The organism is Streptomyces changchenzhani (assembly GCF_039766235.1).
In the GTDB taxonomy this organism is placed as follows: domain Bacteria; phylum Actinomycetota; class Actinomycetes; order Streptomycetales; family Streptomycetaceae; genus Streptomyces.
The window spans coordinates 396,520-453,761 of record NZ_JBDHNH010000006.1 but is presented as its reverse complement, the minus strand read 5'-3'; the positions used below and the strand labels follow the sequence as shown (position 1 = coordinate 453,761).

The following is a 57,242-nucleotide window of genomic DNA, read 5'->3' as shown; positions in this document are numbered from 1 at the left end:
TCGGCTTCGAGGGCACCCCGATCCACATCTCGGTGCGGGTGCGCGAGAAGCGCGGCCGCAAGTAGGCAGCAACTCGGGGTGCCCTCTGCGGGTGCCCCGAGTTCGTGGGGGTTCGCAAGGGTCCCAGGGCTCAAAATCCCCTTCGGGGAGCGGGCGGCAGCGCCGCCGGAAAGTGATTTCCGGTGTGCTGCCGCCCATTGCTGTTGCTGTGCCAGGAACTGGTGTAGCCGCTGTTCATCCCCTGGCCGGAGTAGCTCCCGTAGCCGCCGTGCTGGCCGGAGCCGGTCCCCTGGCCCTGGTGTGTCCTGGGGCCGAAGGCGGTGAACCCCAGGTCCTCCTCGCCGTTGCGATCTCCGGGCAGAGTCCGGAAGGACCTGAGGTATTCCGAGTACAGGGCGTCATAGATCGGGGTGTGCGACTGCTCGGCCTGCGGTGCTTGATAGGGAGGGCGCATCGCGGGGATGGGGTTCGGGTACGACTGATGGCGGGAGGGGTCGTATGAGTGCACATACGTGGCAACGACCCCACCGCCTCTCGGATGCGGGCCGAGCCGCGAATTCGCTGTTCGGCAGGGGTGCGTGGAAGCACGGCGAAGCCGTGCGGCCCCGTCAGGTGCCGGCCAGCGGCATCGCGGCGCCGACCAGCAGGCCCCCGGCCGCGGCCTTCTCCAGCATGTCGCGCAGCAGGTCCTCGCGGGGCTGCTGACCGATGGAGCCGACGGGCGCGGCGAAGACCAGCACGGTGTGCGACCTGTTGGCCGCGGCGCGCCAGCCGTCGGTCACCTGGAGTGGCTGGTGGGCCTGCCACCAGGAGATGGCCGGGCCGCCGTCCGCGCCCGGCTGGAGCACGGCGTGCAGCTGCCCGGCGGCGAGCAGGACGGACCAGCCGGGCAGCACGGCGGGCGGCTGGTCCAGGTTGGCGACCTGCTCGAAGCCCTGGTCGGTGAGGAGCGGCAGGAACTCGTCGGTGCCGCCGACGGATCCCGGGCGGGCGATGGGCCCCGTCGGCTCGACCACCAGCGCCGGGTGGAGCTGGTGGTTGATCAGTACGAGACCGCTGGTGATGCCGAGCACGGCCTGGTCCGACGCGAGGTCGGTGGGGCCGCCGCCGGGGCTCTGGGTGCCGCCGCCGGTGATGCTGCGTACGGCGCCCTGCAGGTGCTCCTCGGCGACCTGGACCACCTGCGAGGGAATGCAGGTGGCATGGGCGAAGGCGAGGACCGCGGTCTCGTCGCCGACGAACAGCACCGTGCTGGTGCGTTCTTGATCTGAGTCGCCCGGGGTACGGCAGGAGGTGCAGTCGTAGCTGCCCGGGGCGTTGCCGCCGGAGAGCAGCCGCTCGGCCTCTTCATTGCCGATCTCGGCGCGTACGTCGTCGCTGACGTCGAGCATGCGCGACACGGGTGGCTCCTCGAACTCGGTGCGGGTGCCGGGAGGTTCCCGGCTCGTCAACTGAACAACGGGTGATCTGTGGCCGGGGTCACGCGCGGAAGGGAACGGAATCGAACCGTCGGACGCGGAGAGTGAAACAGCCGCCGGAACCCTTCACTCCACGTCAATGGCTGGGTAGTACACGGAAGTCGAAGCGGTGACGTGAGTCATAGACCGGCGGGATCCAGGGCCGACAAAAGATGAAATCAGGCAATCAAGTGGGTGGCGCGAACTCGCCGTTACCCGAGGTAGACGGCAACTGGCCTGGACCGACACCGACGTGGTTGTTATGGGTCGGCGGGCTCCATAGATTCCTCGACCGTGTGCATCGAGCACCGCCCGGGAATGCCCGCCGGCCGCACAGCCAGCACGGCACGAGTATCGAGAGCACCGACTCCGGCGGGCGGGGTGGCACGGACCGGAGGCGCCGAACGCGCCGAGGGCCGCGCCGCCCAGGGGGACCCCGGGTGCTTCGAGAGGGAATCCATGACCGCACGTTCCAGTTCCATACGCAGCAGTCGACGTCGTGAGACAGCAGCGCTCGTAGGTGCCGCCGTGGTGGCGCCGCTGGCTCTGCTCGCCGCAACCGGCCCGCCGGCCGCGGCGGACAGCGGAGTGTGGGACCGCATCGCCCGGTGCGAGAGCGGTGGCAACTGGCACATCAACACCGGTAACGGCTACTCCGGCGGGCTGCAGTTCTCCGGCAGCACCTGGCGCGCGTACGGCGGAGGCGCCTACGCGGCCACCGCCGACCGGGCGAGCAGGAGCCAGCAGATCGCAGTCGCCACCAAGGTCCAGCGCGCGCAGGGCTGGGGTGCCTGGCCCAGCTGCTCGGCGAGGGCCGGGGCGAACGGCAGCGCGCCGGCCGCGGCGGGCGCACCGGGTACGGCGAACACGGCGCCCAAGGCGGTGAAGCCCCAGCGGGACCGGACACCGCAGAAGGCCCGAACGCCGCAGCAGGCCCAGCAGGCACCTGCGCAGGTCCGGACGCCGGAGCGTGCCACGCGCTCCGGTGAGCGTGGCGACTACACGGTGCGGAGCGGTGACACCCTGGGCACCGTCGCGGCCGCGCACGGAACCAGCTGGCAGCGGCTGTACGCCACCAACAGGGCCGTCATCGGCGGCGATCCGGACCTCATCCTGCCGGGTCAGCGGCTCGTCACCTGAGTCCACTTGGTCCGCTGGGTCCACCGCGCAGTTCGGACGCCTCTCCGCCGAATACGACGGAACCGCGTCGCAGTTCATGCACGATCACCGGGGATGCCGTCCGGCCGAGCAGGCCGGGCGGCATCCTCTGTTCGGCGACCACGACGGCCACGCCGAGGCCGCCGAGCGCCGCGAGCAGTTCGTACGTACGGGCGGCGACGGGCGGCGACATGCCCTGGGTCGGCTCGTCCACGAGGACCACGCGCGCGTGCGTGAGCAGGGCGCGCGAGACGGCGAGCATCCGCTGCTCGCCGCCGGAGAGGGTGCCCGCGAGACGGGGCAACAGGGCGCGCAGCGCCGGGTAGCCGGTCAGCGCCGGGGCGAAGTCCCGGTCCGGTGAAGCGAGTTCCAGGTTTTCGGCGACGGTGAGGGTGGCGTACACGGCGTGCCTGTCCGGTACGAAGCACAGGCCGCGGCGGGCGCGGTCGTGGGCGTGCATGCGGGTGACGTCCGTGCCGCGCCACACCACCCGGCCCGCGGTGAGCGGCACGGTCCCGGCCAGTGCGCGCAGCGCGGTCGTACGGCCGGCGCCGTTGCGTCCGAGGAGTACGGTCAGCGCGCCGCCCGCCGGTACGGGCAGGTCCACTCCGTGCAGGGCCTCCAGGGGCCCGTAGCGCACGCGCGCGTGGCGCAGCTCGATCTCGACACTCATGGCCGGATGCTCCCCGCCGTCATGGTGTGCACGGTGTGGGCGATGCCCGCGAGCAGGTCGAGGTCGTGCTCGACGACGAGGACGGCCATGCCGTCCGCGGCCAGGGCGCCCATCACGCGGGCCAGTTGCTCGGTCTCCGCCGTGTCCAGGCCGGCGGCGGGCTCGTCGAGGAGCAGGGTGTGCGGCTGGCCCGCGAGCGCCCTTCCCAGCTCGACCCGCCGCAGTGTGCCGGTGGGCAGACCGGCGGCGGGGAGCCTGCGCACGGGCCCGGCGAGGTCCAGGAGCCGCAGTACGGGCTCGACGGCGCCCGGGTCGCGGGCGTGGCCCTGCTCGGCGCCGAGCCTGACGTTCTCCTCGACGCTGAGGGAGGGGAACACGGCGAGCTGCTGGAAGGTCCTGGCGATGCCGAGGCGCGTGCGGGCGTGCGCGGGTCTGCGAGTGATGTCCACGCCGTCCAGCTCGACCCGCCCCGCGTCCGGGCGGAGCGTGCCGCACAAGCAGTGGAAGAGGGTGCTCTTGCCAGCCCCGTTGGCCCCGATGAGGCCGGTGACGTGCCCCGGCGTGACGGTGAGGTCCACCCCGTCGAGCGCGGTGAAGGCGCCGTAGGCGACCCGGATGCCCCAGGCACGCAGGGGCGGCCGGGGGCCCGATCCGCCGGCCCGGCCGATGCGGGCCGGGAGGCGCCGCCCACCGCCCCTGGGGCGGGCCGCGGGCGGGAACCGGGATGCCGGGCGGGGCGGGCTTCCCGCGCCGAGGGCCGCCCCCGCCCCCGCCCCCGGCGGGTGGCGCTCGGCCCGGGGCGGCCCGGGCATCGGGCCGGCCCGGTGCTGCGGAGCCGGAGCCGGGGGCGCGGCGCGGGCCGGCCGCACTCGGCGCACCAGCCCCGCACGCGGCTCCGGTGCGGCCGGGCGCAGCCACCGCAGGGCCCGGTGCGGGGCGTCGGGCCATCGGCCGGCGAGGACCGCCAGGACGCCGATTACCGCGGCGGCCGCTCCGCCCCGCGCCCCCGCGTCCAGGCCCACCAGCAGAGCCGCGCCCGCGCAGGCGCCGAGGAGGTTGCCGGCGCCCAGGACGACCACCGCCGCGAACCACAGCAGGGCGCGCACCGGGTCGAACGCCGCCGGGTCGAACGCGCGCAGCCCCATGCCGAGCATGCCGCCGCCCAGGGCGGCCAGGGCCGCACCCATGACGAACGCCAGGAGTTTCAGGGCGGGGACGGGGACACCCGCAGCCGCCGCGGCCGTCTCGTGGTCCCGCATCGCCGCCAGCGCCCTGCCCGTACGGCCGCGGCGCAGCGTGGCCACGGAGAGCAGGGCGCAGGCCAGCAGGGCCAGTTCCAGGAGGTAGTACGCGCGGTCACCCGCGAAGCCCGCAGGGCGGCCCAGGACGAGCCCGGACGTCGCGTACGGCTGCGCGAAGACGAACCGGCTCACCGCGACACCGAACGCCAGGGTGGTCAGGGCCAGGGCCAGTCCACGGCGGCCGATCGCGGGCCACCCGGTGAGGACGCCGAGCGGAGCCACAAGGGCCACCGCGACGAGGAGGGAGGGCAGTTCGGGCAGTTCGGGCAGGCCGGGGAAGCGGCCGGCCGACAGGAGCGCGGTGAACAGGGCGCCAAGACCCGCGTACGCGGCCTGGCCCAGTGAGATCTGGCCACCGCGCCCCGTCACCACGACCAGGGAGAGCAGGACGACCGCCAGGGCGGGGACCTGGACGGACGTCTGGAGGTCGGAGCCCGCGAAGCCGAGGGGGAGCAGGAAGAGCACCCCGGCCACCAGCCACGCGGCCGGCGGCGCCGGGGGGAGTGCGGGTGCGGACGTACGCGGGAGGGAGCCGCGGGTGTCCGCGCCGGGCAGTACCAGGGCCGCGACCAGCAGGGCCACCACGAAGAGGTTCGCGCCGACGGCCTGGAGCAGGGGCTCGGACCAGCCCGACGGGTGCACCCGCGTCAACTGGGCCTGGGCGACGCCGACGGCGAGCGCGCAGGCTACGGCCACCGGCAGGCTGCGCATCCTGGCGACCACCGCCACCGCGATCACCTCGACGACCAGCAGCGGCAGCCCGTAGGGATCGAGGCGTACGACCGGCGCGAGCAGCACGCCCGTCAGCCCCGCCGTGAACGAGCCGAACGCCCAGCCGGCCGCCGCCACCCGGTCCGCGTCGATCCCGCCCAGCACCGCCAGCGGACGGTTGTCGACAACGGCCCGCAGCTCGCGGCCGAACCGGGTCCACCGGGTCACCGCTCCCACCAGCACCACCAGCACCACGGCGGTCGCCAACTGCCCCCAGGGGGCGTCCCCGAGCAGTACCGGCGCGTCCGGGCGGGCCCCCGCTCCCCATACCAGCGCCGCGCCCCCGACGAGGAGCACGAAGACGCCGATCGACGCGACCAGGGTCTGCGCGGGGTCGCTGCCGATGACCGCCAGGGGCCGGAACACCCCACGGTCGAGCAGCAGCCCGATGCCCGGCGCGACCAGCAGCAGGGTGACTGCGGCGGCGAGCGGCAGCGGCCAGCCCCACTCCACGACCAGCTGACGCAGCAGATAGGCGCACACCATGGCGATCGCGCCGTGCGCGAGGTTCAGCACGCCCGTGGCCCGGTATGTGACGATCAGTCCGACGCCGGTGAGGGCGGCGGCGCTGCCGACGGCGAGCCCCGCCAGGGTGAGTTCGTACGTCAGCGACGCCACCGGTCAGGCCTCGACCGCAGGGGCGGAGGGGGTCGCGCCGGGGGGTTCGCAGACGGGGCAGGGGAGTAGACCGGAGGCGTCGCCCGCCGGTCTCGCGCCCGGTTTGCCGGTCACGAGTGGGCAGTCGGGCCGGTGCAGCAGTGTCCCGCCGGGCACCCGGAGCGGCGGCCCCTCGGCGGACGGCGGCGCGGGAAGGTCCGCCGGGTCCTCGTCGCCCGCCGGGTCGTAGGGCTCTTCCGCGCGCGGCGGCCACGTACGCGCGTCGCCACGGGCGACGAGCACGGCGCCGGCGATGATCAGCGCCGCCCCGGGCACCGTGCAGGAGGCGAGGTACGGGAGCTGCCGCTCGGCGAAGCGCTCGCCCGAGATCCCGTACCAGCCGATCACGCAGAGCACCGCGCCGCAGGTCAGGGCCGTCAGACCGGCCCAGAAGACGGGGCGCGGCGCCCTGTCGTGCGGTCGCGTCCGCTGCATCGTGACCCTCCTGGGTACTTAATGGAACTGCACAGGTCTGTCCATGACGGACGATTCCTTGCACTATGCCCTGAAGCGTCAGACCCTGGAAGCATCGGACCGAACGGTCCGATCGGACACTCGGTGGTGAGCCAGATGGTCCTCGGCAGACACCCTCGTACTGCGGCGTGGGCGGCCGCCGCAGTGCTGATTCTCCTACCGGCCGCCGCAGGATGCTCGGACGACGTCAGCCCCTCCGGGACGCCGCCGCCCGCCCCGGCCCCGAGCAGCACCCCCGCGGCGCCCCCGGAGAAGGATGCGCCGGCCGACCCCGCGGCGGCCGAGGCGGAGATCGGGAAGAACTGGGCGACGTTCTTCGACCCGAAGGCGTCGACGGACGACAAGGTGAAGGTGCTGCAGAACGGCGATTCGATGCGGATGCTGATCTCCGCCTTCGGCAACGACCCGAACGCCGCGAAGTCCTCGGCGAAGGTAACCGACGTGAAGTTCACCTCGGCCACCGAGGCGGATGTGACGTACGACCTGCTCGTCGGCGGGAAGCCTGCACTGCCCGACAGCAAGGGCACATCGGTCCACCAGGACGAGGTGTGGAAGGTCTCCGTCAAGACTCTGTGCGCGCTGGTCCAGCTCAGCGGCAATGCGTCCGCGCCGGGCTGCTGAACGGTCGCTGCTCGCGGCGCTGCTCCTGCTGAGCGCCGCCTGCGGCAGCCGCCTGCCCGAGAGCGACTTCGAGCAGCGCGGCAGCGCGCCGCCGCCCGCCCGTACCGCCGATGCGATACGGATCGGCATCATCACCAGCGCCACCAGTCCCGTCGGCGGCGCGGCCTTCACCGGCCCCAGGGACGGCGCGAAGGCCTACTTCGAGACGCTCAACGCCCGGGGAGGGGTCGGCGGGCGCAAGGTCGAGGTGTTCACCTGTGACGACGGCGGCAGCGGTTTCGGCAACAACGACTGCGTGCACAAGCTGATCGACGAGCGGAAGGTCTTCGCGCTGGTCGCGACGACCGCGCTGCAGTACGCGGGCGCACCCCGGGTGGCCAGGGCGGGCGTCCCCGACATCGGCGGCCAGCCGATCGGTTCCGCGTACGACACCTATCCCCACCTGTACGGGATCTACGGCAGCCTCGCCCCGCGCACCGGCTCCGAGCCCGGCTGGAACGGCACCCTCTACGGCGGCACCGAGGTCTACCGCTACTTCAAGCGGGAGCATGGCGCGCGCACGGCCGCCGTGGTCGCGTACAACCAGGCGGCCTCGGCGGCGTACGCCCGGCTGGTCACCCAGGGGCTGAAGGCCGAGGGCTACCGGGTCGTCACCGAACAGGTGGATTTCGCGCTGCCCAACTTCCGTGCGGTGGCGGCGGATCTGAAGGACCGCGGGGTCGACCTGGTCTTCGACGCGATGGACACGCACGGCAACGCCCAGTTGTGCGAGGCGATGGACGCGGTGGGCGCGAAGGTCACCGCGAAGGTCACCAACGTGCAGAACTGGTCGGCCACGGTCCCGCAGGACTTCAAGGACGCACCCCGCTGCCGCAACGCCCTGTGGGCGACCGGAGCCAGTCGCAACGCCGAGGACAAGAGCCATCCGGCCGTCCGGGAGTTTCGCGGGGCGATGAAGGGCCGGTCGCTCTCCCAGTGGCAGCTGGAGGGCTGGGCCGCCGCGATGTGGTTCACGGACGCGGCGAAGTCGTGCGGCGCGCGGCTCACGCGCGCGTGCGTCGAGGCGTATCTGAACCGGGCCGAGCCGTACACCGCGCGCGGTCTGCTGCTCCCGGTCGGTTACGAGCACCGGGCGGAGCCGCCGGCTTCGAGGCGTACCTGTCTCTCGGTCGCCCGCTGGAAGGACGGGGAGGGCTGGATCACCCAGGGCGGCGACATGAACAAGAACTGCTTCACCGTTCCGCAGCTGCCGTATCGGCCCTGATGCGTAAAGCAGCTAAAAGGTTGCTCGCGCGGGTTATCAATGCGACAACCGTTCAGGAACGATTCGGAGAGCATCCAAAACAACCCGAAAACAACCCGAAAGTGCCAAGTACAGTCCAATCCTGAAAGCAAGTGGACCCCTGGCCAAGGTCTGCGGACGATCAGGGGGACTCGTCAGCGTATGCACATCTCTTTTCTGCTCCACAACGCGTACGGCGTAGGCGGCACGATCCGCGCCACCTTCAACCTTGCCCAGGTGCTGGCCGAGCGGCACGACGTCGAGATCGTCTCGGTCTTCCGGCACCGCGACGAACCGGCGCTGGGCGCCCCCGTCGGCGTACGTCTCGGCCACCTCGTGGACCTGCGGAAGAAGAGCCCCGGCTTCGACGGCGACGACCCGCGGTTCGCCATCCCCGCCAAGGTCTTCGCGCACGGCGACGGCCGGCACAAGCAGTACAGCCGCCTCACCGACACCCGGATCGCCGCGCACCTGAAGTCCATGCAGGCGGATGTCGTCGTCGGCACCCGCCCCGGGCTCAATGTGCACATCGCCCGCCAGACCAGGCGCGGTCCGGTGCGCGTCGGCCAGGAGCACCTCACCCTCGACGGACACGGCTACCGCCTGCGCCGCGAACTGAGCCACCGCTACGCCCTCCTCGACGCCGTCACCACCGTCACGGAGGCCGACGCCCGCGCCTACCGCACCCGCCTCAAGCTGCCCGGCGTCCGCATCGAGGCCGTGCCCAACAGTGTGCCCGCGGCTGCCGTCGCCCCGGCCGACGGCAGCGGCAATTGGATCGTCGCGGCCGGCCGCCTCACCAAGGTCAAGCGCTACGACCTGCTGATCGAGGCCTTCATGAAGGTGGTCTCCGCCCGCCCCGACTGGCACCTGCGCATCTACGGCAGTGGCGACGCGGGCGGCAACGAGAAGAGCGCGCTGCACGCCCTCATCAATGAGCTCGGTCTCTACAACCACGTCTTCCTGATGGGGTCCGCCAACCCCATAGAGCCCGAATGGGTCAAGGGGTCGATCGCCGCGGTCACATCGAGCACGGAGTCCTTCGGCATGACCATCGTCGAGGCGATGCGCTGCGGCGTACCTGTCGTGTCCACCGACTGCCCGCACGGACCCGGCGAGATCATCACCGATGGCGTGGACGGCCGGCTGGTGCCCACCGGCGACTCCGGCGCGATGGCCGATGCGCTCATCGGCCTGATCAACGACGATGAGCTGCGGCGCACCATGGGCGCCGCGGCGCTGGCGAGCTCGGCCCGCTTCGACCCGGCCCTCATCGCCGAACGCTACGAGGCGCTGTTCACCGAGCTGGTCACCCAGGGCGCGAACGGCCGCTCACGCAGCCGGACGCACGATGCGCTGCACCTTGCCCGGGGAGCGGTGCTCGACGCTGCGTACTCCCTCCGCCACAAGGCCGCCTCCGTGCTCCGGAAAGGGCAGACCGCATGACCAGCACCTCGACCCGCACCTGGCCGCCGCGCGCCGACTGCATCGCGGACTCCGCGGGCGGCCTCACCTTCGACATGGCGGGTGAACCCTCGCTCGGCGCGGCCCTGGTGCTGCGCCGCCGCGGCGGCAAGGGCGCGGCGGCCGAGATGCGGCTGCCGCTCACCCCGTCGGGGGAGGAGGGCCGGCTGCGGGCCGTGCTGCCCAGCACCGTCGAGCTGGCCGAGGGCCGCTGGGACGCCTTCACCACGCTGGGGGACGGCGCGGCCGAGCAGCGTGTCGAGCCCGGCCTCAGGGACCTGCGCTCGCTCGTGGACCGCGCCCCCGAGACCGATCGCACCCAGGTCGTCGTGCGCATCCCGTACCCGACCGCCGACGGCAGCCTCGCGGTGCGCTGCTGGCTGCGCGCACCGCACGCGGAGTCGGGCGCGCTCACCGTCGGGCAGAGCGGGCAGAGCGGGATGACGGCGGAGGGCAGGCTGTACGGGATCGGGCTCGCCACGGGCGCGGTCGTCGAGGCCAGGCTGCGCGGCAACAAGGACCTCGTGCACCGGGTACCGGTGGCGGGCACCGGCGACGGCGCGTTCACCTTCACCCTGCCGTACGGGCCACTGGCCGAGGGGCGCGGGGACGAGCAGCGGCTGTGGGACCTGTGGCTGTGCCCGACGGGCCCCCACGGCGCCGCCGGGGTGCGGATCGGCCGGATCCTGGACGACATCTGGGAGAAGAAGGGCATCTTCCGCTACCCGGTGCTGCCCGTCGAGGGCGCCGGCGTTTCCCGGCCCACCACGGCCTACCCGTACTTCACCGTCGACAACGACCTCAGCATCCGTCTCGACAACGCCAAGTAGCCGACAACGTAGTCATAGGGGCACTCGCCTCCCGCTTGCGGACCGTACCTGTCCGCAAGCGCTGGCAGACTCGGCCGCATGTTGGAGACTTCGGCACGTCTGCTGCGCCTGCTCTCGTTGCTCCAGGCCCACCGCGAATGGTCGGGACCGGCCCTGGCCGACCGCCTCGGCGTCACCCCGCGCACCGTGCGGCGCGACGTGGACCGGTTGCGCGAACTCGGCTACCCGGTCAACGCCAGCCCCGGCACGGGCGGCGGCTACCAGCTCGGAGCAGGGGCCGAGCTGCCGCCGCTGCTGCTCGACGACGAGGAGGCAGTGGCCGTCGCCGTCGGCCTGCGCACCGCGGCAGGCAACGGCATCGAGGGCATCGGCGAGACCTCCGTACGCGCCCTGGCCAAGCTCGAACAGGTCCTGCCGCACCGGCTGAGACGGCGGGTCGGCGCGCTCAACGCCTTCACCGTCCCCATGCTGCGCGGCCCGCAGGCCTCGACCGTCGACGCCTCGGTGCTCACCGAGCTCGCCAACGCCTGCCGCGACAGCGAGCGGCTGCGCTTCGACTACCGCGACCACACGGGCGCCGCCAGCCGCCGCACCGTCGAGCCGCACCGCCTGGTGTGCACCGAACGCCGCTGGTACCTGGTCGGCTGGGACCTGGACCGGTCCGACTGGCGTACGTTCCGGGCGGACCGGATCACTCCGACACCCCCGCACGGCCCGCGCTTCGTGCCCCGCGATCCCCCGGCCGAAGACCTCGCGGCGTACGTCTCCGAGGGGGTGTCCAACGGGGCGTACGCGGTGACGGCCGTGGTCCGGCTGCGGGTACCCCTGGAGAAGGCCGCACAGGTCGTCTCGCCCAGTGCAGGGGTACTGGAAGCGGTTGACGAGCACAGCTGTCTGCTGCGCACCGGGGCGGCCGGCCTCGATGTGCTGATCATTCACATCATGCTGATGGGCTTCGACTTCGACGTGGTCTCGCCGCCGGAGCTCACGGAACGGATCCGGTCGGCCCGTGATCTCCTCACGCGCTCTCTGGATCGAGGCGCGCCAAAGTGACCTGGGTGGCCGCTGGAAGGCCGCGTACTCGGGGCAGCGACGTGATCAGGTAGAGATGCCCGATCTTCTTGTGGTCGGTACCAGGCAGGACACACATGATGCTCGTGTCCGCCCCGGATCCAACAGGGTGCGTACTCGGCCGGATACGCGTGCGAAGGTGTCACGACTCACTCGGGCCGGTGCGGATTCTGTGCGGAAACCGTGAATTGGCTACGGCCCGTCAGATTTCGTCGTGGCACCCGTGGCCGGAAAGTCAACGACCGCGCGCCGGGGGGCCGGGGTGAATTGCGGTCGGGCATTTCCGTGATCGTTCAAGGGGCACGCAATTCACCTTCCGCGACTAAGGAACTGCCCTTTCGGGTGAAGGCGTTCATGCCAAACGCTTGTCGTCATCCTGTGACATAAGCGTGACCGTCGAGGTACCTGAGGGGTGGTGGGCACGGATCGGCCCCGGACTTCCGTCGCCGTCCGAGGCCGCCTACGGTGAGCCACATGGCACCTATACCGACTCCAGCAGCGCAGCCCGACGACGCTCCCGAGGCGTACGTCGGCCTCGACGCCACCCGTGCGGAACGACTGGCCCGCGAGCGGGGCTGGAGCAGTATCAGGGCGCTGCCGCCGGGCACGATCATCACGATGGAGTACCTGACGGGCCGGCTCAACTTCGAGGTCGACGGGGAGACCGTCACCCGCTGCTGGCAGGGCTGAGCGGCTCCCCGGACAAGGCGTCCCGGGGTCAGCCGCCGGTCACGGGGCGTGCGGCTGTGCCGCCCCGCGCCGTGGTGCCCGTACGGTCCGCGTGCGGCGGCCGGCGGCTGCCCGCCGGTGTGACGGAGGGACGCTCGGAGCGGACCGTGTACGCCCGCTGGCTGAGGTGTACGGACGCCCTGGCCCCCGGGGACCTGCCTGCGCCCACCGGTTCACGGTGGGGCGGCTCGGCGCCCGACGGGAGTCGCTGCGGGAAGAGCGAGGGCACCGCGGGGCCGCCCGCAGGTGCGGGCAGCACGGCGGTGAGCCTGCGGCGGGCCCGCCAGACCTCGCGCACCCGGAAGATCCACGCCTCGGTGCGGCCGATCATCGGCTCGAACCAGGGCAGGGCCAGCAGGATCAGCAGCCCCGCGGCCCAGCCGAGCAGTACATCGCTCAGCCAGTGGGTGCCCAGATAGACCGTGGTCGCGCCGACTCCGAGGGCCACCACGGCGGACAGCACGGACAGCCAGCGCCTGGCCCGCGGAGTGGTGGCCAGGTAGGCCAGGATGCCCCAGGTCACCACCGCGTTGGCGGTGTGTCCTGAGGGAAATATATCGCCGCCGGCGAACATCTCGGCGGAGCCGATCTCGGTCGCGTAGTGCGGCCCGAGGCGGCCGAGGCCGAGCTTGACCGCGCCGACCGTCACATTCAGCAGCAGGATGGACGCGCCCAGAGTCAGCAGCGGCCGCAGCGTGTGCTGGCGCCAGGAGCGCCAGCCGAGCCAGGCCGCGACCATCACGGCCGTGGGGCCGCGCTGCCCGAGGACCACGAAGTAGTCCAGGAAGGCGTGCAGCTCCGGCCACTGCTCGTACGGTCGGAACAGCATGACCTTCCAGTCGAGGGTCACCAGCCAGGACACGATCAGCACAGCCCAGACGATGGCGATGTAGAACGCCAACGTCGAACCGAAGAGGACCGTTCGGGTAACGCTCATCCCGGGGATCTCTGTCTTCGGCGGCTCCGGCTCCCGGTCCAGCCGGGCAAAGATTCGGTCGGTACGCACTCAATCGACGTTACAGCGAGTGAGTGGCAAGCCCGGCCCACCCGGCTGTTTTGTGATGACGATGTGATGTGGGGTGTGTCTCATCGGCAGGGTTATTCCCGGCCAATCCCGAATACCGGATGACCTTGCGGCCTATTCATTCGGAGGTTCGTACGCAAGGCTGATTGTGTGTCGATGAATTCGGTTCACCGGGAATCGACATGGAATTTCCCGCCCCCACATGTGGCCGACATCGGCGCTGCAAGATCATCTGGCCGCCCGGGAGCGTGGCGTACGCCACACCGGGCCGTTCGCAGAGGTGAGAGCTGGGACACGCGGCACGGGCGTGATCTCGCGTACTCTGACGGCTCACTCGCCCGTCGATGCCGGGCCCCCGCGGGACACCGTTCCCGCCGGTCCGCCGAGCGCGAGGGATTCCACTGGGAGGTACGTACATGTCAGGGACGACCACGGCCGGAACTCAACGGTCTGCGGGCGCCACCCGACGTGCTCCGGGCCTGCCCGCCGCCGGCAACCGCTGGGTCGTCCTCGGCGTCCTGTGCGTCAGCCTGCTGCTCGTCGCCCTCGACGCCACCATCCTGCACATCGCGGTACCCGCCGTCACCGAGGACCTGCGCCCCGGCGGCATGGAGCTGCTCTGGATCGTCGATGCCTATCCGCTGGTCTGCGCCTCCCTCCTGATCCTCTTCGGCACTCTCGGCGACCGCGTCGGAAGACGCCGCATCCTGCTGATCGGTTACGGCCTCTTCGGCGTGGCCTCCGCCCTCGCCGCCTTCGCCGACACCCCGCACGTCCTGATCGCGGCCCGCGCCCTGCTCGGCGTCGGCGGCGCGATGATCATGCCCGCGACGCTGTCGATCCTCCGCCAGGTCTTCCCCGACCGGCGCGAGCGCGCCGTCGCCATCGGCCTGTGGACGGCGGTCGCGGCCGTCGGCGCCGCCACCGGGCCCGTGCTCGGCGGCTTCCTCGTCCAGCACTTCTGGTGGGGCTCGGTCTTCCTGATCAACATCCCGCTGATGGCTCTGATCCTGCCGGTCGGCCGCTGGCTGCTGCCCGAGTCCCGAGGCGGCGACCAGGGCCCCTGGGACGTGCTCGGCGCGCTGATGGCGGCGGCCGGTGTGCTCGGTGTGGTGCTCGGCGTGAAGCGGGCGGGCGGCGGCGCGGACATCATCGACGGCCGGACGCTGCTGCCGCTGCTCATAGGCTCCGCGCTGCTGATCCTGTTCGTACGGCGGCAGAAGCGCAGGAAGCACCCGCTGATCGATGTGCGGATGTTCGCCAGGCCCGCCTTTTCCACCGCCGTGGGCTGCATCGTCCTCGCGATGCTGGCGCTGGTCGGCCTGGAGCTGGTCGCCGTCCAGTACATCCAGTTGGTGCTCGGCCTGAGTCCCGTGGAGACCGGGTTGCGACTGCTGCCCCTCACCTTCGCCGCGATGGCGGCGGGCGCCACCGGCTCGTACACCCTGCAGCGCATCGGCCCGCGCGCGATGGTCTCGCTCGGATTCACGCTCACCGCCGCCGCCGTTCTTGTCCTGACCCTGATGGGACAGCACGACCGGCCCTGGCTGCTGGCCATGGGGTTCATACTGCTCGGCTTCGGGCTCCAGACCACGTTGTTCGGCTCGTACGAGTCGATGCTCAGCGAGGCCCCGGCCGAGCGCGCGGGCGGCGCGGCCGCCATCGGCGAGACCTCCTACCAGCTCGGCGCGGGCATCGGCATCGCCCTGCTCGGCAGCGTCATGAACGCCGCCTACGCGCCGGGCCTCGCCGCGGTCCCCGGAGTCCCACGGGCGGACAGCTCCGCCGCGGCCCACTCGCTCGGCGAGGCGTACCAGGTGGCGTCCCGGCTCGGCGGCCCCGCCGGTGACGCGCTGCGCTCCGCCGCGCGCCATTCCTTTGTGCACGGCCTGCATGTGACGCTTTTCGTGAGCGCGGGTCTGCTGCTGCTCGGCGCGCTGGCCGCGCTCAGGCTGCCGCGTCTGATGGAGTGCAGTGCGCGGGAGCCGGAAACGGCCGATGCCGTGGACCGGGCTCCCCTGGCGCAAGTCCCGGCGTGCCGGGAGCCTGCGGAGCGGGCCGGGTCTGGACGGGCCGTGGTGTGACCCGTAACGTCGGCGGAAAGCCGTAACTAACACTGCTAGTTTTACGCAGTCCGTGAGCCGCCGGAGGGCCAGTCATGTCCGCAACTCCCCCCGCTTCCCCTGCGAAGGTCCCGCCGTTCGACCCGGGCGACCCGCTCGGCATCGACGATCTGCTCGCCCCCGAAGACCTCGCGATCCGCGGAGTCGTACGCGCCTGGGCCGCCGACCGCGTCCTGCCGCACATCGCCGACTGGTACGAGCGCGGCGAGCTCCCCGGCATCCGTGACCTCGCCCGTGAACTCGGCTCGATCGGCGCGCTCGGCATGTCCCTCCAGGGTTACGGCTGCGCGGGCGCCAGCAACGTCCAGTACGGCCTGGCCTGTCTGGAGCTGGAGGCCGCCGACTCCGGCATCCGCTCGCTGGTGTCCGTACAGGGATCGCTCGCCATGTACGCGATCCACCGCTTCGGTTCCGAGGAGCAGAAGCAGCGCTGGCTGCCCGGCATGGCGGCGGGCGAGATCATCGGCTGCTTCGGCCTGACCGAGCCCGATCACGGCTCCGACCCGGCGGGCCTGCGTACGTACGCGAAGAAGGACGGCGCCGACTGGGTGCTGACCGGCCGCAAGATGTGGATCACCAACGGCTCGGTGGCGGGCGTCGCCGTCGTCTGGGCGCAGACCGACGAGGGCGGCGCAGGCGCGGGCAGCGGCATCCGGGGCTTCCTCGTCCCGACCGACACCCCCGGCTTCGCCGCCCCCGAGATCAAGCACAAGTGGTCGCTGCGCGCCTCGGTCACCAGCGAGCTGGTCCTCGACGAGGTACGGCTGCCCGCCGACGCCGTGCTTCCCGAGGTCACCGGGCTCAAGGGTCCGCTCAGCTGTCTGAGCCACGCGCGGTACGGAATCGTGTGGGGCGCCATGGGCGCGGCCCGTGCCAGCTTCGAATCGGCGCTCGACTACTCGAAGACCCGCGAGCAGTTCGGCAAGCCGATCGGCGGCTTCCAGCTCACCCAGGCCAAGCTCGCCGACATGGCGGTCGAGCTGCACAAGGGCATCCTGCTCGCCCACCACCTGGGGCAGCGGATGGACGCGGGGAGGCTCCGGCCCGAGCAGGTCAGCTTCGGCAAGCTCAACAATGTGCGAGAGGCGATCGAGATCTGCCGTACGAGCAGGACGATCCTGGGCGCCAACGGCATCTCTCTGGAGTACCCGGTGATGCGGCACGCGACGAACCTCGAATCGGTACTCACCTATGAGGGCACCGTCGAGATGCATCAGCTGGTGCTGGGCAAGGCGCTCACCGGCCTGGACGCCTTCCGGTAGGACATGACCACGGAGATGCGTGGACACCCGGTCGGATTGCGCTCGGCGAGCGCCCTGCTCAGCTCTGGTTGAAGAAGCCGTCGGTGGAACGGCTCGCGGCCTCGCCGCTGACGACCATCGTGTTGGCGGGGCTCAGGAGGAAGACCCGGGTGGCCACGCGCTCGATCGAGCCGCGCAGGCCGAAGGTCAGTCCGGCGGCGAAGTCCACAACGCGCTTGGCGTCGCCGGGCTCCATGGACGTGAGGTTCACGATGACGGGGACGCCGTCCCGGAAGAGCTCACCGATGCCGCGCGCGTCCCGGAAGCTGTCCGGGGTGACCGTGGCGATCCTGCGGCCGTGGTCCTCGGCCTTCTCGGAGGCCACCTGGACCCGCGGGTCCGTGACCCAGGGGTTGGCTGTCTCGCTCTTCTCGGCGTACTCGTCGTCGTAGTAGCGGTCGTCGTCGTTGTCCTCGACGAGTCCGAGCCAGGCACTGGCCTTGCGAACCGATCCCATGGGACGCCTCCTTTCACCGCGGTCAGTCTGTGTTCCGCTTTCCCTATGGTCGTCCATCATGCGGATTACGCGCCAAGTGAATAGTCGGCGCGCAGGGGATTCGTGACGGTACTGGTGCAGAACTTGTGTTGATTCGTCAAGGTTGTTGCCGTGTAAGGCTGCTGACAGAGTGATAAATACGATGGTCGGGCCACATGGGTGACGAACGGGTCGTACGGGTGAACGGATCGCCTCGGTACGATGCGGGCCGCACTGTCGAAAGACTCCCGGGGGAGCGCCTTGTTCGGAATCGTCAGGCCCTGCAGCCATCGGCTCTCCGAGGGACTCAAAACCGAGTGGATGGCCCATCTGTGCGGCCTCTGCCTGTCACTTCGCAATGACCACGGCCAGCTCGCCAGGGTCGTCACCAACTACGACGGCCTGATCGTCTCGGTTCTGACGGAGGCTCAGTCCGAGCGCAGCACGGGATGGCGGCGCACCGCGGGCCCCTGTCCAATGCGCGCCATGCGCACCGCGCCCGTCGCCCAGGGGGAGGGGGCCAGACTCGCGGCCGCCGTCTCCCTGGTGCTCGCCTCCGCGAAGGTCCGGGACCACGTCGCCGACCGGGACGGAGTGTTGGCCCGCAGGCCGGTGGCCGCGGCGGCGCGCCGGGTCGCCGCGGGATGGGACAGGGCGGGGGCGCGTACCGGCGCCTCGCTGGGCTTCGACACGGCTGTGCTGGTCGACGCGGTCGACCGGCAGGGCGCGATCGAGGCGCTGGCGGGCCCAGGTACCTCGCTGTTGACCGTCACCGAGCCGACCGAGACCGCGACCGCGGCGGCGTTCGCGCACACCGCGGTACTGGCGGGCAGGCCGCAGAACGCGGCGCCGCTGGCCGAGGCCGGTCGGCTCTTCGGCCGGCTCGCGCATCTGCTGGATGCCGTGGAGGACCAGGAAACTGACGCCGCGTCGGGTGCCTGGAATCCGCTGACCGCGACCGGCGCCGACCGCACCGAGGCGCGGCGGCTGTGCGAGGACGCGCTGCGCGGCGTACGGCTGGCACTGCGCGACGCGCACTTCGTGGACGACAAGCTGGCGCATGTGCTGCTGGCCCACGAGTTGCGGCAGTCGGTGGACCGGGCGTTCGGAACGACGAGCTGCGGACACCAGGGCCAGGTCCAGGTCCAGGGCCAGGCGTACGGGACGCCGCCGGCCGGGTCCGGGAACGGCGTGGGCCCGTACGGCACGAGCAATCCCCACGGGGGCAACCCCTACGGCGGGGATCCCCAAGGCGGGAATCCCTACGGCGGGAGTCCCTACGGCGGTGGCGATCCCGGCGTGCCCGGTGGCCCCGGCGGGCCGCCGCCCGGCTTCCGGCACGAGCCGCCGAAGCCCGGCAAGCGCGGGTTCTGGGCGGGCTGCGCGGTCGCGATCGGGCTGTGCTGCACGTGCCAGATGTGCTGTGCCGGGGAGTACGAAGGCCCCTGGTCGCGCAAGAAGCGCGAGGGCTGCTGCCGCGACTGCGACTGTCCCGGCTGCGGCTGCGACTGCTGCTGCCCCTGCGACGGCTGCTGACGCCTGCTCAGTTCCGGTCCTGCCGTAGAGATCGGCGGCGGGACCGGAGCCACCCGCACCACCCCGTTCCCTGTTCAGGAGGGGCGCCGGCCTGAACTCGGTGAGCGGGGGCGGGGGGCCTCCTCATCGATGTGTCGACCCAGCGGCGGGACACCTGCGGGACACTTGCGGGACGGTGCCGGGATACGCGATACATCGACAGATCGCTTCGTCGGTCACGACAAGCCGGCCCTCGTCGTGGTCGCGCCGCTGCGGGATCCCCGTGCCCGTACAGCGGGTGTGAAAGGTTGACCGCATGAGGACAGACCCGCAGCAGGACTGGCAGATCTGGCACGAGCAGCGCACCGAGACGGTCCGGGCGCCGTACGGCCCGCTCTCGCTCACCGGCACCCACTGGCTCTCCGACCACCCGGAGGGGCGAATTCCGGCCGTGGCCGGGCAGTGGGCCGAGGACGGCGACGAGGTGGTCCTGGCGGCCGGGACCGAGGACCGGATCACCGTCGACGGCAAGCCCCTGACCGGCGAGATCAGGCTGACCGCGGACACCGGGCCCATCGACGAGTCCCGCGTCCTGGCCGGTGAGCAGCGACTCGTCGTGCTGCGCCGCGAAGGACTGTGGGCCGTCCGCGTCTTCGACCCGCAGTCGCCCGCGCGGCGTGCGTTCGCCGGCATCGAGGCGGGGCCGTACGACGAGAAATGGGCGCTGCCGGGGCGCTTCCGCCCGTACGACGAGGGGCGCACCACCATCCAGGTGGAGAACGCTGACGGGCGCGCGCGGGGGCTCGGTCTGGCCGGCGAGATCGCCTTCGATGTCGAGGGGGTCGAGGGGGTCGAGGGGAACGAGGGGGTCGAGAGGAACGAGCACACGCTCCAGGTCGCGATCGAGAACGACGGCTCGCTCTGGGCGGTCTTCGCCGACGGGACCAGCGATGTCAGCAGCTACCACTTCCGTTTCCTGCGCCCCGCCGCACCGGCCGCCGACGGCACGATGACCGTCGACTTCAACCGCGCGCTACTGCCGCCCTGCGCCTTCGCCGATCACTTCATCTGCCCCTTCCCGCCGCCGGGCAACACCCTGTCGATCGCCGTCCCGGCGGGTGAGCGGAACCGCATCGACCGCTGACCCGTCCCACCGCAGGAAAGCGTGTCGCTCAGCCCCGTCAGCCCTGTGAGTCCCACGGCTGACGGGGCCGGAAGCCGTGTGCGCGCGGGCGGCTGAAAGGCGCCCTTGCGCGGGCAGTTGGCTCCCCGAATACTCCCGAACAGCGCTTGTCAGGGGCACAACCTGTCCGGAACGCGGACATGTCACTGGCTGCGCCTCACGGACCCGGTCACCCCACCGCGGGTCCCCGATTCCCCTCGGGAGGAACGACAAGTGAGGATCAAGCGCACCACCCCCCTCAGCGGTATAGCGAGACGATCCAGAGTGATCGCCATGGCAGCCGGCTTCGTCGCCGTAGCCGCTCTCGCCGTACCGACAGCCAGTGCCGGTGAAGCCGGTACGTACAGTGCGGGCCAACTCACCTCCGCCAGTGGCGCGGTCCTGGAGGCCGACGTTGCGGGCACGGCCTGGCACGTCGACAAGGCGACGAACACCCTCGTCGTCACAGCCGACAGCACCGTCTCCCGCGCCGAGATCACCAAGATCAAGCGGGAAGCCGGGACAAACGCGGGTGCCATCCGCGTCGAGCGCACGCCCGGCACCTTCTCCAAGCTGCTCTCCGGCGGCGACGCCATCTATGCCCCCAGCTGGCGCTGCTCCGCGGGCTTCAACGTCCGCAGCGGGACCACCTACTACTTCCTGACCGCGGGCCACTGCACCGACGGCTTCCCGGCCTGGTACACGAACTCTGCCCGCACCACGCGTATCGGCCCCACGACCGGGTCCAGTTTCCCGGTCAACGACTACGGCATCGTGCGGTACGACAACGCCGCCGTCACGCACCCGGGGACCGTCGGCAGTGTCGACATCACCAGTGCGGCCAACGCCACCGTCAATATGTCCGTCACCCGTCGCGGTTCCACCACCGGAATCCACAGCGGTCGGGTCACCGGGCTCAACGCCACCGTGAACTACGGCGGCGGCGACATCGTCTACGGCATGATCCGCACCAATGTGTGCGCCGAGCCCGGCGACAGCGGCGGCCCGCTCTACTCCGGCACCCGCGCCATCGGTCTGACCTCGGGCGGCAGCGGCAACTGCTCCTCCGGCGGTACGACCTTCTTCCAGCCGGTCACCGAGGCGCTGAGCGCGTACAACGTGAGCGTCTACTAGGCAGCATCGGACTCTCCGGGCACCACTGCGCGACCGTATGACTGCAGCCAGCAGCAGGTGAGTCCCTGCCCCGCCACAGGGGCGGGGACTCGTCGTCGTTCACGGCCGTGGTCGCGGCTGTTGTCACGGCCGTCGTCACGGCCGTCGTGCGGGAGGGGAACGGGACTCCCCATCAGTGGCGCGACGGAGGTACCGTCGTAGGACACGTCCGTCCAATTCGGACCCCAGGGGGCCGTGATGGTCGAAGAACTGGTGACGGCAGGGCTGGCCGCCGCGTCCGTCGGCGCGGTGTATCTGGCGGCGGCGTCCCGGGTGGTCAAGCAGTACGAACGAGGTGTGGTCTTCCGTCTGGGCCGGCTCAAATCCTCGGTGCGCGGCCCCGGATTCACGATGATCGTTCCCTTGATCGACCGGCTCAGCAAGGTCAACATGCAGATCGTGACCATGCCTGTGCCCGCACAGGACGGCATCACCAGGGACAACGTCACGGTCCGGGTGGACGCGGTGATCTATTTCAAGGTCGTGGACGCGGCCGAGGCTGTCGTGCAGGTGGAGGACTACCGGTTCGCGGTCTCGCAGATGGCGCAGACCTCGCTGCGATCGATCATCGGTAAGAGCGATCTCGACGAGCTGCTCTCCAACCGGGAAAAGCTCAACCAAGGCCTGGAGCTGATGATCGACAGCCCGGCCATCGGCTGGGGCGTGCAGATCGACCGGGTGGAGATCAAGGACGTATCGCTGCCGGAGACCATGAAGCGCTCGATGGCGCGGCAGGCGGAGGCGGACCGGGAGCGGCGGGCGCGGATCATCAACGCGGACGCGGAGCTGCAGGCGTCGAAGAAGCTGGCGGAGGCGGCCGCGGTCATGTCCGACCAGCCGGCCGCGCTCCAACTGCGGCTGCTGCAGACCGTGGTGGCGGTGGCGGCCGAGAAGAACTCGACGCTTGTCCTGCCGTTCCCCGTGGAGCTGTTGCGCTTCCTCGAACGGGCCACGCCGCCGCCACAGCAGCTGCCGGCCCCTGCTTCGGCCCCGGCCCCTGCTTCGGCCCCGGCACCCGGGCCCGCAGCCACGTCCCCACCGGAATCCGTGGCTGAATCCGTTCCCGAATCCGTGGCGGCGGTCCTGTCGGAATTCGCTCGCGCACAGACATCCACACCCGCGCCCGGGCAGGAAACCGCATCCCCGAAGCCGGAATCCGGTCCAGTGGGGGCGAATACAGGACAGGACTAGGCCTCTCCCGCTGCCCGTGTCCGACCGCACGCGGTGTTCGCGAACGCGACCGGCACGGCATGACCACTTCACCGCCCCCGTACGGCCGCGGATGTAAAGAGACCGCAACCGTGCGGGGGTTGTCGTGTGCGCGTCTTGTAGTCGACCTTGTGTACGAGCGAGCGACCTCGGAATAGTGGGCGTCTCCGGGCCCTCCCCCCACCTTGTTGGGCCCGACCCCCCACAGGAGGTCCTGACTTGAAGCACCGACGCATACCCAAGAGGCGCGTGGCGGTCGTAGGAGCCGGTGTCGCGGCCCTGGTCGCAGCGGGAGTCACCTTCCAGACTGCGAACGCGAGCGAGGAAACCCCTCAGCACACCATCAAGTCACTGTCGGCGACGGCGGCCGGAAAGCTCGGCTCCGACCTCACTTCGGGTCTGGGCGCCGACGCGGCCGGCGCGTACTACGACACCAAGTCCAAGGCCCTGGTGGTCAACGTCGTGGACGAGGCGGCGGCGCAGGGTGTACGCAAGGCGGGCGGTAAGGCCAGAGTCGTCGAGAACACCCTCAACGAGCTGAAGGCCGCACGTACGACCCTCACCGACAAGGCGACCATCCCGGGCACTTCCTGGGCCACGAACCCGGTGAGCAACACGGTGGTCGTCACGGCCGACCGTACGGTCAAGGGCGCTGCCTTCAGCAAGCTGGAGAAGGTCGTCAAGGCGCTCGGCGCCAAGGCCGAACTGAAGAAGACGGCGGGGGAGTTCAAGCCCCTCATCGCGGGTGGCGACGCCATCCTCAGCGGCGGCGGACGCTGCTCGCTCGGCTTCAACGTGGTCAAGGACGGCGCGCCGCACTTCATCACGGCGGGCCACTGCGGCCAGGCCGGCAGCGCGTGGACGGAGCAGGGCGGCGGCAAGCTCGGCACCATGGCCGAGTCGAAGTTCCCGACGACCGACTTCGCCCTGGTGAAGTACGACGCCGGGGTCGCGCACCCGAGCGAGGTGGACCTCTACAACGGCAGCACGCAGGCGATCAGCAAGGCCGGCGAGGCCACTGTCGGCCAGAAGGTACAGCGCAGTGGCTCCACCACCCAGGTGCACGATGGTGATGTCACCGCGCTCGACGCGACCGTGAACTATGGCAACGGTGACATCGTCAACGGGCTCATCCAGACCACGGTCTGCGCCGAGCCCGGCGACAGCGGCGGCTCGCTCTTCGCGGGCGACACCGCGCTGGGTCTGACCTCGGGCGGCAGCGGAGACTGCTCCGCCGGCGGCGAGACCTTCTTCCAGCCGGTACCCGCCGCGCTGTCCGCCCTCGGTGCGGAGATCGGCTGACCCGACGGGGTTGACCCGACCGCAGTTGACCAGACTGCGGTTGACCCGAGAACGGCTGGTCCAGTGATCCAGCCGCGCGATTCCTAGGTTCCAGGTCCTGCAGGTCGGTCGATGACATAGGTCGTCGACCGACCTGCAGTGCTGTCATGACAGACCGGCCGAGGCAGGAACCTGCTGCGGCAGGGTCCCGAGCCGGGCCTGACCCGCAGGGTCCGCGAGGCTACCGCTTCGGCCAGTACCAGAGCGGTTCGTCCAGCGGGCCCTCGCGTCCCGCCACGCCGGTCTCGCCGAAGTCCTTGACCAGCTCGACGGTGCGCAGATCGAGGCGCCGGTCGCGGGCGCCGCGTCCCAGCGCCTCGGCCAGCGGCCCGGCGTGCGTGACGACGACCAGCTGGATGGTGGCGCTCGCGGTGAGGATCAGCTCCGCGAGCGGGCGCAGCAGGTCGGGGTGGAGGCTGGTCTCGGGCTCGTTGAGCACCAGCAGCGTGGGCGGGCGCGGAGTCAGCAGCGCCGCTACCCACAGCAGATAGCGCAGGGTGCCGTCGGAGAGTTCGGCGGCGCCCAGCGGTCGCAGCAGGCCGTGCTGGCGCAGCTCCAGTTCGAACCGGCCGCCGTGGTCGGCGACCGTGACCCGGCTGCCGGGGAACGCCGCGTCGACCGCGGTGTCCAGTGCGTCGTGGTCGCCGATCTCCCGGATTGTCTGGAGCGCCGCGGGCAGGTCGGAGCCGTCGTGGCTGAGCACCGGCGTACGGGTGCCGATCCGCGCGGATCTGGCCGGCGCCTCGGCGTCGGTGCGCACATGGTCGTAGAAGCGCCAGGACCTGATCTGCTCGCGCAGGGCGAGCAGATCGGGGGCCAGTTGCGGGTCGGCCAGTTCGCTCAGCATGCTGTCGTACGGGCGGACCGCGCCCTGCGTCCGGTGCCAGCTCCCATCGGCCGCTCGGGTCCGCACGGCAGGACCCGAGCGGTCGCAGAGCAGAGCGGCGGGGCGCAGCACAGGCCCGGACCAGGTGCACTCCCGTTTGATCTCCGGGTCGAGACCGAAGAGGGAATCGGGCGCCGGTGAGGGGTGGCCGAAGTCGACGGCGTACCCGAACTCGTCGCCCGCGAAGCCCAGTCGGAGGCTGACTGGTCCGGTGCGCACCGTTCCCTGGACGGGGTGGCGGCCCTCGCGCACGGCGCGGCCCGTCTTCTCGGGGCCCGCCCACAGCGTCGAGGCCAGCCCGCCCTCCCGGGCGAGGGCGGCCACCGCGCCGCCCCGGGCCGAGTCGGCGAGCAGCCGCAGGGAGCGGTAGAGGCTGGACTTGCCGGTGCCGTTGGCACCCGTCACCACGGTGAGCCGGCCGAGTGGGACGACGAGCCTGCGCAGGGACCGGTAGTTCTCCACTGCCAGGGTGCTGATCACGTCCGGGCCCCGCAGAGGCTGCGGGGATTCGGTCGGCTCACCCCAGGGCCGCAGGGTCGTCGGGGGCGGTGGGAATCTCTTCCGGCCTGCGCAGCGAGGACATGACCAGCGTGACGACGGTGCCCAGGATCGACCAGATGGCGAGCACCTGGAGCGAGCCGGACATCGCGTTGCCCTTGAAGTACGCGATCGAGCGGGCCGCCCAGGTGCCCGCGCCCGGCGGCAGACCGGGGCCGATCGCCTCCCAGAAGGGCGGCAGCATCGGCAGCGGGAAGGCGCCGCCCGCGCTCGGGTTGCCCGCGATGACGACCAGCAGGACGGCGAGACCGATGCCGACGATGCCGGTCAGCGCCTGGAGGGCGAGGGTGATCGCGCCGACGGCGAAGACGACGAGGGCGCCGAGGCCCCACAGGGCCACGATGCTGCCGGGCAGGGCGCCGAGGATCGGGCCGACGATGATCGCGCCGCCGAGGCCGCCGGTGATCGAGTAGAGCGCCATGGCGCCGAGCCTGATCACGGCTCGTTCCCGGTTTGCGGCCCGGGAGCCGGCGCTGATCGCGAGGATCGACGCGCAGAGGTACCCGCCGACGCACCAGCCCACGACCAGGTAGAACGCGGAGAGCCCGTCGAAGTCCTGGGCCGAGGCCGGGGCCACGTCCACGGTCCTCACCGTGCGCTGCTCGGACGCCTCGATCTTCGTGGTGAGTGTGGTCAGGGCCGAGGACAGCACGGTGCCGCCGCCGGATGCGACGAGCAGGGTGTCCCGCTTGGAGGCCGGGTCCACGATCAGGGCGCCGTCGATCTTGCGGTGCATGATCTGGTCGCGGGCCGTGGCCTCGTCCTCGACCGTGCGCGGATCCAGCGGGTTGCCGGGCAGGTTGCGGAGCTGGTCGACGAGTTGGGTGTCGGCCCGTGCGGGGGCGACGACGCCGAAAGCGACATCCTTGGGCTTCGGATTGTGCAGCGCCCCCACGTAGGACGCGATGAACAGCAGCTGGAGCGCCAGTACGCCGATGACGAGCAGTGCGGTCCGTGGTGTGACGGCGGTCTTCACCTCGTCGACGAGAGTCATGCCGCCCACGCTCCGGGGCATCCGGTGTTTCCGCAGGTGGGGCGGGTCCGAATGGCTGAAGCCCGGGTGTGTGGCACCACCTTGTTGACTTTCCGTCAAGATTTCTTGGCGCGCCACTTCAGTCTTTGACTACTCGTGGGTATTTTGACGTCACCACAGCATCTTTGTGATCCGGATCACAGGGCGCACCCCATCGCATTTCCCCTTGAGCCGCAAGGAGATCACTCGATGCTGCCCTGGAAACGAGCGCTCAGACCCGTCGCCGCGCTGCTCCTCGCCCTCGTCGTCACCGCCACTCCCGCCGTTACGGCCACCGCGAGCGCCGCTGCACCCGCAGCCCCCACCAGCGGGTGGAACAACTACGCCTGCAAGCCGTCCGCCGCCCACCCCCGCCCCGTCGTCCTCGTCCACGGGACCTTCGGGAACTCCGTCGACAACTGGCTCGGCCTCGCCCCCTATCTGGTCAAGCGCGGGTACTGCGTCTTCTCCCTCGACTACGGCCAGCTCCCGGACGTGCCGTTCTTCCACGGCCTGGGCCCGATCGACAAGTCCGCCGAGCAGCTCAATGTCTTCGTCGACAAGGTGCTCGCCACGACCGGCGCACCCAAGGCCGACCTGGTCGGTCACTCGCAGGGCGGCATGATGCCGCGCCACTACCTGAAGTTCCTCGGTGGAGCCGCCGAGGTGAACGCGCTGATCGGCATCGCACCCGACAACCACGGCACCACGCTGCTCGGGCTCACCCGGCTCCTGCCGTTCTTCCCCGGCATCAAGGACCTGCTCACCACCAAGACCCCGGCCCTCGCCGACCAGGTGGCCGGGTCGCCCTTCCTCACCAGGCTCAACCAGGGCGGTGACACCGTCCCCGGGGTGCGCTACACCGTCATCGCCACCCGGTACGACGAGGTGGTCACCCCGTACCGCAGCCAGTTCCTTTCGGGTGCGGGCGTACGTAACGTCCTGCTCCAGGACCTGTGCCCGGTCGACCTCTCCGAACATGTGGCGATCGGCCTGCTCGACCGGATCGCCTTCCACGAGGTGGCCAACTCTCTCGACCCGGCGCGGGCCACCCCGACCACCTGCGCCTCGGCCGTCAGCTGACCCAGGCCATCACGCACGACTGCCGCCCGTCCCGTCTTCCGGGGCGGGCGGCAGCTGTGTGCGGGGCCGGGGGTCAGCGGCGGGCGGCCTTGCGGCGGACCGAGCCGAACATCACCGCGGCGCCGACGGCGAGCACGGCGGCGCCACCGATCGCGATGTACGGCGTGGTGCTGTCGCCGCCGGTCTCGGCGAGGTTCTCGGTGGCGGCGGGCGCGGCGGCCGGCAGCGTGGCGCCATTGGCCTCCGGCGCGTTGGCGGCGGGCTCCTGGGTGGCGGGCCGCTCGGCGGCGGCCGGGGCCGTCACCTCGGCGCCCGTCTTGTGGTCGCCGTCGCCGTGGCCGTTGTGCTCCACGGAGGACTTGTCCTCGCCTTCGGCGAGCTCCTGCTCGGAGGGGGCGGAGGCGACCGGCGCCGGGGCCGCGCCCGAGCCCGCGGTGTCCTTGCCGAAGACCACGTCGGAGCAGGTGTAGAAGGCCTCGGGGCTGTCCGAACGCTGCCAGACGCTGTAGACGAGGTGGCGGCCCGACTTCTTCGGGATGGTCCCGTTGAAGACGTAGTCGCCGTTCTCCATCTTCGGGTCGGTGACGTCGGCGAAGGGCTTCTCCTCCAGGTCCGACCACTTCAGCGGCTTGGCCGGGTCGTAGCTGTCCTTGGTGATGTACAGCTCGAAGGAGCCCCTGTGCGGGGCGGTGCCCTTGTAGCGGAACGTGTGCTGACCGGCGGCGAGCTTGCTGGACGGCCAGTCGGTGCGCGGCAGGTCCAGGCCCTTGTACTTGTCGTTGCCGGCGCTGCACAGCTCGCCGTCCGGGATCAACTGCTCATGGTTCCCGGCGGCGTTGGCGATGTTGACCCCGTTCCAGTCGTAGAAGGCCTGCGTACCGCTGGCCGCGACCGCCGCCTTGCACGCCGCCGAATCGGGGCTCTCCGGGCCCTCCGCGAAACAGGCGGACACCCGGGAGACCGGGTCCGTCATCGATCCGTGGGCGGCGGCCGGAGCGGCCGACAGGGCGGTCAGCGCCAGCGGGGCGATGCTGAGGGCGGCGATCGAGGCTGCCGTGCGACGAGCGGTCATCGGGTTGTTCTCCTTCAGGTTCCACGAGGTGGGGGGATACGGGACGGGGTTCGAACCGGCGGCGCAGCCCCCCGGCGAACTGCTGCGCCGACGGGAGGAATCCCGCCCCGGCGATCAGCACGCTAGCCCCAAGAACCCGTGAAATCCCCTGCTGAGGAGGGGTGATGGAGATCCTTATGGTCGAGTTAAGACGTTGCTAAGCGGGGGCTCAGGAAGAGCGCGTGTACGACGTACGCGGCGGCCCGGCGCGTCATGCGCCGGGCCGCCGTCCTGCTCGGGCTCAGAAGCCGTCTTGCTCGGGCTCAGAAGTTGAAGACCGTGCCTTCCGCGATTCGCCCGTTCATCTCGCAGGCGTTGCCGAAGGTGATGGACCAGTTGACGTGCTTGCCCTGCCACACCCCGCCGACGGTGACCATGACGGGGTCCCACTGGCGCGTGCACATGCGCTGCGAGGTGGGCTCCACCAGCTGGTTGAACTCACCGTCGGCGGAGCGCAGTTCGGCGCACGCGGACACGGGGGAGGGGTGGCTGCCGGTGGGCTTGGGGGCGCAGCTCAAGGTAACGGCCCGCTCGACGGTGGCCGTTGCGGCGTCTTCGCCCTTACTGACCGTGAGCACCAGGGCCGACGGGGCGTAGAGGCTCGTCGTGCCGACGGGCTGCGACTGCGCGGCGCTCGCGGCTGCCGTGCCGGTCAGGAGGAGGGCTGCCGCCGCGGCGAATGTGCCGGCCATGGTGAGGGTGTTGCGCATGGTTGAATCCCTTTCGTTCGCGGTTTTGATTGCGGTCGGGAGTCTTGCGTACGCGGACAGTGAGTGCACATCGGTCGGCATTTTCCGGCCCCGCCATCCGAACCCCCCTCTACCGAATGGTCGTTCGGCCAGCTGGGAGTAGGTGTGCAGGGCATGTGAAGGCTCGTCCATCATGTGGACAGATCTTGATGGTGCAACAGAAAACTACCCTCTGACCTGCGAGTATCTTCGAAAGGCGATTTTCGCGAGAGGCGCGCTTCGGCCGGAAAACACCCGTAAAAGGCTTGCTACCCCACCCACCGGTAGCGCCGCTCGGGCCGGCCCGTCCCGCCGTACCTCAGCGTCACCTCGGCCCGGCCCGTATCCGCGAAAAACTCCAGATAGCGGCGTGTGCTCACCCGCGAAAGCGACCCCGCCAGAGCGCACTCGGTGGCGGACAGACCCGCCGGCTGCTCGCGCAGCGTCCGCTCCACCAGCTCCGCGGTATGCGCCGCCAGCCCCTTCGGGAGCTCTCGCGAGCCCGGCGGGCGGGTGCCGAAAATCTGGTCGACGTCCTCCTGGCGCGCCTCGCCCAGCTCGGCCAGTTCATGGAAGCGGGTCCGCAGGGACGCCGCATGCCGCAACTGCTCCTGCAAAGCAGCCTGGTTGAACGGCTTGATCAGATAGTGCAGCGCACCGGCCCGCAGCGCCGCCCGGATGATCCCCGCATCCCGGGCGGCCGTGATGAACAGGGCGTCGACCGTGTGCCCGCCCTCGTCGCGCTGCTCCGCCGCCCGCAGTTCGCGCAGCACGGTGATCCCGTCCATGTCAGGCAGATAGACGTCGAGCAGCACGAGGTCGGGGCGCAGCAGCCGCGCCGCACGCAGCGCATCGGCGCCGTTGTGCGCCACACCGACGACCGTGAAGCCGTCCATCGCGGACACGCAGCGGCTGTGCAGCTTCGCGACCATGAAGTCGTCGTCCACCACCAGCACCTTGGTCACCGCGCCAGGCTAGGTCGCGACCACAACGACCACAACGTCCGTTGATTGCGGAAGGGAGACAGGTTGTTAACACACGTGCAACATGTGGGCCACTTCACAATCAGCCGAACTGATCAAACGGACAGGTGGTGGCCCAGGTGCGCATGCGCACTCCCCTCGCCCTGCTCGGGGCGGCCGTGCTGGTACTGGTCGGGCCGCCGCTGCTCACCTCGGGCAGCGGCTCCGACACCGGCACGCAGATCCCAGGCCTGCGCTTCATGGTTCCCAATACACCGGGTGGCGGGTACGACATCACGGCCCGGACCGCCGCCAAGAACGCCGAGGACGCCGACCTCACCCACAACATCGAGGTGTTCAACCTGCCGGGCGCGGGCGGCACCGTAGGCCTCACCCGGCTCGTCGGCGAACACGGCAACGGCAAGGTCGCCATGTCGATGGGGCTGGGCGTCGTGGGCGCCGTACACACCAACAAGTCGCCCAACACACTTGCCGATACGACGCCGATCGCCCGGCTCACCGAAGAGACCGACATCGTCGTCGTCAGCAAGAACTCCCCGTACAAGACCTTCGGCGACCTCCTCAAGGCCTGGAAGGCGAACCCCGGCAAGCTCCCGGTCGGCGGCGGCTCATCGCCCGGCGGCCCCGACCACCTCGCCCCGATGCTGATGGCGAAGGCTGCGGGCATCGAGCCGAAGGCCGTCAACTACATCCCCTTCGACGGCGGCGGTGAACTGCTCGCCTCGATCCTCGGCGACAAGGTCGCCTTCGGCGTTTCCGGCCTCGGCGAATACCTCGACCAGATCGAGTCGGGCGAACTGCGCCTGCTCGCCGTCACCGGGCCCGAGCGCGCCAAGGGCCTGGACGCCCCCACCCTGCGCGAGGCGGGGCTCGACACCGACTTCACCAACTGGCGCGGCATCGTCGCACCGCCCGGCCTCACCGACGCCGAGCGCGACAAGCTCGTCACGCTGATCCGGAAACTGCACGAATCGCCCCAGTGGCAGGAATCGATGAAGAAGAACGGCTGGGACGACGCGTTCCTGACCGGGAAGAAGTTCGGCGACTTCCTGGACGAGCAGGACCGGCGTGTGGACTCGGTGCTGAAGGAGCTGGGGCTGTGACCACGGGAAACACCACGGGAAACACCACCGGAGACACCAACGGGAACACCACCGAACCCCCCGTCTCCGCGCGGCGCGCCTGGCTGCGCGAGCACTCCGAACTCGGCGTCGGCGTGCTGCTGATGGCCCTCGGCATCCTCGTCCTCACCGACGCCCTCACCATGGACGTCGACATCGCCCAGCGCGGCCCCGTCGGCCCCAGGACCGTCCCCGTCGTCGTCGGCATCGCCCTGCTGCTCGTCGCCGCGCTGCTCGCCGTCGACGTACTGCGCGGCGGCCGCGGCGAGGCCGAGGGCGGCGAGGACATCGACCTGAGCGAACCGGGCGACTGGCGTACGGTGCTGCTCCTCGCCGGCGTCTTCCTCGGCAACGCGGTCCTCATCGACCCGCTCGGCTTCCCCATCTCCGGCGCACTGCTCTTCTGGGGCTCGGCCTACGCGCTGGGCAGCCGGCACCACGACCGCGACCCGCTGATCGCCGCCGGCCTCTCCCTCGCCACCTACTTCGTCTTCAACAACCTGCTCGGAGTCCCGCTCCCCGGTGGCCCCCTGATGGAGGTGCTGTAAGCAGATGGACTCCCTCAACTCCCTCATCGACGGCTTCGGAACGGCGCTCACACCGATCAATCTGCTCTGGGCCGCCATCGGCGTCCTCCTGGGCACCGCCATCGGCGTACTGCCGGGAATCGGCCCCGCCATGGCCGTCGCCCTGCTGCTCCCGGTGACGTACGGCCTGGAGCCGACCGGCGCGTTCATTATGTTCGCCGGCATCTACTACGGCGCGATGTTCGGCGGCTCCACCACCTCCATCCTGCTCAACACTCCCGGTGAGAGCGCGGCCGTCGTCGCGGCCATGGAGGGCAACCCGATGGCGAAGGCCGGGCGTGGCGCGCAGGCCCTCGCCGCAGCCGCCATCGGCCACTTCGCCGGCGGCATGATCGGCACCATCCTGCTGGTCGTACTCGCCCCCACGGTCGCCTCACTGGCCGTGGACATCGGCGCACCCGACTACTTCGCGATCATGGTGCTGGCCTTCATCGCCGTCACCTCGGTCCTCGGCTCCTCGCGCATCCGAGGCCTGGCCTCCCTGCTCATCGGCCTCACCATCGGCCTCGTCGGCCTGGACCAGATGACCGGCCAGCAGCGCCTCACCTTCGGCTCGCTGCAACTCGCCGACGGCGTCGACGTGGTGATCGTCGCGGTCGGACTCTTCGCGATCGGCGAGGCCCTGTGGGTCGCCGCACACCTGCGGCGCTCCACGAGCGAGCCGATCCCGGTCGGCCGCCCGTGGCTGGGCAAGGCGGATCTCAGGCGCACCTGGAAGGCCTGGCTGCGCGGCCCCCTGATCGGCTTCCCGTTCGGCGCGATCCCGGCCGGCGGCGCGGAGATCCCCACATTCCTCTCGTACGTCACCGAGAAGCGGCTCTCCAAGCACAAGGAGGAATTCGGCAAGGGCGCCATCGAGGGCGTGGCGGGCCCGGAGTCGGCGGCGTCGGCCTCGGCGGCCGGAACACTCGTCTCCATGCTGACCCTCGGCCTGCCGACCACGGCCGTCGCCGCCGTCATGCTGGCCGCCTTCCAGCAGTACGGCATCCAGCCGGGCCCGCTCCTCTTCGAGCGCGAACCCGACCTGGTCTGGGGCCTGATCGCCTCGCTGTTCGTCGGCATGGTGCTGCTGCTCCTGCTCAACCTGCCGCTGGCCCCGCTCTGGGTGAAGCTGCTGCGCATCCCGCGCCCGTACCTCTACGCGGGCATTCTCTTCTTCGCTGCGGTCGGCGCGTACGCGGTGGGCGGGGAGGCCCTGGACCTGGTGATCCTGCTGGTCATCGGCCTGATCGGATTCGGCATGCGGCGCTACGGGCTGCCCGTGCTGCCCGCGGTGATCGGCGTGATCCTCGGCCCGGCCGCCGAACAGCAGCTGCGGCGCGCGCTGCAGATCAGCGACGGCAGCGTGACGGGGCTGGTCAACACGCCGTTCTCGGTGGCGGTCTACCTGGTGATCGTGCTGCTGCTGGCCTGGCCCTGGCTCAAGAAGCTGATCACGCACCGTCGTCATGTGAAGGCATGACCGACGCCGTCCGTCTCGGCCGGGTGCTCCGAGCAGCCCCGGTCCGACGCCGATTGTCAGTGGTGGCTGGGAGGATCGGACGCATGACGACGATCGACTGGGATGCCACCGCGGACTCCTTCGACCAGGAGCCCGACCACGGCCTGCGCGACCCCGCCGTGCGTGCGGCGTGGGCGCGCAGGATGAGCGAGTGGCTGCCCAGGGACAGACCGGCCGAGGTCCTCGACCTCGGCTGTGGCACGGGCAGCCTGGCCCTGCTCGCTGCCGAGCAGGGCTGCCGGGTGACGGGGGTCGACCGCTCGCCCCGGATGGTTGACCTCGCGCGGGCGAAGCTGGCGGGCGCTGACGCCGAGGTCCTCGTGGGCGACGCGTTCCGGCCGCCGGTCGGGGAGCGCAGGTTCGATGTGGTGATGGCCCGTCATGTGCTGTGGCTGCTGCCGGACGCCCGTGCCGTTCTGCGCCACTGGTGTTCCCTGCTGAAGCCCGGCGGGCGGCTGCTGCTGATCGAGGGGGTGTGGGGCGGGGTCGGTATCCCCGCCGCACAAGTGACCCAAGCCCTGGCTCCGCTGGTCCGGTACGTCCGGCACGAGCCGCTGTCGGCGGACCCGGCGCTGTGGGGACGCCCGGTCGACGACGAGCGGTACGCGCTGCTCGCGCACCCCGCCCCGCGCGTTCTCCACTGGCACCAGGACGGGGACTCCGTCGCGTACGAGGAGGAGGGGGAGCCGCGGGCGGTGTATCTACGGGACGCGGCGGCGTCGGGGTGAGCGGGGCGGTGGCTGGGGCGCGTCGCGCGGGGCACCCTTCAGGCTCCCCGGCTCACAGACGCCCGGGGCGGATCTTGGTTCGGCCCGCCTTGAGGAGGGTGATCTCAACGCGGTGTGCGGACATGGCGGACCTCCGGGGCGCGAACGATTAATGGCATGGGGCGGCACGTCACGCGCGGGGCATCCGCTTTTGCCTCCCATTTTCTCTCGGTGGGGGACAATCGGTCCGTGACCTTGAACATCTCCATCGACCCGGACAACGCGACCGCCCCGTACGAGCAGTTGCGTGCCCAGATTTCCGAGCAGGCCCACGCCGGCGCGCTGCCGGTGGGCCACAAGCTGCCGACCGTGCGCGGCCTCGCCGAGGATCTGGGGCTCGCGGCGAACACCGTGGCCAAGGCGTACCGCGCGCTGGACGCCGACGGGGTGATCGAGACACGCGGGCGCAACGGCACGTTCATCGCCGCCGCGGGGGACGCGGCGGAGCGTCAAGCGGCCGCAGCCGCCCAGGCGTACGCCGACCGGGCGCAGCGGCTCGGGCTGAGCCGGGCCGGGGCGCTGGCGGCTGTCGAGGATGCGTTGCGCGCCGCCTACACGAAGCAGAAGTAGGAAGTAGCGGTAGGAACTACAGATACAGGCCCGCGTCGGAGACCTCGTGCTGGGCCGGCACCGAGGCCGGACCGGTGCCGCGCCGCAGGGCGTACAGCTCCGCCAGCGTCATGCCGTCGCGGCCGACGCCCTCCGCCGTGCCCAGCCAGCTCACCGCTTCGTTACGGGTGAGCGAACCGACCTCGATACGGGCCAGGCAGCGACCGGGGCGGACAACCGCCGGGTGGAGCCGCTCCAGGTCCTCATTGGTGGTCACGCCCACCAGTACGTTCCGCCCCTGGCCAAGGAGGCCGTCGGTCAGGTTCAGCAGGCGCGAGAGGGCCTGGCCGGCCGTGTGCTTGGCCTCGCCGCGGATCAGCTCGTCGCAGTCCTCAAGCAGCAGCAGACGCCAGCGGCCCTTGGCCGAGCCGTCCTCCTCGCCGATCGCGATGTCCATCAGATAACCGACGTCGTTGAAGAGCCGCTCCGGGTCCAGTACGCAGTCGACCTGGCACCAGTCCCGCCAGGAACGGGCCAGCGTCCGCAGGGCCGAGGTTTTCCCGGTGCCCGGCGGGCCGTGCAGCAGCAGCAGCCGCCCCGCGATGTCGTCCGGCGTGACCTTCATCAGGCGGTCCATCGCGTCGGCCACCGGCGCCGTGTAGTTGGACCGCACCTCCTCCCACGTACCGGCGGCGATCTGCCGGCTCGTGCGGTGTGGGCCGCGGCGCGGAGAGACGTACCAGAAGCCCATCGAGACGTTCTCCGGCTGCGGCTCGGGATCGTCCTGCACACCGTCCGTCGCCTGCCCGAGCACCTGCTCCGCGAGCTCGGAGGTCACCGCGGTCACCGTGACGTCCGCACCACGGCTCCACCGGGACACGAGCAGCGTCCAGCCCTCCCCCTCGGCGAGTGTCGCGCTGCGGTCGTCGTCGCGGGCCGCCCGCAGCACTTTCGCCGACGGGGGCAGCAGTGTGGCCCCCGGTTTGACCCGGTCGATGGAGGAGCTGTGGGAATAGGGCTGCTCGCCCGTCGCGAAACGGCCGAGGAACAGCGCGTCGACGACATCGGACGGTGAATCGCTGTCGTCGACGTTGAGCCGGATCGGCAGTGCGGCCTCAGGGTTCGCAGACATGGCGCCCATGATCCCCTGCGGCGGGGTCTCGTGCACCGGGTTTCACGAGCTGCTTCGCGCCACGGCGTTACGTGCCTGTTCCGGAAGAACCTGCCGGAATGCCGGACCCCCCGATACTCTGACCGGTGATGGGACGTCATGAGTGGAACTCGGGGCCGCGGCGGTGGCGCCTCACCGCACTGCTGGGCGTGGGCGCGGTGGTGGTCGCCCTCCTGCTGACGATGTGCAGCACCTTTCCCGGCGACGGCGAAGGCGACGGCAAACGCAATGAAGCGGGCACCACCGCGGACGGTGACAAGGTGCACGGCACCCCCGCGAAGCCGCCCGCGAACCCGTCGCCCGAGCTGGGCTGGGGTTTCACGCACACGCAGTACAGCGCCGACGAGGGCACGCCAGCGGCACGCAAGAGAGCGGACGCGGCACTGTCCGCGCACCCGCTGCCGCAGATCCAGCACATCATGGGGTGGGGCGCGGAGAACCCCGAGCCCTCACCCGGCCGCTACCAGTTCGACGAGCTCGACAGCCGCGTCGACCTGATCCGCAGGACCGGCGGCACCCCCGTCATCACGCTGTGCTGTGCGCCCGACTGGATGAAGGGCGGCAAGGCCGGCGCGGAGAACACCAACTGGAGCAAGAAGTCGTTGGAGACCGCGCCCGGCCCCGAGCACTACGAGGACTTCGCGAAGCTCGCCTCCACCGTCGCCAAGCGCTATCCCGACGTGCGGCACTTCATCGTCTGGAACGAGTTCAAGGGCTTCTTCGACGACAGCAGCAAGCGCTGGAACTACGAGGGCTACACCGAGCTCTACAACCTGGTGTACGCCGAACTGAAGAAGGTCAATCAGGAGAACCAGGTCGGCGGCCCGTACCTGGTCATGGACAGCTATGAGCCCCGCGACACGACCCATGCCTCGTCCCTCAAAGGGCCCTGGGGCAGCGTCGACCAGCGTGTCCTGGACGCCTTCACCTACTGGAACAAGAACAGGGCGGGCGCGGACTTCGTCGTCGTCGACGGCGCCAGCTACACCCGCGACGATGAGCTGCTGCCCGACGAGTTCAGGGCGACGGACAAGCTCACCGCGGTCGGCGAGTGGGTCCGCGCCCGGTCCGGCAAGCTGCCGCTGTGGTGGGCCGAGTACTACGTCGAGCCCGGCGACGACGACGACGAACGCGAGGGCTGGAGCGAGCCGCGCCGCGTCGCCGTGCACGCGTCCGGCATGATCGCGATGGTCCGCGGCGGGGCGAGCACGGGCTTCTACTGGAACCCGCAGAACAAGGGCGCCAAGTGCGCCGGGTGCCTGTGGCGCTCCACGCAGCTGGCCGACGGCGGCGGCGAGCTGCCGATGCTGACGCTCCTCGCGCGGTTCTCCAAGGAGTTCCCGCCGGGGACCCGCTATGAGACGGTGCCGGTCGCCGCCGACGACGTACCCAATGTGCGGGTACTCGCCGACGGCGACACGGCGCTTGTCGTGAACACCCTCGACCGGCCCATCCGGGCGAAGGTGGACGGGAAATCCTTCGACATGGCCGGGTACGAGGTGCGGTGGCTGAAGCGCTGACCGGCGCCGGCCCGTACTGTTGGGACCCCGTTCTGCTGGGACCCGTTCTGCTGGGACGTACTGCTGGGACCCGTTCCGCCGGGCCCCGTACCGCTAGGACATCGTCACGAAGCGCTGGATCAGTGCGGCGAGCAGCACCGCCAGCAGCGGCAACGAGAACCAGAACGTGCTCTGCAGCCACTGCAGCTGCCGCACACTGGGCGCCACCGCCACCCGTACGACCTCACGCGCCGCCAGCAGCACGATCAGCGCCAGCGCCGCCAGCGCGCCCACCACGGACCATGGCGTCCAGGTGACCTGCGGGCCGATCGGACCCGGATCCGGCTCCTCGACCGGGCCGTCCGGCTGCTTGCGCAGCGCGTACATCGACACGTCCGCGTTCGACAGGACCTTCCTGAGCTCGGGCCGCTTGTCGAGGTTCGCGACGAGCCGCTGCTCCCAGGTCGGCGAGTAGCCCGCGTCGAACTGCAGATAGACCGACTGGCTGCGGTTGATCATGAGGTACGAGTTCGGTCCTGCGACCTTGAGCGACTTGACCAGGCCGGCCACCAGCACCGGGTCGGCGGGCGCGAGCGTCGGCAGATAGCTGACCTTCTCCATGTCCCTGGCGCCCCAGGGAATCGCGGGTGTGACGTTGTCCAGGATGTCGTCGCTCATCCACAGCAGCCGCACCGACGGGTCGTCGTGCTCGTACACGAACTCCATCGCCGCGACCTCGCCGCCCCTGATGCGCTCGAAGGGCTCATTGCCCCACCGGGCGACCAGGAAGCCGCCGATCAGGACCAGGCCCGCCATCAGCGCGGCGAGCGGCGCCAGACTCTTGCGGTCCGCGTCCCGCTCGTCCGGCGTGGCGCCGGTGCGCGGGAACAGCGCGAGCCCGGCCAGCAGGGCCGCTCCCGGCAGCGCGAACATGAAGACGCGCAGGGCCATTTCGCCGCCGTACGACTGCATGCCGAAGCCCAGGAACGGTACGAAAGTCAGCACCAGCAGGGACCGCTCGCGGTACCCGTTGAAACGGCGGCGCCACCAGCCCCAGCAGGCGAAGGCCATCACACCGCCGGCCAGCGCGACCCGCACGTAGAGCACCAGCTTGTGGGTGGAACTGCCGCCCTCGATACGGCCCGAGACCGATGACGTCACATTGCCGCCGACGCCGCCGACGCCCCCGAACAGCTCGTCGAAGTGCCCCGACCAGTACGGCTCGGCGAAGAACCCGATCCACACGGCGACCAGCACCGCGAAGAGGATCGGCAGCCCGCGCAGCGTCGAGAGCCCGCTCACCACCAGGACGGCGAGCACCCCGAGCATCACGAACGGGGTGAGCTGGTGCGCGGGCACCGTCGCGGCGAACAGGCCGACCAGGACGAGCAGCAGCACCGCCTTGTCGCGTCGTGCTGCGGGCCTGACCTCGGCCTCGCCCGGCCGCCGCTTGGTCCACAGCATGCGCGGCTCGCGGAACCAGACAAGGAGCACCGCGACGAACGCGATGTACAGCGCGTAGGTGAAGCCCTGCGGCGAGAAGTAGTCCTGGCCGACCCAGCCGCTCAGGACGAAGATCCAGATGCCGGTCCACTTGGCCCGCCAGCTCGCCCGCATGGACCGGGCGAGCAGGAACAGCGGCGGCAGATAGAGCAGTTGCACGGCGGTCGGCCACCAGCGGATCACCGAGGACATGTCCGAGATGCCGCACGCCTCGGCGACGAAACTGGCCGCGGCGAAGAAGCCGGGCCAGCTCCAGCGCGCGTCCAGGTCCGGCACCGCGGAGCCGGTCCTGTCGATGTAGTCCATGAAGCCCAGGTGCTGCCACGCGGTGGCGAACCGCGGCTCGGCCTCCAGCACGGCGGGCAGCGCGTGCAGCGACACCACGGTGGCGACCAGCGCGGCCGTGAGGAGCACGGTGCGCGGCCGGTCGAGCCACAGCAGCGAGGCGAAGGACAGCGCGAGGAGTCCGGCACCGATCAGGGTCGCCGTCGGCAGCACGGAGATGAGGCCGAGCCCGCCCATCCGGTCGAGGTCGGCCTCGCCGATGCCCCTGACCGGCAGCCAGTACAGCGCCAGCGCGGCCACCAGGAGCAGCGCCACGCCCAGCTCCGGGATGCGCGCGTGCAGGGGAGCGAAGCGGCTCACGGGACTCGCGGGGGACACCGCCGGTGCCGGGGGCCCGTCGGACGGGGGCTGCTCGGACGACGGGGACTGCTCGGACGACGGGGACTGCTCGGGCGGCGGCGTCGCCGACTGCCCCTGCGCGGGGTGCGCCTTGGGGTCGTCGCTGGCCTCGGCCGACGGCGCGGGCGACGGTACGGACGAGGTGGAGTGCGGCGGGGCGCCGGCCTTGGAGAGCGGCGACTTGAGCGCCCAAGTGGGCCGGTGCCCGGAGGCCTCATCTCCGCTGTTTCCGGGCGTCCCACCGCCGGTCACGGGCGTGCCCGCGGCCGGCGTTTCGGGTCCCGGTCGCACATCGGGCCGGCGCTCCGGGTGGTCGAAGTCCAGCCGCGCCCCGAGCGGCATAGTGTCCTGGTCGAGCGCGGAGCGCAGCGCCCAGCGCGTCCCGAACTCCCCGCGGGATCCGGAGTCGGATCCGGAGCCGGAGCGCACGCCCGGCACCTGCCCCGCGACCGCGAACTCCGTGTCGCCGTCACGGTCACGGTCACTGTCGACTGCGTGGGCCGAGAGCTCCTGCTCGGGGACGGTCGCGCGGGGCGACGCCGACTTGACCACCCGGTACAGCTTGACGCCCGCGACGGACGCGACGACGGCGAGGCTGGAGATCTCCGCGATGCCCGCTCCGACAAGCCCCAGCCGCGGCAGCAGCACCAGCGTCAGGCCCAGCACGAGCACACACAACGCGCCCTGGAGGTAGGCGAGCCCGGAGGTGCGGCTCTGGGCACGCAGCACCGCGAAGTAGACCTCGATGACGACGCGCAGCAGCGCACCGATCGCGAACCAGCGCAGCAGCGGCGTCGCCGCGTTCGCGTATCCCTCGCCGAACACGCTCAGGATGTACGGGGCGCCGAAGAACAGCACTGCCGCCACGGGCAGCATGATGCGGGCCATGCGGCGCAGCGCGGCCCGGCAGTTCTGCGCCAGCGTCGACGGGTCGTGCGCGCCCTCCACCGTCAGCGAGGCGCCCATGTTGATGGCGAGCAGATTGACCGTGCCGCCGATGGTCGTGGTGATGTAGAAGTACGCGTTGTCCTCGGAGCTGACCTGCGAGGCGACGATCACCGGCACCGCGTAGACGACGGCCAGTGAGAAGAGCGAGCCGGTGTAGTCACCGGCCAGGAAGCGGCCCATCTGCCGCAGGGTGGGCGGCCGGGTGGTGTCCTTGGTGGCCGCCACATGGCGCGGTACCAGCCGCCGGAAGACCATCCAGCCCAGCGGGATCACCGAGACCGCGATGGCCGCGACCCAGGAGACGAAGACACCCGCGGTCGGCACCGAGGTCGCGATGGCGATGAGCAGGACCAGCTTGACCGCGGAGAAGACGGTGTTGCCGACGGGCACCCACAGCGCGCTGCGCAGCCCGGTCAGTACACCGTCCTGGAGTGTCAGCAGCGACCAGGCGATGACGGCCAGCACAAAGCCGACGCCGTTCAGCGGGCCGTGCAGAAAGCTGTACGAAGGACCCCACAGGTTCAGGGTGGACAGGAAGATCCCGGCGGCCACCGCGACCACCAGGGAACTTCCCGCATACGTCTGGAAGACCAACCGCCCGGTCCTGCGCCCCGCCACCGGAATGAAGCGCGCCAGGGCCCCGGTCAGCGTCAGCGCGGCGAGGCCGGCCAGCAGCTTCATCGCCGCGATGGCTGCCGAGCCCTGGCCGACCGCGGACTCCGAGTAGTACCGGGCGGCGACCAGCCAGAAGCTCAGCCCGAGCAGCGCGCTGATCCCCGTATTGAGCATCAGGGCATAGGCGTTGCGAAAGAGCGGGTTGCCGCCGCCCTGCCCCGGCAGGCGCAAGCGGCGCCCCGGCGACGGCTGGGTCGCCGCCACGCTGTCGGCCTGGGCGGTCGTCGTGTCAGACACGGGTTCTGCTTACCTTCCGGCCGGCCGCTCGGGCTCTGCGGACCATGGCGTACCCCTTGGTGAGGGCTCGGTCCCTGGCGAAGATGCGGGCTATCGACCGGCCCTCCACCAGTCGCTCGAACTCCTCGATACCGGTACTGCGCTGTATGGTCACCCGCCGCAGGGCGTAGGGCCCCTGACACCGCTCGGCGAGGGCGTTGCCCACGGCGAGCGACTGGGTGAACCCGGCCTCGCGCACGGCCTGCCGCACCCGACGGCTGGAGTAACCGTACGGATAGGCGAACGAAGCGGGGCGGGTTCCGAGTTCCCCGGTGATGATCTCCATGCACCGCAGCGACTCGAAGCACAGCTCGTTGTCGGGGAGCTGGTCCATCTGGGGATGGGTGTGGCTGTGACCGCCGATCTCGGAGCCGTCGGCGGCGAGCTCCCGCACCTGGTCCCAGGTGAGCATGGTGTCCAGGGCGCCGCCTTCCTCGTACGCGCCGCGCAGCCACCCCGTCGAGACGAACAGGGAAGTCGCGAAGCCGTACTTGGCCAGCACGGGACGCGCATGACGGTGCACCCCTTCGTACCCGTCGTCGAAGGTGATCAGCACGGGACGGCGGGGCATCGCCCCGCCGTTTCTCCAGCGGGCGGCCAGCTGCGCCGTCGTGAGCGGGGTGTAGCCACCCGCGTCGAGCAGCTCCATCTGCTCGGCGAACGCCTGGGGCGTCACCGAGAGTCCGTACGTCTTCCGCGACGGGGTGAGCCCCACCGAGTGGTACATCAGAATGGGTACCGGCGTGTTCACTGAACCTCCTTTTGCGCACCTTCCGTGTTCGTGACGCTGTTCAGGACGGGCACCGTGAAGGTGGCGCGGCCCCGGCGGGCGCGGACGCTGCCGAGTACGTACCCACCGGCCGCCGCGGCGACTCCGGTCACGATGGCTCCCGCGCGGCCCGCGCCGCCCGGCCGTCCCAGGGCCGCGTCGCGCAGCCCGCGGGCCACCCCCGCGGGCAGCACCCGGGTGGTGTAGCGGCGTTCGGACTCAAGTCCCTTGCCTGCCCCCACACTTCGTGCCACGAGGGCCTTCGACAGGCCCTCGGCGTAGGCACGGGTACGGAAGTAGCCGAACCGCTCACGGACGAGCGGGACCTTGTGGTGGATCACCGCGCGGTCGTCGATCAGCAGCACCGCGTCGGGCAGCGCGTTGGTGAGCCGGATGCACAGCTCCGTCTCCTCGCCGCCCAGAGGCCGTTTGTCGCCGTCCCGGCCGATGCCGGTGGCGAAGCCTCCTGCCGCGTCAAACGCCGACCTGCGGAAGGAGGCGTTGCCCCCCAGGACGTTACGGACCCGCACCTTGCCGGGGGGCAGTCCCTTATACGTACAGCCGACGACCCAGTCGAACTCGGCCGGGAACCAGTTGGGCCTGCGGCCCGAGGCCCAGGCCGGTATCGTCCGTCCGCCCACGGCCATCACCCGCGGATCCTCGTACCCCTTGGCGAAGTGGAGCAGCCAGTCGCGCTCGGCCACCGCGTCGTCGTCGAGGAACGCGAGGATCTCGCCGCGGGCGGCGGTGATACCGGTGTTGCGGCCCGCGGAGAGGCCGCGGGGGCCCGCGTTGGCGAGCACCTGCACCTCCTGGCGTGCTTCCTTGTACTCCTTGCCGAGCCGTTCGAGCAGCGCCGGATTGTGGTCGACGACCAGCAGCGTCTCGACGGCCGGCAGTGACTGCGCGCGCACCGAGTCCACCGCTGCGAGGATGTCCTCCCAGCGGTCCTCCGTGTACACGCAGATCACCACGGAGACGGCCAGGTGGCTCAAGACACCTCTCCCTGGTTGGCGCTCGTCGCGAAGGCCGGCGTGCGGCGGCGGGCGTGCCGCTTGCCGCGCTCGTGGAGGATGACCCGCAGGACGCGCAGTCCGTCCCGTACGGCGCTGAGGTTGCTCACGCCGTGGATGCGGACGTACTCGTGGCTGGGGATCTCCTGGACCCGCAGGCCCGCCTTGACGACCCGGATGTTCATCAGGGTCTCGACCTCGAAGCCCGTGCAGTCCAGGTCGATCTTGTCCAGGCAGTGCCGCCAGAAGGCGTTGTAGCCGTAGCAGAGGTCCGTGTAGCGGGCGCCGAACTTGGCGTTGACCACGGCGCACAGCGCCCAGTTGCCGAGCTTGCGGATCGGGGTCATGTCGTCGGTGCCGCCGCCGTTGGCGAACCGGGAGCCCTTGGCGAAGTCCGCCCCCGAGACCAGCGCCGAGACATAGCTGATGATCTCGTTGCCGTCGGCCGAGCCGTCCGCGTCGACCATTACGATGATCTCGCCGGTGCACGCGGCGAAACCACTGATCAGCGCGTCGCCCTTGCCCTTTCCGCGCTGCTTGACGACCGTGACTCCCGGCCAGAGATCGCGAGCGACCTGCACGGTGTCGTCGGTCGAATTCCCGTCGACCAGGACCACTTCATGGATCCAGTCGGGCAGGGTCTTGAAGACATATGGAAGATTCTCTGCCTCGTTCATGGCGGGAATTACCACGCTCACCGGCGGTGCAATGGCGAGATGAGAAGAGATGCGACGGTACTGGCCGGATATCCGGCCGACTCCGATCTTGGACGAGTGGTCCGCATGGCCGTTGGTGGACGGCGTGATCAATGGATCTTCGCCCGATACCGCAGGACGGAGGAATGAGCTCATGAGTCTTTTCCCTCTCCACCGGTGGACCGCCCGCCCCCGGGCAGTCCGGATGAGTTTCCGGTTCGAAAGGGGGGATTCTCACCCCGGCCATGACGGAATGACACTCCGTACTGGTTGGGTGAGATGGCATAGCTGGCCGCGCGGCCCGCAGTTCGGCGCATGCGTGATCACCAAGTACGGCACCCCCCTACCGCGCCCCACTCCTGCCCCGTCGCGACGCTTGAGCCCTCCCCTAGAGTCGCTTTGAATGATGGGCAGTTGCGGGTGGATGTACGACGGTATTGATGATTGGGACTGTATGGCAAGACCTGGAACGTAGCCTCACTTTTTTGCGTCTTTGGCCATACTTCGACACTTCGGCGGTCACATATGAGATCGTCCTGAACGGATCTCTCCAATCCTCTTCAGTAACTTGTCAGCCGGCTTGAACAGTTCCGGCCGTTCGACCACGGTGTTGCGCAGGGCCCGGACCGGGGCACGGTGCGCCCGGTGTCCGAAAGCGACCGGGTGACGGCGCATTACCCACCCTTCCGAGACCGAGATCTCCCGGGTCTTGAGGGAGTCCTTGTACTGCTTCTGGCCGCGGCCGAGATCGATGTAGGCGATGCCCTCGGCGGCTGCCGCCTCGGCGATTCGCAGATGCATGAGCAAACCGGGCGAGAATTTCGCGAACGCCGGATCATAGGCGGGGAACCAGCAACAGATGATCCTTTCCGAACGCGGACCGAAATGCGCCGCGATCGGCTGGTCGTCCGCGTAGAGCACCGACAGCAGACCGCTGAAGGAATCCGTCCGGGTATGGAACAGATGCTCCACCAGCCGGATGATCCAGGTCTGGGTGAAGCGGTCGCTGCGCCCGGTCCTGCGGTACTGCGCGGACTTCCAGCGCATCAGCGTCCGCAGCATCTGCGGGTCCCGCTCGTCGTGCACGTACCGCAGCTCGCCGACCGTCCGCAGCAGCCGGCGTTCCTTTGCGAAGGTGGACCTCACGAACTTGGGGACTTCCCTGCGCAGCTGCGCGAGGTACGCCTCGTAGCCGTCCTCGGTGTCGATCACCGGCGAGGCGAACGATCCGGTGGCGCCGGTCTCGAAGGCCCGCTGGCCCTGCACCAGATGGTCGAACTCCCACACCGCGAGCCCGCAGGCCCGCAGCAGTTCCCGTGCGTCCCACTCGTAACCCGGTCTGTGCACCAGACCCTGGGCGTCCGAGACTCCGAGACCGATGGCCCGGCCCACGCCGGTGGCGGATCTCTGGAACGGGAAGAAGGCCGCGGGCTCGCCGTCCTGTCGTGCCACGGCGATCCGGACCCCGCGCCGGTAGTGGCCCATGGCCAGCGTGAACTCGGGGGAGAGGAACGGGTTCGCCAGCTCGGGCGAACCGTGGAGGTGGGCCTTGGACTGCATCGCGGTCCAGGCCAGCCGGTCGGCGGCGGTGAGCTCGCCGGGGCGGTGCACGGTGATGTCCACGTCAGGAGATCTGCCTTCTCGGCGTACGGTCGCCGGGGCGCCGCACCAGTGTCAGCAGGAAGAGGAGGGCGCTGATCCCGGCGACCGCCGCGACCCCGCCCCGGATCGACCAGATGTGCATGGCCAGCATCGCCTGTGCCACGAGCAGGTCGATCGCGATGGCCCCGGCCACAGCGGCGACCGCGCGGCCCAGTGGTTCCAGACCGCGAAGGCCTGCGGCCACGGCGGCCGTGGGTGCCACGACCAGGAAGAAGAGAGTGAACGGCGCGCGTAGCGGTGACGCCAGATCGGTGAGCGCCAGGACGGCGCCGACCACCGATACGGCGAGCGCCGCACCCGCGAGCACGGGCAGCGATTCCGATACGGCTGCCGATGGCTTGTTACTGAAGGTCTGCATTGGCGACTTTGCCCCCTGAAGCGCCGGATGCCGGGCTTCAATGTCGCGCAGACGACGGAGCCGCGTCAAGGATGCGGAGAGAGTGTGCAGATGATCCGCCAGCCCGAGCAACTTGGCATGGACACTTCCGGCGAAGTAGTGGGACTGCTACCACAGTTGTGGCGGAAATCCTGCTAAAGGGAGGTTCCATGAAACTGTCCCGAATCGCGGCGTTCTCATCCTCACTCCTTCTCGCCGCTGCTCTCGCCCTCACCGGGGCGGGCGCGGCGCAGGCGGTGGGCCAGGCCCAATCCCTGGACTACGTAGCCCTGGGCGACTCGTACTCATCGGGCGTCGGGGCCGGCAGCTACGACAGTGGCAGCGGCTCGTGCAAGCGCAGTACCCGCGCCTACCCGGCCCTGTGGGCGGCGGCGAATTCACCCTCAACGTTCGCGTTCACCGCTTGCTCGGGCGCTCGTACGGATGACGTGACAGGCAGCCAGCTGACCCCGCTCGGGGCGGCGACCGACCTCGTCAGCATCAGCGTCGGAGGCAATGACGCGGGCTTCGCTGACGTCATGACGACCTGCGTCCTGCAGTCCGAGTCGGCCTGCCTGAGCAGAATCGCCACGGCGCGCGGCTACGTCGACTCCACCCTGCCGGGCAAGCTCGACTCCGTGTACTCGGCGATCAGCGCCAAGGCCCCCTCCGCGCGGGTCGTCGTCCTCGGCTACCCCCGCTTCTACAAGCTCGGCGGCGGCTGTATCGCCGGGCTGAGCGAGAAGGAGCGCACCGCGATCAACGGGGCGTCCGACTACCTGAACGCGGCCACCGCCAAGCGCGCGGCCGACCACGGCTACACCTTCGCAGCGGTGGCCCCGGCGTTCACGGGACATGAGATCTGCTCGGGCTCCCCGTGGCTGCACAGCCTGAACCTGGGCAACATCGGCGAGTCGTACCACCCGAAGGCAGCGGGCCAGTCGGGAGGTTACCTGCCTGCGTTCACCGCTGCGGCCTGAGCTGCTCGCGGTAGCCCGTCTTTACCGCTGCGGCCTGAGCTGCTTGCGGTAGCCCGCCTTCACCGCTGCGGCCTGATCGTCGCGTCGGCCGGAACACTGGCGGAACCGCTCGCCGTGTAGGAGGAGGCCCCGCCCGTCGGGGTCTCCTGCTCGCAGGTCACCGAGTACGCCACGGCGTTGGACGTGGTGGTGACCGGACTCCTGACCTCCACGCTCATCTCGCTGTGCAGGGGTACGCCGCCGGCCAGGTACCCCAATTCGGTGTGGTTCACCTGCTTCGATTTCGTGTCGCCCGCGCCGAAGGACAGCGTCTTCCAGCCCGGGTCGGTGCTCTCGCTGCCCTTCATCACCCAGCGGTAGTTGACCTCGACGGGGACCCGGCCGACCGTGAACGTTGCGGCGAAGGCCGGGGCCTCGGCCTCCGGCGGCGGACAGGCGCCCGTGTAGCTGTCGCGCACGGCCGCGAGGGTGACCTTCACCGACTGGGGCGGCGGCGGGCTGGTCGTGCCGCCGTCACCACCACCGCCGTTCCCGCCGGTCCCACCGTTGTCGCCGCCCGATGCGCCGCTGCCGCCGTCGGTGCCGCCGTTCGTGCTGCCGCTCCCGCCGGTCGAGCCGTTGCCCCCGGTCGCCGCGCCACCGCCGCTCTTGCCTCCGGTGCCGCTCGCGCTGGCGGTCGGGGAGCCGGAGCTGCTCCCCGCATTCCCTCCCGGGTCGTCGCCGTTGTTCAGCAGCGCCCACGCGATGCCGCCGATGCCGAGCAGCAGCAGCAAGGCCACGCCCGCCGCCATCACCAGAGCGGCCCGCCGCGGCCTGCCCTGCCCCGTGGAGGTCGTCGTGGTGGACGGCGCGGGGTAGGGCTGTGGGGGCGGTGTCGGGGCGCCGTAGGGCGAGGGCATCGGCGAGGCGCTCGGCGTCGAGGCCGCGACGGTCGGTGTGTATCCGCCGGGGAAGACCGGCGTGGTCCGGATGCTCGGCGTACCACCGGCCGCCACGATCCGGAGCAACCGCTCCGCCTCGACGGCCGGCATCCGCTCGGCCGGATCCTTGCGGAGCAGCCCGTCGAGCACCGGCGCGAGCGCGCCCGCCCGTCGCGGCGGTGGCAGCTCCTCGTCGACGACGGCGCGCAGCGTGGAGAGCGGGGTCTCCTGGCGGAACGGCGAATTGCCCTCGACCGCGGCGTACAGCAGCACTCCGAGCGACCACAGGTCCGACTCGGGCCCAGGCCTGCGCCCCATGGCTCGCTCGGGCGCGAGGAACTCGGGGGAGCCGATGAGTTCGCCCGTCATGGTGAGGGCCGAGCTGCCCTCGACCAGTGCGATGCCGAAGTCCGTCAACACCACGCGCCCGTCATTGGCGATCAGTACATTGCCCGGCTTGACATCGCGGTGCAGCACACCCGCCGCGTGCGCGGCCCGCAGGGCCGCCAGGACCTCCACCCCGATGCGCGCGGCACGCTGCGGCGGCATCGGCCCCTCGGCGTCCAGTACGTCGGAGAGCGACAGCCCGCGCACCAGCTCCATCACGATCCACGGGCGGCCCTCCTCGGTGGCCACGTCGTAGACGGTGATGACGTTGCGGTGGGAGATGCGGGCGGCGGCCCACGCCTCGCGCTCCAGCCGGGCGTAGAGGCGCTGCCCGTCGGTGCCGCCAAGCGCGGCCGGCGCCCTGACCTCCTTGACCGCGACCTCGCGGCCGAGCAGATCGTCGCGGGCGCGCCACACGACACCCATGCCGCCCTCGCCCAGTGGGGACAGCAGGCGGTAGCGCCCCGCGATCACTCGCTCGTTGCCCGGCTCTTCGGTCACTGACGAGCCCCCCATCCGCAGCTGGGCGCAGCACGGTAGAAACCACTCAAAGTTAGCTCAACCCGAGGCCGCTGAAGCCCCCTTGAACACCAATCACCTCCGATCGCCCTCGACGGCGGCGAACTGTCCAACTCGCCCTGGAATCAGTTATATTCGGAGAGTAATCGTCAACCTCCGTACAGGTGTGGTGAATCCTCGGGGTGGGATACTTGAGTGTGACGGCGGGGCGATAGGGTTAACCTGCCCGGGCCGGGTGCCCTCGTACGGGTGGGGAGTGAAATGGAACAGATAACGGTGCGCAGCAGGCCACGAGTGCCTGCGATCACATGTGGGAGCAGCGCGACCAGTTCGCGCCTCGACCGCCATCTCTCGGTGCTCGGCGGCCCAGCCGTCCCGCAGCGGGAGTCGGCAGAGGCGACGCTGTTGATGCGCGAGCTCACCTCGCGTGACGTCGCGCACTCCCGGACGGGCAGAGGCGCGCGCGTCTCGCTCTTTGCTCCGCTGCGGCGACTGCGTCGCTCGCTGTTCGGCAGCCGCCGCTGACCGGCGGCCCAGCGGTACGTCCGGCAGCACGTCCAGAGTTCAGTGCGGATTCAGTACGGATTTGAACGGACGCGCTCAGGCGACCACACCGTCCCGGCGCAGCGCTGCTGCCCGAACGCCCCTCATCCCCGGGGCGGACAGCGGCGCGTCGGTGTGCTCGCCCAGCGCGGGATTGTCGAACCAAGAGCTTGTCGAACCAAGAGCCTGTCGAGCCGAAAGCTAGAGCAGAGCGAACTGCCCCTCCGGGCCCTCCTCGTGATGGTCGAGTACGGACGCGGGGCGCCGGGCCGCTCCCGGGACCGGTAGCACGCCCGCCTCCGTCAGATCGGCGCGGGTGATCTGCTTGGCCCCGGTCAGGTCGGGGCGGTCGGGATTCAGCTCGCCGAGCAGCGCCAGCACCGTGACGAGTTCGAGCAGCTCCGACGACCACTCCTTGGGCCAGCCCGTGGGACGGATCGCCGCCAGCGTGCCGGGCGCCACTTGCGCCGTACGCAGCTCGAACCACATGCGGAGCACCCGCACCCCGCCCACCCGGAAGTTCCAGGCGGCCGGGGGCACCGGCGAGACGCGGCCGTCACCGATGTGCAGCACCTCGTCCCCGGCGTCGTAACTCAGCTCCTGGGGGCCATCGGGGACGGCGGTACGCACATAGGGGCGCCGGCCACCGGGCAGCCGAGGGCGTTCGCCGCCGTGCGCGCCGCGCAGCTGGACCGCCGTCATGCGGCGGCCGAGCTCGACACCCGCCGCCCAGGCCGCGGGGTCGGCCGGCAGCGGTACGACGGCGCCCGAGGGGGAGGGGACGGCGGCGGCGACCGCCCACGCCAGGACCTCGTCGGCGGCGACCCCGTGCCCGTAACGGCCGCTCAGCAGCTCCGTCAGCCCCGGCGCGACGTTGGGTTCCTGCCCGCCGGGGCGGCGGTACAGGGGGCGGACGCGGGCGGGCCGTCCGGCGGGGGAGCGGTCGTCCGGCAGCAGGGCGCCGACCAGCACCGCGGGCCCGGACGCCCGCGGTACGTAACCCTGCTCCACGGCGAAGAGCTGCCCGGGTCCGGCGACCCGCCACAGCTCGGGGCGGGCGGCGTCGATCAGCCGGTGGTCGGGGACCAGCCACTGCTCGTCGAACGGCCCGTGCAGGAACCGGACCGGCTCCGGGCAGGGGCCGTGCTCCCTGGCGAACCTCCGGGTGCCGGTGGGCCTGCCCGGCAGCGCGTTGACCGCGCTGCGCACCGTGCGCGCCCGGCTCTCGCGGAACAGCGCCGCACGCGCGGGGCCCTCGGCCCGTACCAGCGCGTCCCAACGGGTCCGCAGCGTACGGATGTCCGGCGCGCGGACCCAGTCGCGGCCCAGCCGCAGGGGCGCCACCGACCAGGGCATCAGTTCGTCGAGCAGCGGTGCGTCCGCGAGCGGTTTCGCCCCGGTCGCGCCGCCGGACCGCGTCGCCGTCATCCGGACATCCTCCCCGTCGGAGCAGCTGCGCGTCGAGGCCGCCACTGGACCGTCTCAGTCGGTCCGGCTCAGTGCGCGTCGAGCGTCACGGAGAAGGAGAAACGATCACCCCGGTAGCGGATGCGGGCTACATCCACGACCCGGCCGTCCTGGTCGTACGTCACGCCCGTGTAGTGCAGGATCGGGCTGAGCAGCGGGACCTTCAGCAGGTCGGCGGTGGCCGGGTCGGCGAGCGTGGCCTCGACCGTGTCGGTGATCTTGCTGATCCGTACTCCGACGACGTCACGCAGCACCTTGGTCATCGGCCAGCGTTCAAGATCGGCGAGGTCCACCTTGGCCGCGACCTCCGAACGCACCGCGTTCTCCGCCCAGTTGGTGGGCTCGCCGCTCTCGCCGTCGCAGCGCAGCCGTTTGTACAGGACCACTTCGGCGACGTCCGGGAAGTACTCGACGAGTTGCCCGGGGACGGGCGCAGGGCCGTGCCCCAAGATCGTCGTCAGCTCACCCGACTGCTGGGCCACGATCGCGTCGATCGAGCCGAGCAGCTTGCGCGGGGCGCCGCGCCGCGCACCCGGCTCGATGAAGGTGCCGCGCCGCCGGTGCCTGCTGATCAGGCCCTCCGCCTCCAGCTCCTTGAGTGCCTGCCGCATCGTGAGCACGCTCACCCCGTAGTGCGTGGCGAGCTGCTCCTCGGTGGGCAGCCGTAGTGACGCGCCGGGTGAGCGGCCCAGTATGGAGGCGCGCAGGGACTGCGAGACCTGGTACCAGAGCGGAAGCTTCCGGTTCAGGACCAACGAGTCGGGAGCGAAGGCGGTCAAGGGTCTTCTCCGAGGGGCGGTAGAGCGACGGCTACGGCCGGAAGTGGCGTTGCAGACCCTGCCATACGTCGTCGTACGACGTCTGTAGATGGCCGGCGTTCGCGGCCTGCCCGGTGGCTGTCACCGGCCAGCGCGTCTCGAACATGAAGGCAAGACCGTCGTCGACCTTCTGCGGCTTCAGCTCCGCGGCGCTCGCCCGGTCGAAGGTCTCCCGGTCGGGTCCGTGCGCGGACATCATGTTGTGCAGGGAGCCGCCGCCGGGGACGAAGCCTTCGGCCTTCGCGTCGTACGCGCCTTCGATGAGGCCCATGTACTCGCTCATGACGTTGCGGTGGAAGTAGGGCGGGCGGAAGGTGTCCTCACCGACCAGCCAGCGCGGCGCGAAGACGACGAAGTCGACGCCGGCCAGGCCCGGGGTGTCGGACGGCGAGGTCAGCACGGTGAAGATCGACGGGTCCGGGTGGTCGTAGCTGATGGAGCCCAGGACATTGAAGCGGCGCAGGTCGTAGACGTACGGGACGTGGTTGCCGTGCCAGGCGACGACATCGAGGGGCGAGTGGTCGTACGTCGCCGACCAGAGGTTCCCGCAGAACTTGTTGACCACATCCACCGGCCCTTCGGTGTCCTCGTACGCCGCGACCGGAGCGAGGAAGTCCCGGGCGTTGGCGAGGCCGTTGGCGCCGATCGGGCCCAGGTCGGGGAGCTGGAAGGGCTGCCCGTAGTTCTCGCAGATGTAACCCCGGGCACTCTCATCCAGCAGCTCGACACGGAAGCGCACACCGCGCGGGATCAGGGCGATGTGGCCGGGCTCGGCGCGCAGCAGGCCGAACTCGGTGCGCAGCAGCAGGCCGCCGCGCTCCGGGACGATCAGCAGCTCGCCGTCGGCGTCGCTGAACACCCGGTCCGTCATGGAGGAGTTGGCGTGGTAGAGGTGCACGGCCATGCCGGTGCGCTGGGTCGTGTCACCGTTGCCGCCCAGCGTCCACAGGCCCGCCAGGAAGTCGGTGCCCGGCGCGGGCTCCGGCAGCGGGTTCCAGCGCAGCCGGTTGGGGTCGGGGACGGACTCGGTGAAGGGCGCGCTGCGGATGCCGCCGTTGTCGACCCGTACGAACGGCGGGTGCGCGGCCGACGGCCTGATCCGGTACAGCCACGAGCGGTGGTTGTGGGCGCGCGGCTCGGTGAAGGCGCTGCCGCTGAGCTGCTCGGCGTACAGGCCGAGGGGTGCGCGCTGCGGCGAGTTCCGGCCGTGCGGCAGGGCGCCGGGAACTGCCTCCGAGCTGTGTTCGTTGCCGAAGCCCGAGGAATGGGCCAGGGTTTCGGCCGTTTTCCTCGACTGCTCGATGCCGTTCATGGTCCACTCCCGGTGCCGAAGGAATCCTATGCTTGACAGTAGGATTCCTTGGTCCGCACGTCAACGGGTGCCACGCCACGCGATCACTCCCGGAATTCCTGCTGCTCATTCCTGCTCATTCCTGCTGTCCGCGGGTCGCGCGCGAGGGTGGGCAAGGGATGATCGGCCCATGGAGCCCGTGCCGCCCGCCAACCCACTCCGCCGGACCCCTGTGCAGCAGCGCAGCGCCGACCGGCTCGCCCGGATCCTGGACGCCTGCGCCGAGCTCCTCGACGAGACCGGGTACGACGACCTGAGCACCCGGGCCGTCGCCGCCCGCGCCGAGGTGCCCATCGGCTCCGTCTACCGCTTCTTCGACAACAAACGCGCCATGGCCGACGCCCTCGCCCGGCGCAACCTCGACAGCTACGCCGCGCGGATCGGCCACCGCATCGCCGCCGCCCCGGCGGGCGACTGGCGCGGCGCCATCGATGTGATCCTCGACGAGTACATCGACATGAAGCGCTCGTCCCCGGGCTTCGCCCTCATCGACTTCGGCATGCAGATCCCGGTGGGCGGCCCGGCTGTCGACCCCAACCACCGGGTCGCCGACCGCCTGACCGACCTGTTCGCCGGCCACCTCGGCCGCACCCCGGACGAGGCGCTGCGCCGCAGCGTCCTGGTGGCCGTGGAGGCCACCGACGCGCTCCTGCAACTCGCCTTCCGCTCCGACCCGTCGGGCGATCCGGGGATCATCACCGAGACGCGGGAGCTGCTGCGGGCGTATCTCGCCCGCACGCTCCAATGACTCCCCACCGTGCGTACTGGTCGGTATGCTCGGTGGTGCCTGTACGCGGCTGTACGTGGGCCGCGCCTTCTGCGCGTCGCGCCGTCCGTACGCGTGCGCCGCGCCGTCCGTATGTGTACATCGCGCCGTCCGTACGCCGTGTCTCTACGCACGCCGTGTCTCTCGCCGTGTCTGTACGCCACCGCCCCGGGAGGGCTCCGTGTCCCGTACCGCCCTGCGCATCTGCCCGCTCTGCGAAGCCACCTGCGGCCTCACCCTCACCATCGAGGGGAGCAAGGTCACAGGCGCGCGCGGCGACCGGGACGACGTATTCAGCCGGGGGTTCATCTGCCCCAAGGGCGCCGCCTTCGCGGAGGTCGACGCCGACCCCGACCGGCTGCGCGGCCCCCTCGTCCGTAAGGACGGCACGCTCCAGGAAGCGAGCTGGAGCGAGGCTTTCGACCTGATCGCCGCCCGGCTGCGGCCGATCGTCGAGCAGTACGGAGGCAACGCCGTCGGCGTGGTCCTCGGCAACCCCAACGTCCACACCATGGCCGGCGCGCTCTACCCGCCCCTCCTCCTCGGCGCCCTGCGCACCCGCAGCATCTTCACCGCCAGCACCCTCGACCAGATGCCCAAGCACGTCTCCAGCGGCCTGCTCTTCGGCGACGCCTTTGCCATCCCCGTGCCCGACCTGGACCGTACGGACCATCTGCTGCTCCTCGGCGCCAACCCCCTCGACTCCAACGGCAGCCTGTGCACCGCCCCCGACTTCCCCGGCAAGCTCAAGGCCCTGCGCAAGCGCGGCGGCACGCTCGTCGTCGTCGACCCGCGCCGCACCCGCACCGCCAAGCTCGCCGACCAGCACGTCCCCATCCGGCCGGGCACCGACGCCCTGCTGCTCGCCGCCCTCGCCCAGGTCCTCTTCGAGGAGAAGCTCACCGCGCCCGGCGTGCTGGAGCAGCACATCGAGGGCATCGACGAAGTCCGCTACGCCGTACGGGACTTCACGCCGGAAGCCGTCGCCGGGGCCTGTGACGTGCCGGCCGAGGAGATCCGCTCCATCGCCCGCGCCCTGGCCGCCGCACCCACCGCCGCCGTATACGGGCGCGTCGGCAGCTCCACCGTCGAGTTCGGCACCCTGGCCAACTGGCTGGTCGACGTACTCAACATCATCACCGGCAACCTCGACCGCCCCGGCGGCGCACTCTTCCCCCTCGCCGCCACCGCGAGCACACCCCGCCCCGCAGGACCCGGCAAGGGCTTCGCGCTCGGCCGCTGGCGCAGCAGGGTGAGCGGACACCCCGAGGCCAAGGGCGAGCTGCCGAGCGCGGCGCTCGCCGAGGAGATCCTGACACCGGGGGAGGGGCGCATCCGGGCGGTGATCACCGTCGCCGCGAACCCGGTGCTGTCCGCGCCCGACGGCGACCGGCTCGACGAGGCACTGGCCGGGCTCGACTTCCTGATCAGCGTCGACCCGTACCTCAACGAGACCTCGCGCCACGTCGACGTCGTACTGCCCCCGCCGCCGCCCTCGCAGAGCGCACACCACGACTTCGCCTTCAACGGCTTCGCCGTGCACAACCAGGTCCGCTACACCCGGCCCGCCGTCCCCCTGGAGGACGGGCGGCTCGACGAGAGCGAGATCCACGCCAGGCTGATCCTCGCCGTGAGCGGGATGCACGGCGCCGAGCCGGAAGCCGTCGACGCGCTGGCCGTCGGCCAGACCCTGGACAAGGCCGTCGCCACCGCCCACTCACCCGTCCACGGCCGCGACCCGCAGGAGCTGGCCGGGCAGCTCACCGGGCGCACCGGCCCCGAGCGGCGCCTCGACCTGATGCTGCGCCTCGGCCCGTACGGCGACGGATTCGGCGCGGTACCGGACGGGCTGAGCCTGGAGCGTCTCCTCGCGCACCCGCACGGCATCGACCTCGGGCCGCTGAAGCCGCGCATCCCCCAGGTGCTCAAGACCCGCAGTGGCCGGATCGAGCTGCTGCCCGCACCGATCGCCGACGATCTGCCCCGGCTGCGCCGCGCACTGGACGAGCGGCCTGCCGGATTCGTGCTTGTCGGCCGCCGCCACCTGCGGTCCAACAACAGCTGGATGCACAACATCCCGGCGCTGGGCGGCGGCAGCAACCGTTGCACCCTCCAGATCCACCCCGAGGACGCGGGTCGTCTTGGCCTGACCGACGGCGGGCAGGCGCTGGTCAGCGCCGAAGGCGGGCAGCTGGAGGTCCCGGTGGAGGTGACCGACGCGGTGCGCACCGGAGTGGTGAGCCTGCCGCACGGCTGGGGCCACAGCCGGGCCGGCGTCCGGATGTCCGTCGCCGCGGCCAACCCCGGAGTCAACGTGAACCAGCTCCTCGACGGGTCCCGGCTCGACCCGCTGTCCGGCACCTCCGTGCTCAACGGATTCCCGGTGGAAGTAGTACCTCTGGGATGACCTGGGGTTTTGCTCGTATTGCTCGCATGTCAACATCTTGTTAACGCGAGGTAGCGCGACCTAACGTCAACGAACCGCCGGGTCTGGTGGAAGTTCAACGGCGAACGTTAGGTACCCAAATGCTGACCATCCTCGGATTCGCCATGATTGCGACCTTTCTGGTCCTGATCATGATGAAGAAGATGTCGCCCATCGCGGCGCTGGTGCTGATCCCCGCACTCTTCTGTGTGTTCGTCGGGCAGGGCTCGAAGCTCGGCGAGTACGTCCTCGAAGGCGTCGGGAACCTCGCGCCGACCGCGGCGATGCTGATGTTCGCCATCGTCTACTTCGGCGTGATGATCGACGTCGGCCTGTTCGACCCGATCGTCCGGGGCATCCTGCGCTTCTGCAAGGCTGACCCGCTGAGGATCGTCGTCGGTACGGCCGTGCTCGCCGCGATCGTCTCGTTGGACGGCGACGGCTCGACCACCTTCATGATCACGGTCTCGGCGATGTACCCGCTGTACAAGCGCCTCGGCATGAGCCTGGTCGTGATGACCGGCGTGGCCGCCACCGCGAACGGCGTGATGAACACCCTCCCCTGGGGCGGCCCCACGGCCCGCGCGGCCACCGCGCTCAAGCTGGACGCGGCCGACATCTTCGTCCCGATGATCCCGGCGCTGGGCGTCGGCCTGCTCTTCGTCTTCATCCTCGCCTTCGTGCTGGGCAAGCGGGAGCGCAAGCGCCTCGGGTACCTCTCGCTCGACGAGGTCGTCGAGCCGGAGAAGGAGCCCGAGACGGTCCTGGTCACGGCCGGCGGCGGAGGCTCCGACAACCGCAAGAGCGTCGGCGGCGCGGGCGTTGACGGTACGGGTGTCGACGCCGTCCCCGCAGATGACGACGGCTTCCAGGGCCTCGACCCGAACCGCGACACCTTGCGCCCGAAGCTCTACTGGTTCAACGCGGGCATGACCGTCGTCCTGCTCGCCGCCATGATCATGGAGCTGCTGCCGATCCCGGTGCTCTTCCTCCTCGGCGCGGCACTCGCGCTGACGGTCAACTATCCGAACATGAAGGAGCAGCGGGCCCGTATCGCCGCCCACGCCGACAACGTCCTCAATGTCTCCGGCATGGTCT

The 57,242-nt window shown here is 70.7% G+C and carries 49 protein-coding genes and 1 pseudogene (2 of these 50 only partly in view); 27 read left to right on the top strand and 23 right to left on the bottom strand.

What is annotated here, in order from left to right; all coding sequences use genetic code 11:
• Positions 1-65 carry the final stretch of a ribosome biogenesis GTPase Der gene (gene der / locus ABCR94_RS21660; RefSeq protein WP_347121304.1) on the top strand. Its footprint begins 1,387 nt before the window's first position, so only the last 65 of its 1,452 coding nucleotides appear in the window; its start codon lies beyond the left edge, outside the window; its stop codon occupies positions 63-65.
• A 65-nt stretch (positions 66-130) separates the two neighbouring features.
• Here der and ABCR94_RS21655 read toward each other — a convergent pair whose 3' ends face one another.
• Together ABCR94_RS21655 and ABCR94_RS21650 are read right to left on the bottom strand one after the other, a co-directional pair.
• Positions 131-454: a hypothetical protein gene (locus tag ABCR94_RS21655; RefSeq protein ID WP_347121303.1), complete on the bottom strand. Its 324-nt coding sequence runs from the start codon at positions 452-454 to the stop codon at positions 131-133.
• A gap of 154 nt (positions 455-608) precedes the next feature.
• The gene (locus ABCR94_RS21650) at positions 609-1,400 is read right to left on the bottom strand and encodes a DUF8842 C-terminal domain-containing protein (protein ID WP_347121302.1); all 792 of its coding nucleotides are present in this window, start codon (positions 1,398-1,400) and stop codon (positions 609-611) included.
• 516 nt (positions 1,401-1,916) lie between these two features.
• Between ABCR94_RS21650 and ABCR94_RS21645 the strand changes: the two genes are divergently transcribed.
• Positions 1,917-2,597 carry a transglycosylase family protein gene (locus ABCR94_RS21645; RefSeq protein ID WP_347121301.1) on the top strand — a complete coding sequence of 227 codons (681 nt, stop codon included), beginning with the start codon at positions 1,917-1,919 and terminating at the stop codon, positions 2,595-2,597.
• Here ABCR94_RS21645 and ABCR94_RS21640 read toward each other — a convergent pair.
• The 3 genes from ABCR94_RS21640 to ABCR94_RS21630 are packed head-to-tail and all read right to left on the bottom strand — an operon-like array spanning position 2,590 to position 6,452.
• The gene (locus ABCR94_RS21640; RefSeq protein ID WP_347121299.1) at positions 2,590-3,288 is read right to left on the bottom strand and encodes an ABC transporter ATP-binding protein; all 699 of its coding nucleotides are present in this window, start codon (positions 3,286-3,288) and stop codon (positions 2,590-2,592) included. The two genes, ABCR94_RS21645 and ABCR94_RS21640, sit on opposite strands and share 8 nt — an antisense overlap.
• Positions 3,285-5,978, bottom strand: a complete 2,694-nt coding sequence (locus tag ABCR94_RS21635; RefSeq protein WP_347121297.1) for an ABC transporter permease subunit — start codon at positions 5,976-5,978, stop codon at positions 3,285-3,287. Before ABCR94_RS21635 ends, ABCR94_RS21640 begins: the two co-directional genes overlap by 4 nt.
• A 3-nt stretch (positions 5,979-5,981) precedes the next feature.
• A complete protein-coding gene (locus ABCR94_RS21630) occupies positions 5,982-6,452 on the bottom strand; it encodes a hypothetical protein (RefSeq protein WP_347121295.1) in 471 nt (156 codons plus the stop codon).
• Between the two features lie 123 nt (positions 6,453-6,575).
• Here ABCR94_RS21630 and ABCR94_RS21625 point away from each other — a divergent pair, with 123 nt between their 5' ends.
• The 6 genes from ABCR94_RS21625 (at position 6,576) to ABCR94_RS21600 (ending at position 12,449) form a co-directional block, all read left to right on the top strand.
• Positions 6,576-7,112: an MTB12 C-terminal domain-containing protein gene (locus tag ABCR94_RS21625; protein ID WP_521977469.1), complete on the top strand. Its 537-nt coding sequence runs from the start codon at positions 6,576-6,578 to the stop codon at positions 7,110-7,112.
• Positions 7,090-8,376: an ABC transporter substrate-binding protein gene (locus ABCR94_RS21620; protein WP_347121294.1), complete on the top strand. Its 1,287-nt coding sequence runs from the start codon at positions 7,090-7,092 to the stop codon at positions 8,374-8,376. The genes ABCR94_RS21625 and ABCR94_RS21620 overlap by 23 nt, the downstream gene beginning before the upstream one ends.
• A 180-nt stretch (positions 8,377-8,556) precedes the next feature.
• Entirely contained in the window at positions 8,557-9,840 is a 1,284-nt protein-coding gene (locus tag ABCR94_RS21615; protein ID WP_347121293.1) for a glycosyltransferase family 4 protein, read from the top strand.
• On the top strand, positions 9,837-10,688 hold the full coding sequence (locus tag ABCR94_RS21610) for a transferase (protein ID WP_347121291.1): 852 nt from the start codon (positions 9,837-9,839) through the stop codon (positions 10,686-10,688). The genes ABCR94_RS21615 and ABCR94_RS21610 overlap by 4 nt, the downstream gene beginning before the upstream one ends.
• A 78-nt stretch (positions 10,689-10,766) precedes the next feature.
• Positions 10,767-11,741, top strand: a complete 975-nt coding sequence (locus ABCR94_RS21605; RefSeq protein WP_347121289.1) for a helix-turn-helix transcriptional regulator — start codon at positions 10,767-10,769, stop codon at positions 11,739-11,741.
• 492 nt (positions 11,742-12,233) lie between these two features.
• Positions 12,234-12,449 (top strand): I78 family peptidase inhibitor, encoded by a 216-nt coding sequence (locus tag ABCR94_RS21600; RefSeq protein ID WP_347121288.1) that lies wholly within the window; start codon positions 12,234-12,236, stop codon positions 12,447-12,449.
• Positions 12,450-12,477: 28 nt separating this feature from the next.
• Here the strand turns inward: ABCR94_RS21600 and ABCR94_RS21595 are convergent, their stop codons facing one another.
• Positions 12,478-13,494, bottom strand: coding sequence for a phosphatase PAP2 family protein (locus ABCR94_RS21595; protein ID WP_347121287.1), 1,017 nt, complete (start codon positions 13,492-13,494; stop codon positions 12,478-12,480).
• A gap of 434 nt (positions 13,495-13,928) precedes the next feature.
• On the opposite strand from ABCR94_RS21595, the gene ABCR94_RS21590 reads away from it, so the two are divergent.
• Together ABCR94_RS21590 and ABCR94_RS21585 are read left to right on the top strand one after the other, a co-directional pair.
• A complete protein-coding gene (locus tag ABCR94_RS21590) occupies positions 13,929-15,596 on the top strand; it encodes an MFS transporter (RefSeq protein WP_347121286.1) in 1,668 nt (555 codons plus the stop codon).
• A 74-nt stretch (positions 15,597-15,670) separates the two neighbouring features.
• Positions 15,671-16,897, top strand: coding sequence for an acyl-CoA dehydrogenase family protein (locus ABCR94_RS21585; RefSeq protein ID WP_347121285.1), 1,227 nt, complete (start codon positions 15,671-15,673; stop codon positions 16,895-16,897).
• Between the two features lie 58 nt (positions 16,898-16,955).
• Here the strand turns inward: ABCR94_RS21585 and ABCR94_RS21580 are convergent, their stop codons facing one another.
• Complete coding sequence (locus tag ABCR94_RS21580) at positions 16,956-17,393, bottom strand: cell division protein SepF (RefSeq protein ID WP_347121283.1); 438 nt, start codon at positions 17,391-17,393, stop codon at positions 16,956-16,958.
• A gap of 279 nt (positions 17,394-17,672) precedes the next feature.
• Here ABCR94_RS21580 and ABCR94_RS21575 point away from each other — a divergent pair, with 279 nt between their 5' ends.
• The 5 genes from ABCR94_RS21575 to ABCR94_RS21555 all read left to right on the top strand — a co-directional run bounded on the left by ABCR94_RS21575 (position 17,673) and on the right by ABCR94_RS21555 (position 23,772).
• A complete protein-coding gene (locus ABCR94_RS21575; RefSeq protein ID WP_347121281.1) occupies positions 17,673-18,947 on the top strand; it encodes a DUF5685 family protein in 1,275 nt (424 codons plus the stop codon).
• 295 nt (positions 18,948-19,242) lie between these two features.
• Positions 19,243-20,070: a DUF1684 domain-containing protein gene (locus tag ABCR94_RS21570; protein WP_347121280.1), complete on the top strand. Its 828-nt coding sequence runs from the start codon at positions 19,243-19,245 to the stop codon at positions 20,068-20,070.
• Positions 20,071-20,322: 252 nt separating this feature from the next.
• Positions 20,323-21,222, top strand: a complete 900-nt coding sequence (locus ABCR94_RS21565) for an alpha-lytic protease prodomain-containing protein (protein ID WP_347121279.1) — start codon at positions 20,323-20,325, stop codon at positions 21,220-21,222.
• 237 nt (positions 21,223-21,459) lie between these two features.
• The gene (locus ABCR94_RS21560; RefSeq protein WP_347121278.1) at positions 21,460-22,452 is read left to right on the top strand and encodes a slipin family protein; all 993 of its coding nucleotides are present in this window, start codon (positions 21,460-21,462) and stop codon (positions 22,450-22,452) included.
• 237 nt (positions 22,453-22,689) lie between these two features.
• Positions 22,690-23,772: a S1 family peptidase gene (locus ABCR94_RS21555; RefSeq protein ID WP_521977463.1), complete on the top strand. Its 1,083-nt coding sequence runs from the start codon at positions 22,690-22,692 to the stop codon at positions 23,770-23,772.
• Positions 23,773-23,992: 220 nt separating this feature from the next.
• Here the strand turns inward: ABCR94_RS21555 and ABCR94_RS21550 are convergent, their stop codons facing one another.
• Both ABCR94_RS21550 and ABCR94_RS21545 read right to left on the bottom strand, forming a co-directional pair.
• Positions 23,993-25,177 (bottom strand): AAA family ATPase, encoded by a 1,185-nt coding sequence (locus tag ABCR94_RS21550; RefSeq protein WP_347121276.1) that lies wholly within the window; start codon positions 25,175-25,177, stop codon positions 23,993-23,995.
• Between the two features lie 37 nt (positions 25,178-25,214).
• A complete protein-coding gene (locus ABCR94_RS21545; protein WP_347121275.1) occupies positions 25,215-26,249 on the bottom strand; it encodes a DUF3533 domain-containing protein in 1,035 nt (344 codons plus the stop codon).
• Positions 26,250-26,477: 228 nt separating this feature from the next.
• Between ABCR94_RS21545 and ABCR94_RS21540 the strand changes: the two genes are divergently transcribed.
• Complete coding sequence (locus ABCR94_RS21540; protein ID WP_347121273.1) at positions 26,478-27,350, top strand: esterase/lipase family protein; 873 nt, start codon at positions 26,478-26,480, stop codon at positions 27,348-27,350.
• A gap of 73 nt (positions 27,351-27,423) precedes the next feature.
• Here the strand turns inward: ABCR94_RS21540 and ABCR94_RS21535 are convergent, their stop codons facing one another.
• The 3 genes from ABCR94_RS21535 to ABCR94_RS21525 form a co-directional block, all read right to left on the bottom strand.
• Positions 27,424-28,422: a lytic polysaccharide monooxygenase auxiliary activity family 9 protein gene (locus tag ABCR94_RS21535; protein WP_347121272.1), complete on the bottom strand. Its 999-nt coding sequence runs from the start codon at positions 28,420-28,422 to the stop codon at positions 27,424-27,426.
• A gap of 302 nt (positions 28,423-28,724) precedes the next feature.
• Positions 28,725-29,171 carry a subtilase-type protease inhibitor gene (locus tag ABCR94_RS21530; protein WP_347121270.1) on the bottom strand — a complete coding sequence of 149 codons (447 nt, stop codon included), beginning with the start codon at positions 29,169-29,171 and terminating at the stop codon, positions 28,725-28,727.
• 287 nt (positions 29,172-29,458) lie between these two features.
• Entirely contained in the window at positions 29,459-30,154 is a 696-nt protein-coding gene (locus ABCR94_RS21525) for a response regulator (protein WP_347121269.1), read from the bottom strand.
• A 137-nt stretch (positions 30,155-30,291) separates the two neighbouring features.
• Between ABCR94_RS21525 and ABCR94_RS21520 the strand changes: the two genes are divergently transcribed.
• The 5 genes and pseudogenes from ABCR94_RS21520 (at position 30,292) to ABCR94_RS21500 (ending at position 34,718) form a co-directional block, all read left to right on the top strand.
• On the top strand, positions 30,292-31,275 hold the full coding sequence (locus ABCR94_RS21520) for a Bug family tripartite tricarboxylate transporter substrate binding protein (protein ID WP_347121267.1): 984 nt from the start codon (positions 30,292-30,294) through the stop codon (positions 31,273-31,275).
• Positions 31,272-31,841 carry a tripartite tricarboxylate transporter TctB family protein gene (locus tag ABCR94_RS21515; RefSeq protein WP_521977459.1) on the top strand — a complete coding sequence of 190 codons (570 nt, stop codon included), beginning with the start codon at positions 31,272-31,274 and terminating at the stop codon, positions 31,839-31,841. Before ABCR94_RS21520 ends, ABCR94_RS21515 begins: the two co-directional genes overlap by 4 nt.
• Before the next feature lie 4 nt (positions 31,842-31,845).
• Positions 31,846-33,342 carry a tripartite tricarboxylate transporter permease gene (locus ABCR94_RS21510; RefSeq protein WP_347121265.1) on the top strand — a complete coding sequence of 499 codons (1,497 nt, stop codon included), beginning with the start codon at positions 31,846-31,848 and terminating at the stop codon, positions 33,340-33,342.
• 83 nt (positions 33,343-33,425) lie between these two features.
• A pseudogene (locus ABCR94_RS21505) lies at positions 33,426-34,022 on the top strand (class I SAM-dependent methyltransferase); the annotation flags it as partial.
• 315 nt (positions 34,023-34,337) lie between these two features.
• The gene (locus ABCR94_RS21500) at positions 34,338-34,718 is read left to right on the top strand and encodes a GntR family transcriptional regulator (RefSeq protein WP_347121264.1); all 381 of its coding nucleotides are present in this window, start codon (positions 34,338-34,340) and stop codon (positions 34,716-34,718) included.
• 16 nt (positions 34,719-34,734) lie between these two features.
• Here the strand turns inward: ABCR94_RS21500 and ABCR94_RS21495 are convergent, their stop codons facing one another.
• A complete protein-coding gene (locus ABCR94_RS21495; RefSeq protein ID WP_347121262.1) occupies positions 34,735-35,829 on the bottom strand; it encodes a DUF5925 domain-containing protein in 1,095 nt (364 codons plus the stop codon).
• A gap of 128 nt (positions 35,830-35,957) precedes the next feature.
• Here ABCR94_RS21495 and ABCR94_RS21490 point away from each other — a divergent pair, with 128 nt between their 5' ends.
• Positions 35,958-37,388 (top strand): glycoside hydrolase family protein, encoded by a 1,431-nt coding sequence (locus ABCR94_RS21490; RefSeq protein WP_347121260.1) that lies wholly within the window; start codon positions 35,958-35,960, stop codon positions 37,386-37,388.
• Between the two features lie 93 nt (positions 37,389-37,481).
• Here the strand turns inward: ABCR94_RS21490 and ABCR94_RS21485 are convergent, their stop codons facing one another.
• The 6 genes from ABCR94_RS21485 to ABCR94_RS21460 form a co-directional block, all read right to left on the bottom strand.
• Positions 37,482-41,414: a lipopolysaccharide biosynthesis protein gene (locus ABCR94_RS21485; RefSeq protein WP_347121258.1), complete on the bottom strand. Its 3,933-nt coding sequence runs from the start codon at positions 41,412-41,414 to the stop codon at positions 37,482-37,484.
• Positions 41,407-42,180 carry a polysaccharide deacetylase family protein gene (locus tag ABCR94_RS21480; protein ID WP_347121399.1) on the bottom strand — a complete coding sequence of 258 codons (774 nt, stop codon included), beginning with the start codon at positions 42,178-42,180 and terminating at the stop codon, positions 41,407-41,409. The genes ABCR94_RS21485 and ABCR94_RS21480 overlap by 8 nt, the downstream gene beginning before the upstream one ends.
• 20 nt (positions 42,181-42,200) lie before the next feature.
• The gene (locus ABCR94_RS21475) at positions 42,201-43,217 is read right to left on the bottom strand and encodes a glycosyltransferase family 2 protein (protein WP_347121256.1); all 1,017 of its coding nucleotides are present in this window, start codon (positions 43,215-43,217) and stop codon (positions 42,201-42,203) included.
• A complete protein-coding gene (locus ABCR94_RS21470; RefSeq protein ID WP_347121255.1) occupies positions 43,214-44,086 on the bottom strand; it encodes a glycosyltransferase family 2 protein in 873 nt (290 codons plus the stop codon). Before ABCR94_RS21470 ends, ABCR94_RS21475 begins: the two co-directional genes overlap by 4 nt.
• A gap of 363 nt (positions 44,087-44,449) precedes the next feature.
• Complete coding sequence (locus tag ABCR94_RS21465) at positions 44,450-45,553, bottom strand: GNAT family N-acetyltransferase (RefSeq protein ID WP_347121253.1); 1,104 nt, start codon at positions 45,551-45,553, stop codon at positions 44,450-44,452.
• Between the two features lies 1 nt (position 45,554).
• Positions 45,555-45,950: a hypothetical protein gene (locus tag ABCR94_RS21460; protein WP_347121252.1), complete on the bottom strand. Its 396-nt coding sequence runs from the start codon at positions 45,948-45,950 to the stop codon at positions 45,555-45,557.
• Between the two features lie 188 nt (positions 45,951-46,138).
• Here ABCR94_RS21460 and ABCR94_RS21455 point away from each other — a divergent pair, with 188 nt between their 5' ends.
• Complete coding sequence (locus tag ABCR94_RS21455) at positions 46,139-46,948, top strand: SGNH/GDSL hydrolase family protein (RefSeq protein ID WP_347121251.1); 810 nt, start codon at positions 46,139-46,141, stop codon at positions 46,946-46,948.
• A gap of 59 nt (positions 46,949-47,007) precedes the next feature.
• Here ABCR94_RS21455 and ABCR94_RS21450 read toward each other — a convergent pair whose 3' ends face one another.
• Positions 47,008-48,771: a serine/threonine-protein kinase gene (locus ABCR94_RS21450; protein ID WP_347121249.1), complete on the bottom strand. Its 1,764-nt coding sequence runs from the start codon at positions 48,769-48,771 to the stop codon at positions 47,008-47,010.
• A gap of 264 nt (positions 48,772-49,035) precedes the next feature.
• Here ABCR94_RS21450 and ABCR94_RS21445 point away from each other — a divergent pair, with 264 nt between their 5' ends.
• Complete coding sequence (locus ABCR94_RS21445; protein WP_347121247.1) at positions 49,036-49,299, top strand: hypothetical protein; 264 nt, start codon at positions 49,036-49,038, stop codon at positions 49,297-49,299.
• Positions 49,300-49,518: 219 nt separating this feature from the next.
• Here ABCR94_RS21445 and ABCR94_RS21440 read toward each other — a convergent pair whose 3' ends face one another.
• The 3 genes from ABCR94_RS21440 to hmgA all read right to left on the bottom strand — a co-directional run bounded on the left by ABCR94_RS21440 (position 49,519) and on the right by hmgA (position 52,914).
• Positions 49,519-50,745 carry a type ISP restriction/modification enzyme gene (locus ABCR94_RS21440; RefSeq protein WP_347121246.1) on the bottom strand — a complete coding sequence of 409 codons (1,227 nt, stop codon included), beginning with the start codon at positions 50,743-50,745 and terminating at the stop codon, positions 49,519-49,521.
• A 68-nt stretch (positions 50,746-50,813) separates the two neighbouring features.
• Positions 50,814-51,563, bottom strand: coding sequence for a GntR family transcriptional regulator (locus ABCR94_RS21435; RefSeq protein WP_347121245.1), 750 nt, complete (start codon positions 51,561-51,563; stop codon positions 50,814-50,816).
• Between the two features lie 31 nt (positions 51,564-51,594).
• A complete protein-coding gene (gene hmgA, locus ABCR94_RS21430; RefSeq protein WP_347121244.1) occupies positions 51,595-52,914 on the bottom strand; it encodes a homogentisate 1,2-dioxygenase in 1,320 nt (439 codons plus the stop codon).
• Between the two features lie 169 nt (positions 52,915-53,083).
• Here hmgA and ABCR94_RS21425 point away from each other — a divergent pair, with 169 nt between their 5' ends.
• The 3 genes from ABCR94_RS21425 to ABCR94_RS21415 form a co-directional block, all read left to right on the top strand.
• Positions 53,084-53,701 (top strand): TetR/AcrR family transcriptional regulator, encoded by a 618-nt coding sequence (locus ABCR94_RS21425; protein WP_347121243.1) that lies wholly within the window; start codon positions 53,084-53,086, stop codon positions 53,699-53,701.
• A gap of 199 nt (positions 53,702-53,900) precedes the next feature.
• Positions 53,901-56,126 (top strand): molybdopterin oxidoreductase family protein, encoded by a 2,226-nt coding sequence (locus ABCR94_RS21420; protein WP_347121242.1) that lies wholly within the window; start codon positions 53,901-53,903, stop codon positions 56,124-56,126.
• 119 nt (positions 56,127-56,245) lie between these two features.
• Positions 56,246-57,242, top strand: the 5' portion of a protein-coding gene (locus ABCR94_RS21415) for a CitMHS family transporter (protein ID WP_347121241.1). It continues 410 nt past the right edge of the window; the window shows 997 of its 1,407 coding nt (coding positions 1-997); its start codon is at positions 56,246-56,248; its stop codon lies beyond the right edge, outside the window.

What these genes read in the sequence shown, in the direction of transcription:
- ABCR94_RS21570 (WP_347121280.1), top strand. Translation starts at nt 19,243, where the DNA reads ATGAGGACAGACCCGCAGCAGGACTGGCAGATCTGGCACGAGCAGCGC.
- ABCR94_RS21490 (WP_347121260.1), top strand. Translation starts at nt 35,958, where the DNA reads ATGGGACGTCATGAGTGGAACTCGGGGCCGCGGCGGTGGCGCCTCACC.
- ABCR94_RS21445 (WP_347121247.1), top strand. Translation starts at nt 49,036, where the DNA reads ATGGAACAGATAACGGTGCGCAGCAGGCCACGAGTGCCTGCGATCACA.
- ABCR94_RS21425 (WP_347121243.1), top strand. Translation starts at nt 53,084, where the DNA reads ATGGAGCCCGTGCCGCCCGCCAACCCACTCCGCCGGACCCCTGTGCAG.
- hmgA (WP_347121244.1), bottom strand. Translation starts at nt 52,914, where the DNA reads ATGAACGGCATCGAGCAGTCGAGGAAAACGGCCGAAACCCTGGCCCAT.
- ABCR94_RS21590 (WP_347121286.1), top strand. Translation starts at nt 13,929, where the DNA reads ATGTCAGGGACGACCACGGCCGGAACTCAACGGTCTGCGGGCGCCACC.
- ABCR94_RS21440 (WP_347121246.1), bottom strand. Translation starts at nt 50,745, where the DNA reads ATGACGGCGACGCGGTCCGGCGGCGCGACCGGGGCGAAACCGCTCGCG.
- ABCR94_RS21580 (WP_347121283.1), bottom strand. Translation starts at nt 17,393, where the DNA reads ATGGGATCGGTTCGCAAGGCCAGTGCCTGGCTCGGACTCGTCGAGGAC.
- ABCR94_RS21510 (WP_347121265.1), top strand. Translation starts at nt 31,846, where the DNA reads ATGGACTCCCTCAACTCCCTCATCGACGGCTTCGGAACGGCGCTCACA.
- ABCR94_RS21645 (WP_347121301.1), top strand. Translation starts at nt 1,917, where the DNA reads ATGACCGCACGTTCCAGTTCCATACGCAGCAGTCGACGTCGTGAGACA.
- ABCR94_RS21620 (WP_347121294.1), top strand. Translation starts at nt 7,090, where the DNA reads ATGCGTCCGCGCCGGGCTGCTGAACGGTCGCTGCTCGCGGCGCTGCTC.
- ABCR94_RS21450 (WP_347121249.1), bottom strand. Translation starts at nt 48,771, where the DNA reads ATGGGGGGCTCGTCAGTGACCGAAGAGCCGGGCAACGAGCGAGTGATC.
- ABCR94_RS21545 (WP_347121275.1), bottom strand. Translation starts at nt 26,249, where the DNA reads ATGACTCTCGTCGACGAGGTGAAGACCGCCGTCACACCACGGACCGCA.
- ABCR94_RS21610 (WP_347121291.1), top strand. Translation starts at nt 9,837, where the DNA reads ATGACCAGCACCTCGACCCGCACCTGGCCGCCGCGCGCCGACTGCATC.
- ABCR94_RS21600 (WP_347121288.1), top strand. Translation starts at nt 12,234, where the DNA reads ATGGCACCTATACCGACTCCAGCAGCGCAGCCCGACGACGCTCCCGAG.
- ABCR94_RS21605 (WP_347121289.1), top strand. Translation starts at nt 10,767, where the DNA reads ATGTTGGAGACTTCGGCACGTCTGCTGCGCCTGCTCTCGTTGCTCCAG.
- ABCR94_RS21560 (WP_347121278.1), top strand. Translation starts at nt 21,460, where the DNA reads ATGGTCGAAGAACTGGTGACGGCAGGGCTGGCCGCCGCGTCCGTCGGC.
- ABCR94_RS21655 (WP_347121303.1), bottom strand. Translation starts at nt 454, where the DNA reads ATGCGCCCTCCCTATCAAGCACCGCAGGCCGAGCAGTCGCACACCCCG.
- ABCR94_RS21615 (WP_347121293.1), top strand. Translation starts at nt 8,557, where the DNA reads ATGCACATCTCTTTTCTGCTCCACAACGCGTACGGCGTAGGCGGCACG.
- ABCR94_RS21470 (WP_347121255.1), bottom strand. Translation starts at nt 44,086, where the DNA reads ATGAGCTCATTCCTCCGTCCTGCGGTATCGGGCGAAGATCCATTGATC.
- ABCR94_RS21495 (WP_347121262.1), bottom strand. Translation starts at nt 35,829, where the DNA reads ATGTCTGCGAACCCTGAGGCCGCACTGCCGATCCGGCTCAACGTCGAC.
- ABCR94_RS21540 (WP_347121273.1), top strand. Translation starts at nt 26,478, where the DNA reads ATGCTGCCCTGGAAACGAGCGCTCAGACCCGTCGCCGCGCTGCTCCTC.
- ABCR94_RS21460 (WP_347121252.1), bottom strand. Translation starts at nt 45,950, where the DNA reads ATGCAGACCTTCAGTAACAAGCCATCGGCAGCCGTATCGGAATCGCTG.
- ABCR94_RS21630 (WP_347121295.1), bottom strand. Translation starts at nt 6,452, where the DNA reads ATGCAGCGGACGCGACCGCACGACAGGGCGCCGCGCCCCGTCTTCTGG.
- ABCR94_RS21535 (WP_347121272.1), bottom strand. Translation starts at nt 28,422, where the DNA reads ATGACCGCTCGTCGCACGGCAGCCTCGATCGCCGCCCTCAGCATCGCC.
- ABCR94_RS21585 (WP_347121285.1), top strand. Translation starts at nt 15,671, where the DNA reads ATGTCCGCAACTCCCCCCGCTTCCCCTGCGAAGGTCCCGCCGTTCGAC.
- ABCR94_RS21640 (WP_347121299.1), bottom strand. Translation starts at nt 3,288, where the DNA reads ATGAGTGTCGAGATCGAGCTGCGCCACGCGCGCGTGCGCTACGGGCCC.
- ABCR94_RS21530 (WP_347121270.1), bottom strand. Translation starts at nt 29,171, where the DNA reads ATGCGCAACACCCTCACCATGGCCGGCACATTCGCCGCGGCGGCAGCC.
- ABCR94_RS21455 (WP_347121251.1), top strand. Translation starts at nt 46,139, where the DNA reads ATGAAACTGTCCCGAATCGCGGCGTTCTCATCCTCACTCCTTCTCGCC.
- ABCR94_RS21480 (WP_347121399.1), bottom strand. Translation starts at nt 42,180, where the DNA reads ATGTACCACTCGGTGGGGCTCACCCCGTCGCGGAAGACGTACGGACTC.